Here is a 55,767-nt window from a genome sequence, read left to right as displayed (position 1 = left end):
CGACTGCCCGGGCGCGGGCGACTGACCGCCGTCGCCGCCCGAACCACCCGAGCCGCCCGAACCACCCGAGCCGCCCGAACCTCCGGAGCCGCCGCCATTGCCGCCGAACGGGCCGCCCTGCCCGCCGAATCCGCCCTGCCCGCCCGGACCCTGCTGGGAGCCGGCGTTGCCGTTCGAGCCACCGTTGTCGGTCAGCGCCCACACGCCCACCCCGATACTGGCGAGCACCGCCGCGGCCACGGCGACGGCTATGCCCGTGCGCAGACCGCGCTTCGGGGCGGCCGGCGGGTGCGCGGGGTACACCGGATAGGCGGGATACGCCGCGTACGCCGGATCCGCCCCGGCCGTCGGCGACTGCGCCGCGGGACCCCATACGGCGGCCGAGCCCACGGGTCGGGTCCGGTCCGTCCATGCCTTGCCGTCCCACCAGCGCTCGGCGGCGGGACCCTCACTCGTCTGCCCCGGATCGGGATACCACCCGGGAGGAGTCACCTGCGTCATGCCCCCACCGTATGAGGCGTCGGTGAAAGCGGGATGAGAGGATCCGGCCTTCGCTCCACCGCCTCCCCGTGAGGCACCCCGGCGGCAGCTCACAGCCCTGGTGCGTCGACCCGCAGCGACCGGTGTCACCCGTCACGGGAACTGGTGGCCCGACCGGGCTCCGCTCGCCCATGACGACGGCTAGGCTCGACCTCGGTACGTCGTTCGGGCGACTTGGGGAGGTAGCGGGATGACGGAGGCACGGCCCATGGGGGCCGCCTCGGCCGCCCTGTGGGAGCGCGAAGAGGAGATCGCCGCCGTCGAACGGGCGGTGGACACCCTGTGCGCCGACCGTTCCTCCCCGGGCGGCCTGCTGGTGATCCGGGGCGAGGCGGGCCTGGGCAAGACCCGGCTGCTGGCCGAGACCCGGTGCATCGCCGAACAGCGCGGCTGCGCCGTCTGGTCGGCCCGCGGCGCGGAGACCCTCAGGTCCGTCCCCTTCAACGTGGTGCGCCAGCTGTTACAGCCCGCGCTGATCTCGCTGATGCCCGAGGAGGCCCGCGAGTACCTCGGCGACTGGTACGACGTCGCGGGCCCCGCCCTCGGCATCACCGAACCGGGGGAGCGCCAGGCCGACCCGCAGGGCGTCTACGACGGCCTGGTCACCGCCGTCCGCCGACTGGCCCGGCGCGACTGGCCGTTGGTGCTGCTGATCGACGACGCGCACTGGGCCGACCAGGAGACCCTGCGCTGGCTCGCCGCGTTCGCCGAGCGACTGGAGGACCTGTCGGTGCTGGTCGTCGTCGCGCGCCGGCCCGCCGACGTCAGCGGTGAGAGCGCGCGCCACCTGGAGTACGTGGCCGCCGCGGCCAGCCCGGCCGCCGTACTGAACGCCCTCACCCCGGAGGCCACCGCGGGTCTCACCCGCGCCACTCTCGGCGCGCACGCCGACGCCCCCTTCTGCCGCGAGGTGTGGGCCGTCACCGGCGGCAACCCGTACGAGACCGTCGAACTCCTCGCCAAGGTCCGCGACAGCGAGCTGGAGCCGACCGAGACCGGCGCCGCCGAACTGCGCGCGCTCAACCGCTCGGCCCGCGGCGGCGGCCTCGTCGCCCGCCTGGAGGAACTGGGCATCGACGCCACCCGGTTCGCCTGGGCGGCCGCCATCCTCGGCACCGGCATCACCGTCGACCTGGTCGCCCGGCTCGCCACCATGAACCACGACGACGCCGCGCGCTGCGCCCAACTGCTGCAGGGCGCCCGCATCCTCACCGCGCCCGACCCCGCCGGCACCCAAGGGGACAGCGGGGAGCTGGAGTTCGTCCACCCGCTGATCGCCTCCGCCGTCTACAACTCCATCCCGGACGCCCTGCGCACCGCCATGCACGGCATCGCCGCCCAGGTCGTCAGCGACTCCGGCCTCGGCGCCGCCATGGCCTCCCGGCATCTGCTGCGGGTCCACCCGGACGACGACGAGGAACTCGTCGCGCAACTGCGCGAGGCTGCCCGCGAGCACCTCGCCGTCGGCGCCCCCGGCGCGGCCCGCCACTGCCTGGAACGCGCCCTGCTGGAACCGCCCACCCCGGACGTCCACGCGCACGTCCTCTACGAACTCGGCTGCGCCACCCTCCTCACGGCGCCCCCCGCCACCACCATCGACCACCTCCGCAACGCGCTCGCCATGCCCGGACTCCAGGGCGACGAGCGGGTGGACGCCGTCTTCCGGCTCTCCCAGGCGCTCATGCACAACGACCAGTTGGAGGAGGCCGTGCGCACCGCCGAGGCGGAGGCCGCCCGGCACGAGGAGGGGCCCGCCAAACGGCGGCTGCAGGCCGTGCACTTCATGTGGGAGGCCATCTACGTCGGCGAGGCCATCTCCCCGGACCGCTCCGAGCGGCTGGCGGCACTCGCCAGCACCTGCGCCGGCCGCGACAACTCCGAGCGCGCCCTGCTGATGCTGCGCGGCTTCGACGCCCTGATCCAGGGGCAGAGCGCCGAGGAGGTCGTCGAGTTCTGCGACCGCTCCCTGGTCAACGGCCGGCTCGCGCCGGGGCTCGGCTGGACCGACACCGAGTGGGGCTTCGAACTGCTGCTGATGCTCGGCAACTGCTACGCCTTCACCGACCGTCTCGACCGCGCCGACAGCCTCTACAACGAGGCCCTGCACGCCTACGAGTCGGCCGGCTGGAGCGGCGGCCACCTCGCCCTGGCGCACGCCTGCGTGGGCCTCGGCCACCGACGGCGCGGCCGCCTGCGCGAGGCCGAGGCATCCCTGCGGGAGTCGCTGCGGCTCGCCGAACGAGTGGGCCGCGGGCTGCCGTTGTACTGGAACGCCACCTGCAACCTCGTGGACACCCTGCTCGCCCGCGGACACGTCGAGCAGGCGTGGGAGATCGCCGAGCAGTACGGGTTCGCGCCGCCGTACCCGTCCACGATCGCCATGCCGGACTCACGGTCCGTGCGGGGCCGTCTGCTGCTCGCCGTCGGCCGGACCGAGGACGGCATCGCCGAACTGGAGGCGGCGCAGAAGGCTGCGGCCGCCCGGGGCCGGCACAACCCGGTCATCGTGCCCTGGGCGCTGGACCTTGCGCGGGCCCTCGCCACGGCGGATCGGGACCGGGCCGCCGGGCTTGCCGCGGACGCCCGGCGGCAGGCCGAGCGGTTCGGCACGGACACGGCGATCGGCGAGGCCCTCCGGTGTGCCGCGGCGCTGGAGAGCGGACAGCGTGCGGTCCGGCTGGCAGCCCAGGCCGTGGCCTACCTGGAGGCCTCACCGTGCCAGTACGAGCACGCGGCGGCCCGGATCGAGTACGGCATCGTCGCGCGCCAGGACGCCGACCTCGAACGGGGTCTGGCGCTGGCCCGTTCGTGCGGGGCGGACGGACTGGTGGCGCAGGCGCGTCAGGCGCTGGAGTCGGGGCACGCGGTCCGGTAGGTCACAGCGCCAGCAGCTGGTCCGTGACCGCCGACAGACGCTTGTGCACCTCCCGGTCGTACGTCGACTCGTGCGCCCGCGACGGTGTCGTGCCGTCGAAGTAGCCGCCCGTGCCCCGCTCCTCGGTGGCCAGGGACAGGACGCCGGGGGCGCCGTCGGCGACCGTGTTCCAGGGGGCGATGCCGCCCTCGCGGACCATGGCCGTGTCCATGAAGGTCGCCGGATGCAGCACGTTCACCGCGACCCCGGAGCCCGCCAGCTCCTCGGCCAGGGCGAAGGTGTGCGCGGCCAGGGCGAACTTGGCGCGGCAGTACGCGGCGAAGCCGGCGTAGCCGCGCCGGAACTCGATGTCGTCGAAGTCGACCGGTTCCTGGCCCACCGAGCCGACGTTGACGATCCGCGCGGGCGTGTTCGCGCGCAGTACCGGCAGCAGGGCCCGGGTGAGGACGACGGGCGCCAAGTAGTTGACCGCCAGCCGCAGTTCGTGCCCGTCGACGCTCAGCTCGCGGCCCGTGCCGGGGGCGCCCGCGCCCACGCCCGCGTTGTTGATCAGGACGTCCAGATCGGGGTGCGCGTCGGCCACGTGCGCCCCCAGCCCGCGGACCTGCGCGAGCGAGGCGAGGTCGGCGACGAAGCCCTCGGCGTCTCCCTCCGTGCGCAGCTCCTCCACCAGCCGCTCCGTACGCTCCGGATCGCGGCCGTGCGCGAGGACGACATGGCCCGAGCGGACCAGCTCGAAGGCGACGTACCGGCCGAGACCGGAGGTGGCGCCGGTGATGAGAATCGTGGACATGCCCCCACCGTAGGCACGGGGCGGGGGCATGTGCGAGGTGCTGCTGGAGCTACGACCAGCAGGGTCACCCTCGGTCGTCGTCCTCCTCGGCCAGCACCCGCTGGGCCGTCGCGAAGGCGGAGTTGGCCGCGGGCACCCCGCAGTACACCGCCGTCTGCAGCAGCACCGCGCCGATCTCCTCAGGCGTGAGCCCGTTGCGCCGGGCCGCCCGGACATGCATGGCGAGCTCGTCGTAGTGGCCGTGCGCGACCAGCGCGGTCAGCGTGATCATGCTGCGCTCGCGGCGCGAGAGCGTGGGGTCGGTCCAGATCTCGCCCCAGGCGTAGCGGGAGATGAAGTCCTGGAAGCGGGCGGTGAAGGGCGTCTGGCGGGCCTGCGCCCGGTCCACGTGCGCGTCCCCGAGCACCTGCCGCCGCACCTCCATGCCACGACCGGCGCCCCCGCCGAGGTGGGCCCGCAGCGCCGTCAGCACGGCCCGGGGGCACTGGGCGGGGGCGAGGTGCCCGGCACCCGGCAGTTCGACGAGAGTGGAGCCGGACACGGCGTCCGCGATCTCCCGCAGATGCGGCGGCGGGGTCGCCCGGTCCTCACGTCCGGCTATCAGCAGGGTGGGCACGGAGATGTCGGCGAGCCGTTCGCGCAGGTCGAAGGCGGCCAGCGCGTCACAGCAGGCCGCGTACGCCCCGGGGTCGGCGGCCCCCTGGTCCCGGACGAGTTCGGGAACGGTGAAACCGGATGTGAACCAGCGCGCCGGGGCGCTCTCCACGAGCCACTGCAGTCCTTCCCGCCGTACCCGCTCGGCCCGCTCCTCCCACGGCCCCGCGCCGTTGAAGTGGGCGGAGGAGCAGATCACCGCCAGCGACGACAGCCGCTGCGGATGGTGTACGGCGAGATGCAGACCGACGGCCCCGCCCAGCGACACACCGGCGTAGGCGAACCGTTCGAGGCCGAGCGAGTCGGCGAGCGCGAGCACCAGGTCGGCGAGGTCACCGACGGTGGCGCCGGGACCGATCAGCCCGGGCGCGGAACCGCCGTGCCCGGGCAGGTCCCAGCGCACCACCCGGTGGCTGACGGACAGCTCGGGCGCCACCTTGTCCCACAGGGCGTACGACGTCCCGAGCGAGGGCCCGAGCAGCAGCGCGGGCGCGGAAGCGGCGCCCTCCGTGCGGTGATTGAGGAGTTTCTCGGTCAACGTCGCTCCAGGGCACGGTCGGTGAGGTCTCCGGCGGAGCCGGTGTAGCGGGCGGGATCGACGGACTCGGTGAGGTCGACCCCCTTCAACTCGGGCACCTCGGCGAGGAGTTCGCCCAGGGAACGCCCCTCCGTGTAGGTCCGCCGGGCGGCTTCCGTCAGCACGGATTTGGCACGGGCGCGGCCCAGGACCGGCGCCAGCTCGGCGGACAGCCGCTCCGAGACGATCAACCCGTGGGTGAGGCCCAGGTGTTCACGCATCGCGTCGGCGTTCACCCGCAGCCCCTCGGCCAGTTCGGCAGCGTCCCGGGCGGCCCCGCCGACCAGCCGCAGCAGATCGCGCAGCGGCTCCCACTCGGCGTGCCAGGCACCGGCCGGCCGCTCGTCCTCGGCGGCCATCGAACCGTAGAGCGTGGCCGCGAGCAGGGGCGCCCGTCGCGCGGCGGCCGCGATCAGCGTGGAGCGTACGGGGTTGGCCTTGTGCGGCATGGCCGACGAGCCGCCGCCGCTGCCCTCCGCGACCTCGGCGATCTCGGTGCGGCCGAGGACGAGCACATCCGCCGCGATCTTGCCCAGCGCCCCGGCCGTGAAGGCCAGACAGCCGGCGAGGTCGGCGATCGGGGTGCGCAGGGTGTGCCAGGGCAGAAGGGGTTCCCGCAGGCCGAGTTCGCGGGCGAAGGCGGCCGTCAGCGCCCGGGTGTCCTCGGCGCCGTAGGCGGTGAAGGCGGCCAGGGTTCCGGCCGCGCCGCCGAGTTGGGCGGGCAGGCCGTCCCGTACCGTCCGGACGCGGTCCCGCGCGTCGAGCACCAGTGACCGCCAGCCGGCCGCCTTCAGCCCGAACGTGGTCGGTACGGCGTGCTGGGTGAGCGTGCGTCCCGGCAGCGCGGTGTCGCGGTGCCCGGCCGCGAGCCGGGCCAGGGCTTCCTCGGTGCGGGCGAGGTCGGCGAGGACCACGTCCAGGGTGCGCACGGCGACCAGCATCAACGCCGTGTCCATGATGTCCTGGCTGGTCGCGCCCCGGTGGACGTGGGGGCCGTGCTCCTCGCCCACGGCCTTCGTCAGTTCGGCGACCAGCGGAATGACCGGGTTGCCGCCGGAGCGGGCGCGCCCGGCGAGGGAGCGCAGGTCGAAGCGGCCGGCGTCGGCCGCTTCGGTCACCGCCGCCGACGCCTCGTGCGGGGCGAGATCCAGCGAGGCCTGGGCGCGGGTGAGGGCCGCCTCCGCGTCGAGGAGGGCCTGCAGACAGGCCGTGTCGGAGGTCGCGGAGGCGGCCGGGGAGCCCGCCCACCCGGGGGCGAGCAGGCCCGTGTCGTCGGGATCGACAGAGGTCACGTGAACTCCAGGAAGACCGTCTCGCCTTCGCCCTGAAGGCGGATGTCGAAACGGTAGGTCCCGTTGGCCTCGTCCCGCGCGATCAGCGTGTCGCGTCGCGCACCGTCCAGCCCGGCCAGCAGCGGGTCGGCCGCCAGCGCCGTCTCGTCGCCCGGCAGGTAGATCCGGGTGAACAGGTGCACCAGCAGCCCGCGCGCGAACACGCACACGCTGATGTACGGGGCGCTGCGCCCACGCGCGCCCGGCCGCAGGGTGCGCGCGTACCAGTGGCCGTTCGCGTCGGTCTGGATACGCCCCCACCCGGTGAACTCCACGCCGTTGCGCCCCAGATAGCCGCCGGTCGCCGGGTCGCGGCGGATCGAGCCGTCGGTGGTCGGCACGTTGCCGTCGGGGTCCGCGCCCCACAGCTCGACGAAGGCGTCGGGCAGCGGCTCGCCCTCCCCGTCCAGGACGTACCCGTGGACGGTGACGGTGTCCGGGTGTCCGACGGGCGCGATCTCCTCGCCGCCGGTGAAGGGCAGCGCGTATCCGTAGAAGGGGCCCACGGTGTGCGAGGGGGTGGGCAGCACGCTCTCCGGCCTGCTGGTGTCGATCTTCGTCATGGCAGGTCAGCGCCCTTCCTCGAGCCAGGTGGCGTTCGGCCCGTCCAGCACGATGTCCCAGTGGTAGCCCATCGAGAACTCCGGCACGGACAGGTCGTGGTCGTAGGTGGCGACCAGCCGCTGCCGCGCCGCGTCGTCCGTCACCGACTGGATGATCGGGTCGTACGGGAAGAGCGGGTCGGCCGGGAAGTACATCTGCGTCACCAGCCGCTGGGTGAACGCGGTGCCGAACATGGAGAAGTGGATGTGGGCCGGACGCCAGGCGTTGAGGTGGTTGCGCCAGGGGTAGGGGCCGGGCTGGATGGTGGTGAAGTGGTAGCGGCCCTCGGCGTCCGTGATCGTACGGCCGACACCGGTGAAGTTCGGGTCCAGCGGGGCGTCGTGCTGCTCGCGCTGATGGGCGTAGCGGCCGGCGGAGTTGGCCTGCCAGATCTCGATGAGCTGGCCGCGCACGGGCTTCCCGGCCCGGTCCAGCAGCCGGCCCGAGACCGTGATGCGCTCGCCGACCGGCTCACCCGTGTGCTGCCGGGTGAGGTCGTTGTCGATGGCGCCGAGGTCCCGCTCGCCGAAGGCGGGGGAGTGCAGCTCCACCAGCTCCGGGTCCTTGCTGACGTCGATGGCGACCAGCGGCTGCTGGGGGTGGCGCAGCACCGAGGAGCGGTACGGCGCGTAGTCGCGGCGCGGATGGTGCTCGACGGGGGCGCCGTCGGCGACCCGCTTCTCGTACGCGGCGTGCTCGGCCGCGATCTCCTGGTCGATGTCGTGCTGGGTGAGAGTCATGGCGGATTCCCCGGTAATTAATCAGGGCACTGAGTATTTTGGTGAAGTTTCTTTCACGCTGCCACCCGAGCCGTCCGACGTCAAGACCCCGCAGAACAACAAGGTCAAACAGGGGGACGCAGGCTGAAGACAGAGGAATCGCCGCCAGGTATCGTTCAGTGCACCAACGAATTCGACGGGAGAGCGCACATGGCAGCGGTGGACCTCGCCACCCACCCCGGGCATCTCGCCCGGCGCCTGCAGCAGGCCCACTACCTGCTGTGGAACACGATGGTCTCGGAGGAGATCACCTCGCCCCAGTTCGCGGTCCTCAACGCGCTCGTCGCCGAGCCGGGCCTGGACCAGCGCACGGTGGGGGAGCGGGTGGGACTCGACCGGTCCACGATCGCCGAGGTGATCAGCCGGCTCGGCAGGCGCGGCCTGCTCGACAAGGTGCGCGACCCGCGGGACGGCCGCCGGTTCCTGCTGCGTCTGACGGAGGACGGTGTGCGCACCCACCGCAAGCTGACCGTGCGCACCGCCCGGATGAACCAGGTCTTCCTCGCCCCCCTGTCGGCCGCCGAGCAGACGGTGTTCTTCGAGCTGATCCAACGGGTCGCGGACGCGGCCGAGGGGCTCCGCAACCCCGCGGAGCCCCTGGTGGCGCAGGGCTGAGCGCGTGGCGCCGATCAGGATGCCTTCGCGAAGACGACCCAGACCTGACCCTTGGCGAAGTCGACAGGCTTGCCGTCGTTCGTCGTGAAGTCCGTGCCGTCCGTGGCCGTGGCGCGCTTCCAGTCGACGTCGTAGGCCTTGCCGTCGCGCAGCACCTTCGCCCGGCCCGTGCCGACCGTGTCGGTGAAGGGCGTGTTGTTGCCGAGGAAGTCGTGGAAGCGGGACTTGCGCATCGTCACGTACTGCACGACGACCGTCGCCGGGGCCACCGGCTGCCCGTCGGTCGTCCTGCTGGGCGTGCCGTCCATCGCTACCAGCCAGCCGTGGCGACTCGCGGACCAGGTGAAGGTGAAGCGGGCGGCGGGATAGCGCACGGTGAGTGAGGTGTCCGGTCGTCCGCCATCGGGTGCGGGGCCGTAGCGGAAGCCGTTCGTCAGCGCGCCGGGGCCGGGGGCGGTGTGCAGTAGACGGGCCGGGCGCAGATAGAGGTTGTGCGGTGCGGCCCGGTCGCTGCCGCGGAAGTAGGCGTCGGACGCCTTCTCCGGCGGCTCGGCCGTCAGCGGCGCCTTGGCGATCAGCGGCAGCAGCTTGTGCTGCGCGCCGGAGAAGGCGAGCGTGGGGTGGTCGTACTGGCGCAGCAGTTCCAGATCGGACTCGCGGGCGCTGCGCACCGGGCCGACGGCCTTGGGCAGGGTGCTCGCGTACACCGCCATCAGCCGGCTCAGTCCGCCCTCGACCTGCTCGACGTAGACGACGTCTGCCTGCCGCAGCCCGGTGTGGGGACGGGCGTCGGGGGCGTTGTCGATCTTCACGGCGAGGACATGGCCGTGGCTGGTGGCGCTTCTGGTCGGGCTCGGGGAGGTCGGGGTGGAGCTCGGTGGCTTGGTGCGGCCGCGGCCGTCGTCCGAGGGGTGCGATTGCGCGCAGCCCGCCGCGAGCGCGGCGGCTGCCGTGGCGGCCAGCAGGGCCACTGTCATCGAGGCGTGTCGTCTGCGCGCCCGCCGTTGCGATCTGCCCACTGTGGCCCCACATCCGTGTCAGTGATTGTGCGTTTATAGGTTCAATGGTGGCCATACCCGCTCGGTTCTGGCTGCGCGCGTTTGAATACACCGAATGATTCCGAACGACCCCGATGGGCGTACAGGGCGGCGCTTCGGCGGGGAGGAGCCGGGTACTCGGGCCGTCCATGCCACCGGACACCCCGACGCGACGGAGGGAGCCCCACGCGATGAAGGCTGTGACCTGGCAGGGCAAACGTGACGTACGGGTCGAGGACGTGCCCGATCCGAAGATCCAGGAGCCGACCGACGCGATCATCCGCATCACGTCCTCCGGTCTGTGCGGCTCCGATCTGCATCTGTACGAGGTGCTCACCCCGTTCATGACACCGGGCGACATCCTCGGACACGAACCGATGGGCATCGTCGAGGAGGTCGGACCCGGGGTGCCGGACCTGGCCGCGGGCGACCGGGTGGTGGTGCCGTTCCAGATCGCCTGCGGCAACTGCTGGATGTGCCTGACCGGGCTGCCCACCCAGTGCGAGACCACCCAGGTCACCAGCGAGGGCATGGGTGCCGCGCTGTTCGGCTACACCCGGCTCTACGGCGCCGTCCCGGGCGCCCAGGCCGAGCACCTGCGGGTCCCGCAGGCCCAGTTCGGGCCGATCAAGGTCCCCGAGGGCCCGCCCGACGACCGCTTCGTCTACCTCTCCGACGTGCTGCCCACCGCCTGGCAGGCGGTGGAGTACGCGAGCATCCCGGAGGGCGGCAGTGTCGCCGTGCTCGGCCTCGGACCGATCGGCGACATGGCCTGCCGGGTGGCCCGGGTGCGCGGCGCCGGGCGGGTCTTCGGCGTGGACCTGGTGAGCGAGCGACTGCGCAGGGCACGGGCCAGGGGCGTGGAGACGTACGACCTGAGGCACTTCGACAACGAGAAGGAACTGGTCGAGGCGATCCGCGCCGAGACCGACGGCCGCGGCCCCGACGCCGTGATCGACGCCGTCGGTACCGAGGCCCACGGCGGCGCGGCCGCCCGGCTCGCCCAGCAGGCCTCGGCGATGCTGCCGCGCAAGATCAGCGGACCGTTCGCCGAACGCTTCAGCGTCGACCGGCTCGCCGCCCTGCACACCGCGATCGAGCTGGTCCGCCGCGGCGGCACCCTCTCCCTGACCGGCGTCTACGGCGGGACGGCGGACCCGATGCCCATGCTCACCCTCTTCGACAAGCAGATCCAGATGCGCATGGGGCAGGCCAACGTGCGCCGCTGGAGCGACGAGATCATGCCGTATCTGACGGACGAGGACGAGCTCGGCGTCGACGACTTCGCCACCCACCGGGTGCCGCTCTCGGACGCCCCGCACGCGTACGAGATGTTCCAGAAGAAGCAGGACGGCGCCGTCAAGGTGCTGATGACGCCGTGACTCACCCAGGGGAGCGGACTCAGCCGGGGGAGCCGAGGATCTCGTCCAGGTCATAGCGCACCGGCTCCTCCAGCTGCGCGTAGGTGCAGCTCTCCGGCGTACGGTCCGGCCGCCAGCGGCGGAACCGGGCCGTGTGCCGGAAGCGCGCCCCGTTCTCCATGTGGTCGTACGCCACCTCGGCCACCCGCTCCGGCCGCAGCGGCACCCACGACAGGTCCTTCTTGCCCGACCAGCGGCTCGGCGCCCCCGGCAGCCGGGCCGTCTCGTGCGCCGCCTCGTCCGACCAGGCCGCCCACGGGTGCCCCGCCACGTCGTCCATCCGCAGCGGCTCCAGCTCCTCGACCAGTTCGGCGCGCCGCTTCATGGAGAACGCGGCCGACACGCCCACGTGCTGCAGCCGGCCCCCGTCGTCGTACAGCCCGAGCAGCAGTGAGCCGACGACCGGGCCGCTCTTGTGGAAGCGGTAGCCCGCGACGACGACGTCCGCGGTGCGCTCGTGCTTGATCTTGAACATCACCCGCTCGTCCTGGCGGTAGCGCAGGGTGAGCGGCTTGGCGATGACACCGTCCAGTCCGGCCCCCTCGTACTCCTCGAACCAGCCCCGCGCCACGTCGATGTCGGTCGTCGCGGGCGCGAGATGGACCGGCGCGGTGACCCCTGACAGCGCCCGGGTCAGCAGCGCCCGCCGTTCGGTCAGCTCCAGGCCCGTCAGCGCCTCGTCCGCCAGGGCCAGCAGGTCGAAGGCGACGAAGGAGGACGGGGTCTTCTCGGCGAGCATCCGCACCCGGGAGTCGGCCGGGTGGATGCGCTCGGTCAGCGCGTCGAAGTCGAGCCGCCCCTCCCGGGCGATCACGATCTCCCCGTCCAGCACGCACCGCTGGGGCACCCGCTCCTTCAGCGCCGCCACCAGCTCCGGAAAGTACCTGGTCAGCGGCTTGCCGGTACGGCTGCCGAGCTCGACCTCGGCGCCGTCGCGGAACACGATCGCCCGGAACCCGTCCCACTTGGCCTCGTACTGCATGCCCGGCGGGATCTTCGCCACCGACTTGGCGAGCATCGGCTTCACGGGCGGCATCACGGGCAGATCCATGATTCCGATTCTGCGCGCATACGGCGGCTCTCGCCCGGTGTGCGCGGTGTGCGCGGTGCGCCTACCGTGGCCGCATGGGCGAAGCGGTGGAACTTCAGGCGGGCGGCCGCACGGTCCGGCTGTCCAGCCCGGACAAGATCTTCTTCCCCGAGCGCGGTTTCACCAAGCTGGACCTCGCCCGGTACTACATCGCCGTCGGCCCCGGCATCCTGCGCGCCCTGCGCGACCGCCCCACCACCCTGGAGCGCTACCCGGACGGGGTGACCGGCGAGAACTTCTTCCAGAAGCGGGCGCCGAAGAACATGCCCGACTGGATCCCGACCGCCCACATCACCTTCCCCAGCGGCCGCAGCGCCGACGAGATGTGCCCCACCGAGGAGGCCGCCGTGCTGTGGGCCGCCCAGTTCGGCACGCTCACCTTCCACCCCTGGCCGGTCCGCCGCGACGACGTCGACCGCCCCGACGAGCTCCGCATCGACCTCGACCCGCAGCCCGGCACCGACTACGACGACGCCGCCCGCGCCGCCCACGAACTGCGCGCCGTCCTCGACGAGTTCGGCGGGCTGAAGGGCTTTCCGAAAACCTCCGGCGGACGCGGACTGCACGTCTTCGTGCCGATCGAGCCGCGCTGGACCTTCACCCAGGTACGCCGTGCCGCCATCGCCGTGGGCCGGGAGATGGAACGCCGGATGCCGGATCACGTGACGATCAAGTGGTGGAAGGAGGAGCGGGGCGAGAAGATCTTCATCGACTACAACCAGACCGCCCGCGACCGCACCATCGCCTCCGCCTACTCCGTAAGGCCCCGCCCGCACGCCCCCGTGTCGGCGCCCCTGCGCTGGGACGAGGTCGGGGTCGCGCATCCGCAGGACTTCGACATCGCGACCATGCCCGCGCGCTTCGCCGAACTCGGCGACGTGCACGCCGACATGGACGACCACCGCTACTCCCTGGAGGCGCTGCTGGAACTGGCGCGCCGGGACGAGCACGAGCACGGACTCGGCGATCTGCCGTACCCGCCCGAGTACCCCAAGATGCCGGGCGAGCCCAAGCGGGTACAGCCGAGCCGGGCGAGGAAGGACGGGCCCGCGGGTGGCTGAGGCGCTCTTGCGCGGACCCGTTGACCGATCATGGACGGGTGACGCTTCTCCTGACCCACGGTGACCTGCGGGCCCTCCTGGACGTCGACGACTGTCTCGACGCGCTGCGGGAGGGTTTCCGTACGTCGGACGCCGTGCCGGTGGCCGGTCTGCGGGTGCGGACCGATCTGCCGTTCCCGGGGACGGCCACCGCCCTGCTTCCCGGTCTGCTGCCCGGCGTCGAGGCGTACACGGTGAAGGTCAACGCCAAGTTCCCCGGCGCGCGGCCGGCCCTGCGCGGGGTGATCTGCCTGCACAGCGGCGCGGACGGCGCACTGCTCGCCCTGCTGGACTCCGCGACGGTGACGGCCTGGCGCACCGGGCTGGCGGCGGCCCTGGGGACGCATCTCCTCGCCGGGCGCGGCGAGGTGACAGGGGTGGTCGGGGCGGGCGCGCAGGCGGAGTTGGTGCTGCGTGGACTGGCGGCGCTGCGGGGCATGGGCGCCCTCGTCGTCCATGACACGGACGGCCGGCGGGCGGAGGAGTTCGCCGCGCGGCACGGGGGCCGGGTGCTGGGGTCGGCGGCGGACGTCGCCGCTGCCGCCGATGTGGTGGTGCTGGCGACCTGGTCGCGAGAGCCGTTGCTCGGGCCGGCCGAGACGAGGGCCGGGCAGCACTTCACGAGCCTGGGGGTGGACGAGCCGGGCAAGCGGGAGCTGGCGGCGGATCTCCTGGAGGCGGCGCTGCTCGTCGTCGACGACCGTGAACTGGCCTCGCAGACGGGCGTGTTGGCGTCCTCCGGCCTCCCTGCCACGGCTGTCGCGGCGACCCTGGGCGAGGTGGTCCGCGGGGAACACCCCGGCCGGGGAAGCGCCGAGGAGCGGACCGTGTACGCGCCGGTGGGTCTGCCCTGGCAGGACCTGGCGCTGGCGTGGACGGCATACCGGCGGGCCGAGCGGGAGGGGGTCGGGCGGCGGATCGATCTGCTGGGGTGAGACAGGATCGCCGAGAGCGCTCTCACGGGGCTGTGCCTCGCAGCTATCCTGATCCGCACCCGCCGATGAGGAGCCTCGAAGTGACCGACACAGCGCCACGTCCCACCCTGGAGGCCGTGGCCGCCCGGGCCGGGGTGTCGCGGGCCACCGCCTCCCGGGTGGTCAACGGCGGTGACGGGGTCAGGGAGCCGCTCGTCGCCCGGGTGCGCCGGGCCGTCGAGGAACTCGGCTACGTGCCCAACCAGGCCGCCCGCAGCCTGGTCACCAAGCGGCACGACGCGGTCGCCGTGGTCATCGCCGAACCGGAGACCCGCATCTTCGCGGACCCCTTCTTCGCCCTGCAACTCCGCGGCATCAGCAAGGAGTTGACCGCCCACGACAACCAGCTGGTCCTGCTGCTGACGGAGGGCCGCGACGACCACGCCCGCGTCGGCCGCTATCTCGCCGGCGGCCATGTCGACGGCGCGCTGGTCTTCTCGCTGCACCTCGACGATCCGCTGCCGGGGCTGATCCACCACGCGGGGGTGCCGACCGTGTTCGGCGGGCGACCCGGCTGGAGCGACGGGCGCGGCGGTGCGGTGTACGTCGACAGCGACAACCGGGGCGGTGCCCGTCAGGCCGTACGTCACCTCGCCGACCTCGGCCGCACCCGGATCGCGCACATCACCGGCCCCCTCGACCAGACCTCGGCGGCGGACCGGCTGGACGGCTTCCGGGACGTCATGGGCGACATCGATCCGGGGCTGGTCGTGGAGAGCGACTTCACCCCGGCCGGCGGGGAACGGGCGATGCGCCGGCTGCTGGACCGGCACCCCGACGTGGACGCCGTGTTCGCCGCGAACGACCTCACCGCCGCCGGTGTCCTGCGGGTGCTGCGCGAGCGGGGGCGGCGGGTGCCCGAGGACGTGGCCGTGATCGGGTTCGACGACATGGTGGCGGTCGCCGAGCAGACCGATCCGCCGCTGACGACGGTGCGTCAGGACATCGAGGAGATGGGGCGGTTGATGGCGCGGCTGCTGTTGCGCCGGCTCGGGAACAAGGGTGTCGAGGCGGGCGGCGCGGGCACGCCGTCCAGTGTCGTACTGCCGACGACACTGGTACGGCGAGCCTCGGCCTAGGCGCTCCCGTCGGAGGATCGGCCCCTGTCCCGCGCCCCCTACCCCTGCGGCGGTGCGCTCTTGATGACGGCGAAACGGGCGCCGTACGGGTCGGCGAGCTTGGCGAAGCGGCCCACGCCCTCGATGTCCGTGGCCGGCACGCGGACCGTGCCGCCGAGTCGCTCGGCCTCGGCGACCGTGGCGTCCGTGTCGGCGACCTCGAAGTACGGCAGCCAGTAGGCGCTGTCCTCGGACGGGTCGTCGGCCAGCGGCACGAGCCCGCCGAACATCGAGTCCTCGCCGCCCCCGGCGGGATTGACCGTGGTGTACGTGCCGCCCGGGAAGGGCACCGCCGCCGTCTCCAGGCCGAGCGTCTCGTGGTAGAACCAGGCCGCCGCCGCGATGTCCGGGGTGTACAGCTCGATCCAGGACAGGGCACCGGTCTCGTTCGCCAGGTCGATGCCCTTGGTGCGGCCCGGCTGCCAGATGCCGAACGGCACGCTCGCCTTGTCGGCGAGGATCGCCATGTGACCCTCGCCCATCACGTCCATGGGCGGCATCAGGACGCCGCCGTGCGCCTGCTCGGCGGCCTTGGCCGTGGCCTCGGCGTCCGCGCTCTGGAAGTAGACGGTCCAGGAGGGCGGGCCCTGCTCGGGCGTGGTCTGCATGCCGCCGGCCACGGTCTTCCCGTCCAGCTGGAAGAAGCCGTAACCGCCGGCGTCCGGTCCCGCCGACTGGAACATCCAGCCGAACAGACCGCCGTAGAAGGAAGTGGCGCCGTCGATGTCGGAGGTACCGACGTCGATCCAGTTGGGAGCGCCGTTGACGAAACGGGTGGTGAGCATCATCGCCCTCCTCGGAAGGGTCCCGTTCTCTGCACTGCCGAGTCTCGCACCGCCCACTGACAATGCGCTGCCGGAGCCACGCGGAGGACCGGAGCAAAGTGGGGGATGACCGTGGGTCACCGTTCGAGACCGCACGGTTTCCGTGTCCTTCCGCGCGCCGCCGTGCGCGGTGTGGTGCGCACACGTCACCATCGGGTGGCCGGGGGCCGTGAACGGCGCCATTGATCCCGCGTTGATCGAACGTTTTTCGCCGCCCGGCACGATCCCGTCCATGCACATCGACACGATCATCCCGGCCGACCTCGACTGGCACGCCCAGGCGCTGTGCGCGCAGACCGGGGCGGACTTCTTCTTCCCCGAGCCGGGCAGCTCGGTACGCGAGGCGAAGCGCATCTGCGGCATGTGCGAGATGCGCCCGGCCTGCCTGGAGTACGCCCTGCGCAACGACGAGCGGTTCGGTGTCTGGGGCGGGCTGTCGGAGAAGGAGCGGCTGGAGCTCAGGCGGCACGGAAACCGGTGAGCCGCCGGGGTGGGGGAGCGGTTACGATCCGGGGGCGCACCCGGGCGTAGCGCAGAGGCAGGCGCACTCGCCTTGCCCAGGCGGAAGACATCGGTTCGAATCCGATCCCCGGGCTGCGTACGGGGCCCCGTAGAGCAGAGGCAGACTCGCCACCTTGTCAGGGTGGATACGCCGGTTCGAATCCGGCCGGGGCCGCGACCGCACAGGGGGTGGTAGCGCAGCGGCAGGCGCACCTTCATGGCATGAAGGACACGCCGGTTCGAATCCGGTCCGCCCCACGGCACGGCACGAACGGGGGGCGGGACCCATGGACGACGGCGCGGCGATCGGCGACGAGGAGCTGGCCGCCTTCCACCGCACGGTCGGCAGACTGCGCGAGCTGCCCGTCGACGACCCCGTACGCCTGCGTGCCGAGCAGGTCGCCGCGTCCTTCGCCCGCGACGGACGGCTGCGGCGCCGCAAGGCGCGCGGTGCCGAGACCTCCGCCGCCGTCGCCGAGGCGATGGCGGCGACCGCGACCGGCGCCCTCGACCGGCGCGAGGACGCGCCCCTGGCCGTCCCGGGCGACGCCGGCCGCTTCCGAAAGCCCCGCAGCTGCTACGTCTGCAAATCGCCCTATCGACAGGTCGACGCCTTCTATCACCGCCTCTGCCCCCGCTGCGCCGCCGACAACTCGGCTCGCCGGGGCCTGTCCACCGATCTGAGCGGACGCCGCGCGCTGCTCACCGGCGGCCGGGTGAAGATCGGCTTCCAGCTGGCCCTGATGATGCTGCGCGACGGCGCGGAGCTGCTGGTCACGAGCCGCTTCCCGCACGACACCGTGCGCCGCTTCCGGGCCGAGCCGGGGAGCGCGAAGTGGCTCGACCGGCTGACCGTACTCGCCGTCGACCTGCGAGACCCCCGTCAAGTACTCGGTCTGTGCGAGGAGTTGCGGCAGGAGGGCGAGCCGCTGGACATCCTCGTCAACAACGCCGCCCAGACGGTGCGGCGACCGCCCGAGTCGTACGCGCTGCTGGTCGGGGGCGAGTACGACGCGCTGCCCGAGGGGGCCAGACGGGCGCCTGGCTTCACGTCGATGCGGGCGCTGACCGGCGGCGTGGCGTCGCTGCCGGCCGCCCTGCGCGAGGCCGACGAGGCGGGCCTGCTGCCCGACCCGTCCCCGGACAACTCCTGGTCCGCCCGGCTCGGCGCGCTCGACCCGGCCGAGGTCCTGGAGACCCAGCTGGTCAACGCCCTCGCCCCGGCCCTGCTGTGCGACCGCCTGCTGCCCCTGCTGCTCGCCTCGCCGCACCCGCGCCGCTACGTCGTCAACGTGACGGCCGTCGAGGGCCGTTTCGCGGTCCGCAACAAGATGGCCGGCCATCCGCACACCAACATGGCCAAGGCCGCCCTCAACATGCTCACCCGCACCGGCGCCGCCGAACTCGCCGAGCAGGGCGTGCACATGTGCTCCGTCGACACCGGCTGGATCACCGACGAGAACCCGGCCCCGAAGAAGCGGCGCATGGCCGACGCGGGTTTCCGCACGCCGCTGGACGTCGTGGACGGGGCGGCGCGGGTGTACGACCCCATCGTGCGCGGCGAGGCGGGTGATCCCGTGTCGGGGGTGTTCCTGAAGGACTACCGGGAGGCGGAGTGGTGAGCGAGGAACCCGAGGACCTCGTGGAGGAGGGCGCGGGCGCGGCCTCCGCCGGTTTCGCCGGAGTGCCGTCCCTCGTGCCCCGTCCGGCCGCCGAACTGGCCCCGCTGCTCGACTGGTTGCGCGCGGGCCGACCCGCCGGTGAGCGGCTGGACTTCACCGCGGGTACGGCGCTGCCCGACGGGCGCCTCGACCTGTGCAAACAGGGCCTGGGCGCGCAGGGCGCCGCCCTGGTCGCCGACGCGCTCGCCCAGGGGCCTTCGCCGGTACGGCATCTGCTGCTCGGGACCGACGGGCTGGGCGATGACGGGGCGGCCGTCGTGGCCGGTTCGGGTACCGGCGTGGAGACGCTCTACCTCGGCTGCAACGGGATCACCGAGGGCGGCGCCTGCCGGATCGCCGACCAGCTGCGGGCCTCGCCGCAGGTCGTCACCGGGGTGTGGCTCAAGCGCAATCCACTGGGCGCGGGGGGCGGCCGGGCGGCGGCCGAACTCATCGACGCCGCACGGTCCTTGCGCACCCTCGACCTCGTCCAGACCGGCCTGGACGCGACGGGCGCCGCCGTGCTGGCGGACGCGCTGCTGGCGGCGGCGGGCAACGGCCGTCGGATCGAGCGGCTCTTCGTCGGCGGCAACCCGCTGGGGGAGGCCGGAGCACGGCCGCTCGCCGAACTGATCAGGGCGGGCGCGATCGACGAACTGTACGTGTCCGCCGCCCGGTTGGGCGACGGCGGGGCGGTCTGCCTCGCCGAGGCCCTGGAAACGGCACCGCACGGACGGCTCACCCGTCTGTCCGTCGCGAGCAACGGCATCGGCCCGTCGGCGGTGGCCCGGCTGGTGACGGCGGCGACCGCCGCCGGGGTGCGGCTGCTGGACCTCGGCCGGGTACGGGCGGCCGCGGTGCTCGGCGCGGCGGACAACCATCTCGACCTCGCCGCCGCCCAGTCCGTCGCCGACGCCCTCGCGGACACTCCCGGCCATCGGCTGACCCATCTGGTCCTCAGCCACACCGGCATGCGCAGCCGCGAGGCCCACCGCCTCCTGGACACCGCCCCGCGCGCCACCACGGCCACCCGGTTCGTCCTGGGCCGGGGCATCGCCGCCAGCGTCAAGCGCCGGCTGGACGCCCTCAGCGCCCATGTCCCGCCGCCGTCGGTCCCGGCGGACGTGGCGGCCGTACGCAGCGTGCACCGCACCCCGCCGCCGGCCCGCGGCTGACGGCGTCACCGCCGCATCGCCATGAACACCTCCGTCCAGAAGCGCTGTTGGGGCACGGACGCCCCCACCAGATAGGTGGCCCGCAGCTTCGCCGGCAGCAGGGCCACCAGACGGGTCACCACGCCCCGGTGCTTCTTGAGCTGGGACAGCTCGGCGTTGGCGAGGATCTGGTGGACCATGTCGCTGTCGTCGCCGCCCTCCGTGGAGTGGTCGGCGGCACGGCGCAGACGTGCCTCCCACAGCTCCGCTTCGCGGGCGAGCTCACGCAGCCCCGTCACCGGGCGGCCCTTGAAACGGTCGATCAGCGCGGTGAGCGGCACGGGCGCGTACTCGCCGTCGCCGAGGTAGACCGTGCCCATCTCCAGCGGCAGACCGCGCCGGTGCAGCTTGATCAGCCGCTCCAGGGTGCGCTTGGTGATCCAGGCCCGTCCGTCGTCGTCGATGTCGTGCTTCCACCACTCCAGGACCGTCTCGGCGTCCGTGCCGTAACGGGCGAGCAGCCACTCGTTGGCCGGGATGTCCTCCGGCTCCACCTGCAGCGAGGCCGTGAAACGGGTCGCCTGGGCGATGTTGTTGCGCGCCACCAGCATCTTGCGGCCCAGATGGTACGGCGGATTCTGCACCGCGATCTGAGCGCGCAGGTTCTCGATCCGCCGGCCCGCCAGCGACCACTCCTGGGTGATCTCCATGAGTTTGGCGAAGGCGGCCTTGTCCTTGGGCCGGTTGTACTCGTCCCACACGATCGCCTTGGGCTCCGGCCCGGTGAACTTGGCGGCCAGCAGATTGTCGAGCGTGCCGTCGGCGGAGGGGATCGGCGCGCACAGGTCCTCGACATTCGTCACCGGCAGCGAGAAGTACAGCGCGTCACGGCCCAGCCCCGCCCGCACCGTCTCCCGCACCAGCTCCGTCTTCCCGCAGCCCGGCGGCCCCTGCAGCAGGACCGTCCAGCGGTTGCGCAGCGCCGCCCGCACGACCTGGCGCACCGGGTCGGGGACCGTCGCCGGGTTGGGCACGCCCAGCGCCTCGGCGACACGGTCCAGGATCTCGGCCGTACGGTTCTGGCCGGGGCTGCCGTCCGGGCCCGGCTCGGCCAGCCGCAGCCGCTCCCCGTCGACCAGGGGCAGACCCCAGCGCAGCGGGAAGCCCTCCCCGGCGTTCGCCAGGACGTGGTCCAGGGTGCGCGGGGACAGCAGTTCGCGCAGGGCGGGAGACAGGGACGCCCACAGCGAGAACACCGGACGCAGGTCCCACCGGCGGTACTTGGCCGACAGGTGCCGCCGCCACGCGGTGTCGTTGGCCGTGATCCGCAGCGTCACCATGCGGTCCAGGAGCGCGAGGTCGCTGCGCCGGGCGGAGGTCTCGGCCAGCGACTCGTTGTCGGTGAGGAAGACGCCGACGCAGCCCAGGGCGCGCAGATCGTGCTCGCCGAGCGTCCAGTTGCAGGCGATCTGCATCAGCTGCGACTGGATCGTCTCGCCCGCCTGCAGGGAGTCGTCGATGAGCAGCACGAAGGGCCGGCCGGGCTTGAGCTGGCTCATCACCAGCTGCCGCAGCACCAGTTCGCCGGTGTGCGGGTCACGCACCGGTGCGTTGACGAGCAGGTCGTCCGGGGTCAGGTTCGCCGCCGGGACGTACACCAGGGTCGCGTCCGGATACGCGCGGGCGATGTGCGAGAAGAACGTCGCCGTCTTGCCGATGCCGTGCTCGCCGAAGACCTGCCCCGTCTGCTCCATGTCGATCATCGCGTCGATGAAGGCCTCGAGGCGGGAGACCTCCCCGGCCCCGCGCCCGTCCGCGGCCGTCCCTGACGGCCGTGCCTCGGTGGTCATCCGTCCCTCACCCCGATCCAGTCGTGACGCGATGGCAGTCCATCGCCGGGTCGTGCGCCTCGGGCCACTCGCTGCCGCCCTCCGTGATCAGCCAGATCCATTTGTCCGGTTCGGCGGGCGTGATCGGCGGGGCGTATCCGTCGGTGAGCATCACGACGGCGTCCGGGGTGACGTCGAACCGTCGCCCGTTCACCGCCGTGCGCCCCTCCACGTAGTCGGCGACGGCCTGGAAGCTCGTTCCGCCCCCGCCGAGGACCCGCTCGCCGGGCTTGAACGGCATCACCTGCCCGTCGAAGGACAGCCAGTGCGCCTCGACCCCGTCGATCCGCCCGACCAGCCGGGTCAGCCACTCGACCACGTGCTCCGGCATCGAGCCCGACGTGTCATACGCGATGACGAGCACCTTCTCCCGCACCGGGCCGCGCCGGGAGAGCATCGGGTCCTGGCCCAGCGCGGCGAGCAGCGCGCCCCGCTTTTTCGGGTACACCAGTCGCTCGCCGTCGCGGAGCTTGGAGCCCAGCACGTCGACCAGCCAGCGCTGCCACCAGTGGACCGTGCCCGTGCGGGTGGTCTCGCCGCGCAGCGCGCCCGCGCCGAGGCTGCCCCAGATCCGCGCCGCCCGGGTGTTGCCGTCCTCGGTGCGGCCCATCAGGTCCAGCAGCTCACGCTCCGCGCCCGCGTGCCCCCGCCGGGCCGCCAGCAGGGCGTTCAGCAGCGCGGAGGACGCCACCGCGTCGACGGTCTCCTGGTCGGCGGGGACGGCCCCGTCCAGCAGGTGCACGCACAGCCGGCGCTCGGGCACCGGCGGGCGGTGCATCCGCTTCAGCTCGCCGTACACCCTCATGTCGGTCTCGGTGAACGTGTCGTACGGCACCGGCTGCAGAGCGTGCGCCGTCAGGTCCGCGACGTACGCCTCGTACACCGCGCGCGGGTCGACGCCCGTGGGCCGGCCCGCCAGCAGCGGCAGGTCCCGCCGCCCGAGCCGGACCAACGCCACATGGTTGATGGACACCTCGCAGGCCAGGTCGAAGACCGGGTCGGCGCGCAGTTCGGGGTCGGCGAACAGATGCCGGTGCACCAGATGACGTGCCTCGTGGAACAGCACGAACTTGACGCCGTCCAGGCCGAGTCCGACGAAGAAGTCCGGGTTGTAGAGCAGCAGGCAGGAGCCGTCGCCGGAGGCCACCACGGCCGCCGTGTCGACGGCGGTGGTCGGGATCTGGTGATGGCACTTGGCGTACAGCCACGACGCCACCGCCGACTCCGTGAGCCCGAAGTCCAGCAGCGCGGCCTCCTTAAGCCGCCGCGCCTCCTCGATCACGGCCGCCTCCGCCGGGCGGTACCGCTCCAGCGCCCTGCGGTCGCCCAGGCCGACCACGGGGACACGCCGCCCCCGCTCTCCGTACACCATGACGAGCCCCCCGTACCGGATCTCCCCCGTGCCTCATTGGTAGCAGCGCCCACTGACAACGGGCCAACGCATTACGCTCGGGCGGCAAGGGCGGGGCCGTAGCGCAGAGGCAGGCGCACCGGTCTCCAGAACCGGGACACGCTGGTTCGAATCCAGCCGCCCCGCCCCCTCCTGGCGCCGGGTCAGGCGATCGCTCCCGCCGTCATGATCAGTTCCGGAGCGGTGCCGTGGAACGTCCCGAGGAGCTGGGCCAGCACCGCCCAGGCCTCCTCGCGGCCGGCCAGGTGGTCGCGCACGAGCGGGCGCAGTGCGTCCTCCGCCTCGTGCACGCGCGCGGGGAACATCACGGGGCCGAGGGAGAGCACCTTCAGCACCTGCGCGGCGGGGCCGTGCGCGGTCGCGTACTCACCGGGGCCGGAGAGGATCCCGGCCTGGCGGACGCGGTGGGTGAACTTGGCGTGGCTGCCGAACTGCGCGCGCAGGGCCTGCGGGCAGTCCGGGCGCACCGACAGCGCCCAACGGGCGTACCCGGGCAGCGGCTGCTCGCGGTCGGCCTCGGTGACCGTCCGCCAGTCGCGGTGTCCGAGGACCATGGAGGCTGCCTGTCGGGCGGGTTTCATGGCGGTGACGGCCCGCAGGGTCGCGACGAGTCCCCGCCCGGCGAAACCCTCCGGCTCCGGCGGTTCGTCCGCGTGCCGGAGCAGTACGTCGTCCACCGGCAGGCTGTCCGTGCGGCCCGGCCCGAACGGGAGGCCGCGCAGCACCGCCCGCCGCATCGCCGGGTCGGCCGAGACGTGCCCGTACACGACGGCGTTGAGCTCCGGGTCGTCCTGCTCCAGGATCCACAGCAGCACCGAGGCCGGGACCCAGGACTGCTTCAGGACGGCGTAGGTGATCCGGCGTTCCTCCGCTGCGACCGCGGGCACGCCGATCCGCCGCCGTACCCGGTCGGCGTCCTCGGTGTCGAGCATCCGCAGCAGGAAGCCGACCGCCCGCTGTGTCGTGCCGTCATCATGCATGGCCGCATGATGACCCAGGTGGTCGGCGATCCGCACCGGAGATTCGGCTGTCGTCAGGCCCCTGCCCGAGCCGCCATGCGCGCCTTGCGCGCCGCCAGCTTCTCGTCGAACTTCGAGGCCTCCGCGTCGAGCCCGCCCATGAACATCCCGAGTTCCTCCTGCGCCTGGCGGCCCTCGCCGCCGAGGCCGTCGATGTCCAGGACCTTCAGGAAGCGCAGCACCGGCTGCAGGACGTCGTCGTGGTGGATGCGCAGGTTGTAGACCTCGCCGATCGCCATCTGCGCCGCCGCCCGCTCGAAGCCGGGGATGCCGTGGCCGGGCATGCGGAAGTTGACGACGACGTCCCGGACCGCCTGCATGGTCAGGTCGGGGGCGAGCTCGAACGCGGCCTTGAGGAGGTTGCGGTAGAAGACCATGTGCAGGTTCTCGTCGGTCGCGATACGGGCCAGCATCCGGTCGCAGACCGGGTCGCCGGACTGGTGGCCGGTGTTGCGGTGCGAGATGCGGGTCGCGAGCTCCTGGAAGGCGACGTAGGCCACCGAGTGCAGCATCGAGTGGCGGTTGTCCGACTCGAAGCCCTCGCTCATGTGGGCCATGCGGAACTGCTCGAGCTTGTCCGGGTCGACCGCGCGGGAGGCGAGCAGGTAGTCCCGCATCACGATGCCGTGCCGGCCCTCCTCGGCGGTCCAGCGGTGCACCCAGGTGCCCCAGGCGCCGTCGCGGCCGAAGAGCGAGGCGATCTCGTGGTGGTAGCTGGGCAGGTTGTCCTCGGTGAGGAGGTTCACCACGAGCGCGATACGGCCGATCTCGGTGACGCTGGACTGCTCCTTGTCCCAGGCCTCGCCGTCCTCGAAGAGGCCGGGGAAGTTACGGGCGTCCGACCACGGCACGTACTCGTGCGGCATCCAGTCCTTGGCGACCTGCAGATGCCGGTTGAGTTCCTGCTCGACCACTTCCTCCAGGGCGTACAGCAGCCGGGCGTCGGTCCAGACGGCAGGGCTGCCGAGGTGCGGGGAAGTGATCGTCACGGGGACTCCAGGGGACGGGCGACACAGGGGAATCACCGGCGAGCGGCGCCGGAACCTACGGAATCGTAGGCTACGAATCCGTAGGTTACGATTCCGTAGGTTAAGCGCGCTGTAAAGATTGCTGATCAGGCCCCTGTCAACGGCGTCCGGGAGTGTCCCGGACAGTCCCAGGACCCGCAGGTCCGGGGCCGAAGGGGCGAGGCGTTCACCCGTCAGGCGTACAGCTCCCTGAGCCGCACCGAGAGGCATGTCACACAGCCTTCGAGCTTCTCGAACTCGCTGATGTCGACCACAACGGGCTCGAAGCCGAGGTCGGCCAGCAGCTCGGCCGTCTTCGGCGCGCTCGCGGCCATCAGCAGTTTGCCGCCGTCGAGCAGCACCACATGGGAGCCGGCCTCCTCGGGCACCGACAGGAAGCGCGGGAACAGCGAGGGCCGGTCGACCTTCGGGATGTGCCCGATGACCGTCCCGTCCGGCAGCGCGGTGACCGCCGACTTCAGGTGCAGCACCTTGCTCACCGGTACGGCGACGACCTGGGCGCCGAGCGGTTCGAAGGCGGCCCGCAGCTGCTGCACCCCGGCCGCGTTGGTGCGTCCGCCGCGGCCGACGTAGATCGTGTCGCCGATCTTCAGCACGTCACCGCCGTCCAGGGTGCCCGGGTCCCAGATCCAGTTCACCGAGCAGCCGAGGCGGGCCACGGCCTCCTCGACCCCCGTCGTCTCCTCGCGCCGCGACTCGGCGCCGGGCCGGGTGATCAGCGCCACGTTCTTGTACATGACGACCGTGTCCTCGACGAACACGGAGTCGGGGCAGTCGTCGGCCGGGTCCACCTCGACCGTCTCCCAGCCGTGCTCCCGCAGTGCCTCGACGTAGCCCTCCCACTGCTCCAGCGCGAGGTCCGTGTCGACCTTCTCCCGCTCGATGTGCGTCACCAGACCTTCGGCGAGGCGCGGGCTGGGGCGGCGGACGAGGGCCTTCTTGCTGGGCACGACGGGACTCCGTATCGGCGGGACGGTGGACCGGGCCCCGTACGGGACCCGGTCCGCCATCATGCAGGGCGGATCCGCGCAGACAAAACCCCCACGGTCAGGCTGTGCCCCTGTTGAGACCGGGCCGGCCCATCTCCTCCGGCGCCGTCTCCCGCAGCTCGCCGTCGAGCAGCAGCCACCGGGTGATCCCGATCGACTCCAGGAACGGCAGGTCGTGACTGGCCACGATCAGCGCCCCCTCGTACGACTCCAGGGCCGTGGTCAGCTGCCGGACGCTCGCCATGTCGAGGTTGTTCGTCGGCTCGTCGAGCATCAGCAGCTGCGGGGCCGGCTCGGCGAGCATCAGCGCCGCCAGGGCCGCCCGGAACCGCTCGCCGCCGGACAGCGTCGCCGCCTTCTGGTCGGCCCGGGCGCCCCGGAACAGGAAGCGGGCAAGGCGCGCCCGCACCCGGTTGTTGGTGGCCCCCGGCGCGAACCGGGCCACGTTCTCGGCGACCGTGAGCTCGTCGTCGAGCACGTCGAGCCGCTGCGGCAGGAAGCGGAGCGGCACCTGTGCGTGCGCCTCGCCCGACACCGGCGCGAGCTCCCCGGCGATCGTGCGCAGCAGCGTCGTCTTGCCCGCGCCGTTGCGCCCGATCAGCGCGACCCGCTCCGGCCCGCGCAGATCGAGCCCGCCCGCCACGCGCGCGCCGTACGCGAGCTCCAGGTCCAGCAGGGTGAGCACGGTACGGCCCGGGGGGACGGCCGTGTACGGCAGGTCGACGCGGATCTCGTCGTCGTCCCGTACCGCCTCCACCGCCTCGTCGAGCCGTTCCCTCGCCTCGCCGAGCCGCTCCTCGTGCATGATGCGGTGCTTGCCCGCGGACTCCTGCGCCGCCCGCTTGCGCGCCCCCATGACGATCTTCGGCTCGCGCTTCTGGTCCCACATCTTCTGCCCGTACCTCTTGCGGCGGGCCAGTTTGACCTGGGCGTCGGCCAGTTCGCGTTTCTGCCTGCGGAAGTCGGCCTCGGCGACGCGCACCATCCGCTCGGCCGCCTCCTGTTCGACCGCCAGCGCCTCCTCGTAGGCGGAGAAGTTGCCGCCGTACCAGGTGACCTCCCCGGAGCGCAGATCGGCGATCTGGTCGACGAGGTCGAGGAGTTCACGGTCGTGGCTGACTACCACCATGACCCCCGGCCAGGCGGACACGGCCGCGTACAGCCGCCGCCGCGCGTACAGGTCGAGGTTGTTGGTCGGCTCGTCAAGCAGCAGGACGTCCGGGCGGCGCAGCAGCAGGGCCGCAAGCCGCAGCAGCACCGACTCGCCGCCGGACACCTCGCCGATGGTGCGGTCCAACTGGATGTGCCCGAGCCCGAGTTCGCCCAGGGTGGCGAGCGCGCGCTCCTCCACGTCCCAGTCGTCGCCGACCGTCTCGAAGTGTTCCTCGGCCACGTCACCCGCCTCGATGGCGTGCAGCGCGACCCGCTGCGCGGCGATGCCGAGCGCCTCGTCGACCCGCAGCCGGGTGTCGAGCGTGACGTTCTGCGGGAGGTACCCGACCTCGCCTGCGACGCGCACCAGGCCGTCGGCCGGGGTGAGCTGACCGGCGATCAGCTTCAACAGGGTGGATTTTCCCGACCCGTTGACCCCGACGAGCCCGGTCCGGCCGGGGCCGAAGGAGACGTCCAGGTCCTCGAAGACGGGGCTGCCGTCGGGCCAGGCGAAGAAGAGGGACGTGACAGTGATGGAAGCAGACATACAGGACCTCGCGGTTGCTCGATGCGGTCAGGGGCAAACGCGTATCGAGACACCGGCGACCACGGACGGCCGAAAGAGCCCTGCGAGGAAGGGGGCATGAAAAAAGCCCTGCTCCGCCGGGGACGGCTCACCTGCCGAGGTCGCACACGGCACACACCAGTGGTGGGTGACACGGTGTCTCAGGACCTCAGAGGAGCAACGTCCTTCTCCGATCGACGGCAACAGAACCGTCATACACCGTACGAGCGCCGCTGAGCGCCGTCAACGAATTAACGTGACCCCCGGATCGCCCCGCCGATCGCACCGCACCAAGGAGACCTCGTGCCGCACGGTTCGCTCTCGCTCCCCGCCCGGCTGTGCCTGCTGGCCTGGGACTCCATGCCCGAGGCCATGGGCACCGCCCATCTGGTGCGGGCCGGGGCCCTCACCGAACTGGCCCGGCGTGGCCTGCTCACCGACGAGGACGGCATCGTCACCCCGGCCGACATGGACAGCCTCACCGCGGACCCGGTCCTCGACGGTCTCCTGGAACTCGTCCGCGAGTCCCTGCCGCACCGGTGGCGGACCTGGGTGACGCTGCACGCGCGCGTGACGTCCGACGCGGTACGCGAGCAGCTGACCGCCGACGGCTGTCTGCGGGCGGAGCGTAAACGGGTCCTCGGAGTCTTCCCGAGTGTGGATCACGTACTGGAACGCACCGACGTCGTGGAGTCGCTGCGGCAGGAGGCGCGAGGCCTTCTGGAGCGGACGCCGCCGGTCGCGGAGGTCTCGGAGGAGGAGGCGGCCGCCGTGGCCCTGGCGGTCGCGGCAGGGCTGCCCGCGCTGCTGCCGGACGGGGACCGAGAGCGTCACAAGGATCGGGTCGAGGAACTGATCGGACGAACAGGGGTGAGCGGGGTCCTGAGTGAGCTGTGCTCGGCCCTCGCGACCGTGCCGCATTGATGTCGGATTCCTGCCAGCCCCCGCCCTGCGACGGCTGGTTGGCTGAGGCGCATGACGACGACTCGGCGCGACCGCGCCCTCGCCTTCCGTGCCCTGCACGTCCCCGGTGATCCGCTGGTCCTGCCGAACGCCTGGGGCACCCCGAGCGCCCTCATCGTCGCGGACGCCGGTGCCGCGGCCGTAGCGACCACCAGCGCGGGCCTGGCCTGGGCCCTGGGCTTCGCCGACGGCGACCTGCTGGACCGTGACACCGCCCTCGCCGCCGTCGCCCGCATCACGGCCGCGGTGGACGTGCCGGTCAGCGCGGACATCGAGAGCGGCTATGCCAAGGACCCGGCGGGCGTCGCCGACACCATCCGCGCGGTCATCGAGGCGGGCGCGGTCGGCGTGAACATCGAGGACGCGCTCCACGAGCCGGGAGCACCGGCGTTGCGTCCCGTCGCCGAGCAGGCGGAGCGGATCGCCGCAGCCCGCACGGCCGCCGACGAGGCGGGCCTGCCCCTGTTCATCAACGCCCGGATCGACACCTACCTCCGGGGTCCCGCGGAAGTGGCCCCCACCCTCGAACGCGCCGAGGCCTTCCTGGCCGCGGGAGCCGACGGGGTCTTCGTCCCTGGAGCGGTCGACCCGGGGACGGTGGAGCTCCTCGTCGACGGCGTCGACGGACCGCTGAACGTGATGGCCGGCCCGGGCGCGCCGTCCGTCCCGGAGCTGGCCGCCCTGGGCGTCGCCCGTGTGAGCACCGGCTCCGCCATCGCCCAGGCCGTCCATGCCCTGGTGCGTGCTGCCGCGCGGGAACTGCTGACGGCGGGGACCTACGGGTCACTGGCCGGCGGGCTGGACTACGGCGAGCTCAACACCCTGCTGGGCGGGGCGTGTTGACGCTCAGGCGTCCCGCATCAGCTCCGCCAGGCCGTTGTCCAGGTCCAGCTGCAGGTGCTCCAGGCCGACGGGTACCAGCTCGTTCGCCGCGCCGAGGAAGCGCCGTACCTCCTCCGAGCGCACATGTACCACGGCCGTGCCCTCGGGGGCGTGGAACTCCAGGACGGTGCGGTCGTACCCGTACGGCCGTACCCGGACGTCGCCGTGCCCCTCCGGCTCCTCGAGGCCTGCCGAAAGAAGTTCGCGCGAGAAGGTCCAGCAGACCTCCACGCCCTCCAGCGTGGCAGGCGCCGGGAAGGTCATTCTGACCGCGAACGGGTCGCGGCGGTCGTAGTGCAGGGTGGCCGGGATGCTCGGCATACGCGGCGCGGCGGCCACGAGGCGGGCCTCGACGGGCTGATCGATGACAGTGGACAACGCCTTGCTCCCTTGCTGCGGCTGGACGGGCCTGGCGGAGTGATCGGACCGGGCACTGCTAGAGACGCCGGAACCGGCCGATCCGTGCACAGGAATGTCGAGTGACCTCCGTCACCGCGTTCATTCACAGAAGTGACGAGTCCCACCTCCCGTGCCCCGGTGGGCACTTGTGACCCGCGCGGCCCTCTGGACGCCGTCCGGCCGGTCGGCTAGCTTCGCCCGCCATGAGGCGCTCGGGGAAGACACGAGGGACGAGACGGACGGTTCGGGCGATGGCGGTGGTGGCCGTGTGCTCGGCGGCACTGGCGGCCCTGACCGCCGTACCGGCGCAGGCGCACGAGCCGGGACACCGGGCACCGCACTGGGAACTCAAGGACACCGGCAAGCCGGACGTTCGCTTCCGCGGGCTGTCGGCCGTGGGCCGGGACACCGCGTGGGTGGCGGGAACCGGGGGCACCGTGCTGCGCACCACCGACGGCGGGGCGAGCTGGCGCGACGTCTCCCCGCCCGGCGCCTCGGACCTGCAGTTCCGCGACATCGAGGCCTTCGACGCACGCCGGGCCGTGGTGCTGGCCATCGGCGAGGGCGAGGCGTCCCGCGTCTACCGCACCGACGACGGCGGCGCGACCTGGACCGAGTCCTTCCGCAACTCCGACGCGGCGGCCTTCTACGACTGCCTCACCTTCTTCGACTCCCGTCACGGCCTCGCGATGAGCGACCCGGTGGACGGCCGGTTCCGCATCCTGTCGACGAGCGACGGCGGCCGCTCCTGGAAGGTGCTCCCCGGCAAGGGCATGCCGGCCGCCCTCGACGGCGAGGCGGGCTTCGCGGCGAGCGGACAGTGCCTGGTCGCCTCCGGACCGTCGGACGTGTGGCTGGCCACCGGAGGCGGGGCACGCGCGCGTGTGCTGCACTCCCGTGACCGCGGACTGACCTGGACGGCCGCCGACACGCCGATCCCGGCCGGCGACCCCGCCAAGGGCGTCTTCGCGCTGGCCTTCCGTGACCGCGTCCACGGCCTCGTGGTCGGCGGCGACTACCGCCCCGACCAGGCCTCTCCGCAGGCCGCGGCCCGCACCGGCGACGCCGGCCGCACCTGGCAGCCGGCCGACCGGCCGCCGCCCGCCTACCGCTCCGGCGTGGCCTGGCTCCCGCACAGCCGCACCGCCGCCCTCGCCGTCGGCCCCACCGGAACCGACCTCACCACCGACGGCGGCCGCACCTGGCGGACGGTCGACACGGGCTCTTACGACACCGTGGACTGCGCCGGTCATGGCTGCTGGGCGGCGGGGGAGCAGGGGCGGGTGGCACGTCTGCAGCGGTGACGTGCCGGAATCCGGGTACCCGGTCGCCGACTGCGAAAGGAGTGAGCGACGATGCCCGCAGGTTCCAGCCCCAAGCGTGAACGTCAGTACGAGCACATCAAGGAGAGCGCCGAGGACCGTGGCGAGAGCACCGGACGCGCCAAGGAGATCGCGGCCCGCACGGTCAACAAGGAACGCGCCCGGTCCGGTGAGTCGGAGACCGCCAGCCGCAGCTCGACGAAGGACATGTCCTCCAGCAGGCGCGGCGGTCAGCGGTCGGGCAACCGGACCGGCTCCCAGGGGCCGACCCGGGACCAGCTCTACAACGAGGCCAAGCAGCGCGGTATCGAAGGCCGTTCGAACATGAACAAGGACCAGCTGCAGCGCGCGCTGAACTCGAAGAAGGGCTGAGCCGCGCGATTCAGCCCTCGGTCTCGCGGAACCGCTCCAGGGCCGGGGCCGTCCTCGTCGCGTCGAACTCGGTGACGCGGTACGCGCACACGCCGCCGGTGGCGAACGGGTCGCCGGCGGCGATCTCCTCGGCCTGGGCCCGGTCCTCGGCGAGGGCGAGGATGATCCCACCGTCGCGGGGGTTCCTGCGCCCGGCCAAGAGGAAGACGCCCTTGCCGAACTGCTCGTCCAGCCAGGCGACATGGGCCGGAAGCAGGGCGTCCACGGCGTCGAGCGGGGCGGTGTAGGTGAGTTCCAGTACGAACATGATCGCGAGCCTACGCAGCTTTGGCACGGGCCCGTAGGCTCGGTCCCATCATGACGACCGTACGCGCTCCCGCGGGCTGGCCCGCGACCGAGGACCAGGCCCGTGCCGTGCAGGACGAGTTGCGGGCGCGGGTGGTGCTGGACGAGACCGGGCCGCCGCCCGGTACGGGGCGGGTGACCGGCGTCGACGTGGCCTACGACGACGAGCTGGATCTCGTGGCGGCCGCCGCGGTGGTCCTGGACGCTGCGACCCTCGACGTGGTCGCCGAGTCCACCGCGGTCGGCCGCGTCTCCTTCCCGTACGTCCCCGGCCTGCTCGCCTTCCGCGAGCTCCCCACGGTCCTCTCCGCCCTGGAAAGCCTGCCGTGCGAGCCCGGCCTGGTCGTCTGCGACGGCTACGGCCTGGCCCACCCCCGCCGCTTCGGCCTCGCCAGCCACCTCGGGGTCCTGACCGGCCTGCCCGCCATCGGCGTCGCGAAGAACCCGTTCACCTTCGCCTACGACGACCCGCCCGCCCCGCGCGGCAGCGCCTCCCCGCTCCTCGCGGGCACGGAGGAGGTCGGCCGCGCCCTGCGCACCCGGGAGTCCGTCAAGCCGGTCTTCGTCTCCGTGGGCCACCGCGCCACCCTCGACAACGCCTGCGCCCACGTCCTCGCCCTGACCCCCACCTACCGCCTCCCGGAAACGACCCGCAGAGCGGACACCCTGTGCCGCCGGGCCCTGCGGGAGGCGATCTCGCCGGCCCAGCCGGTCGCGGACGCGGCGGCGGCCGATCCCACCCGGTCCTGGGGGCGCGCCTTGTTCGAAAGCCGGCGCGACCCGGTGACCTGGGCGGGCCGGGTGCTCGCGGCGGCGGCCGGCCCTGACCCGGAACCGGGCATACGGGCCGCCCTGGAACTGGCCGGCGAGCGCGACCGGTGGCACCGGGGGCGCGAGGTGTTCGAACTGGTGCGAGGGAGCAGGCCGCTCGACAGCGAGCAGCCCGCCGAGAGGGAGCGGATCCTGTTCCGGCTCGCGGAAGTGGTGGGCAAGCTCGCCCACAACGTGGCCGGGCCGCCGCCGTACTTCGACCACCACGCGGGATGGCAGATCGGCCCGCTGGCCTGGCGCTTCGCCACCATCACCGAGGACGCCGAGGCGAGGGAGCGGATCGTCGACGCCCTGGGGGAGCGGCCGCCGACTGAGTACCCGGACTGAGTATCCGTACGGATGTGGGCGCACATGCCCGCTCGGCAGGCTTGGCCGCATGACGACGCACCGTGCCCGGGCCGCCAAGCCCCGGCCCCTCGCCGACCCGAACCGTCCCGTCGAGCGGGCCGTGAACCTCGCGCTGGTCCTCGCCGTGCTGGCGGGGCTGGGGTGGATCTGCGGGATGATCTACACCGTGGCCGGTTGGTCGCTGTAGGGCCCGTCAGCGGCTCGCGGCGACCCGGAAGGTGAGGCCGGCCCGGAGCAGCCGCTCGGTCAGGGCGTCGCCCATCGCGACCGCCGTGGTGACCTGGCCGGCCGTCTCCGGAAGGTCGTCGAGGGCCAGGGCCAGCGCCGACTCGGCGAACATCTTCGCCGTCTCGTCGTACCCGGGATCGCCGCCCGCGACCTCCGTGAACACCCGCCGGCCGCCGCCCTCGCCCACGAAACGCACCGAGAACCAGCTCTTGGCGCGCTTCTCCGCGCTCGGTCCGTCCCCCGGCTTGACCCGGTCGGACAACCAGCGCCGGGCGGGGGGCAGTTGGGCCGCCGTGACCAGCGCGCCCATCGCCGCCACCCCGCCCAGCGCCACCGGCAGACGCCGTACGGCCGCGTAGTGGCGGTAGCGGAAGTCAGGACCGTAGCGGTCGAGCGCCTTCGCCGACCGGTGCACGATCTGCGGGTCGATCGTCGGCAGCGGCAGCGCCCACGCGCCGATCTCCTTCGCGAACCGCGGCGCCCCCGTCGGCGCCGCCGCCCGCCGGCCCACCAGGCGCGGTTCGTGCCGCCGCCGGTCCCGTTCGGCGGCCAGCATCGGCCGCAGCCGGGAGAACTGGTTCAGCGCGGACGCGAACGTGCCGCCCGAGAAGGTGGCGTCGGCGGTGACGAACCCGTCGACCGTCAGTGGGACCCCCTCCGGCAGCTGCCGGACGGTGAAGTAGGCGCCCAGGTCGTGCGGGATCGAGTCGAATCCGCAGGCGTGCACCAGCCGGGCGCCGGTCTCCCGCGCGCGTGCGTCGTGCCGGACGTAGGTCAGGTCCACGAACTCCGGCTCACCGGTCAGGTCCAGGTAGTCGGCGCCGGTGTCCGCGCAGGCGGCGACGAGGTCCTCGCCGTAGCTCGTGTACGGCCCCACGGTCGTGGCCACCACGCGCGCGTGCTCGGCGAGTTCGCGCACCGAGTCCGGCTCGGCCACGTCCGCGCGCAGCAGCCCGACCTTCTCTGCGGCGGGCAGCCGTTCGCGCAGCTGCTCCAGCTTCCGCTCGCTGCGTCCCGCGATCGCCCAGCGCAGTCCCTCGGGGGCGTGCGCGGCGAGATACTCCGCGGTCAGCGTCCCCACGAAGCCCGTGGCTCCGAAGAGCACGATGTCGTACGGACGGTCCGTCCCGTTCAGCCTGCTCATGACACTCCTCGGTCCGCACCACGCGCCGTTGTCGGTGGCCGAGGCTAGCGTGAGGAGACGGCGGAGCCGACGCGGACCCCGACAATTGGCTAAGCGCTTGCTCGCCCAGGTCTTGTGTTCAGTGGAACGTGTTCTTAGCATCACTGGTGTTACATCAGTTGTGTCACAGCGCTGGGGGCTGGATGGCAACGGCAGGGACGCCGCCCGGGCAGGGCCCGCTCGCCGGCGTGCGCGTGGTCGAGCTGGCCGGCATCGGGCCGGGCCCGTTCGCCGCCATGCTCCTCGCCGACCTGGGCGCCGACGTCGTGCGCGTCGACCGCCCCGGCGGCGTGGGCCTCGCGATCAAACCCGAATTCGACGTCACCAACCGCAACAAACGCTCGGTGATCGTCGACCTGAAGGCCCCGGACGGCCCAGCGCGCGTCCTCGACCTGGTCGAACGTGCCGACATCCTCGTCGAGGGCTACCGCCCGGGCGTGGCGGAGCGCCTCGGCGTGGGTCCCGAGGCCTGCCACGCCCGCAACCCGGGGCTCGTCTACGGCCGCATGACCGGCTGGGGCCAGGACGGCCCGCTCGCCCCGCGCGCCGGCCACGACATCGCCTACATCGCCCTCACCGGCACCCTCGGCCTGATCGGCGAACCGGACCGGCCCCCGGCCGTCCCCGCCAACCTCCTCGGCGACTACGCGGGCGGCTCCCTCTACCTGGTCGTCGGCGTCCTCGCCGCCCTCCACCACGCGCGCGCGGGCGGTACCGGCCAGGTCGTCGACGCCGCCATCGTCGACGGCACCTCCCACCTCTCCGCGATGCTCCACGGCATGCTCGCCGCCGGCGGCTGGCAGGACCGGCGCGGCGCCAACCTCCTGGACGGCGGCTGCCCGTACTACGGCACCTACGAGACGGCCGACGGCGGGTACATGGCGGTCGGCGCCCTGGAACCCCAGTTCTACCAGGAGTTCGTGACCCTGCTCGGCCTTCCCGAGCACGCCGGCGACCGCAAGGACTGGACCCGCTGGGGCGAGCTGCGCGAGGCGGTCGCGGCCCGCTTCAAGTCCCGTACGCGCGACGAGTGGACGGCCCTGTTCCAGGGCACCGACGCGTGCGTGGCGCCCGTACTGTCGCTGCGCGAGGCCCCCGGCCACCCCCATCTGGCCGCCCGCGGCACCTTCACCGACCACGGCGGCATCACCCAGCCGGCGCCCGCGCCCCGCTTCTCCGCGACCCCGACGGCCGTGCGCACCGACCCCGCCCGGCCCGGCGCGGACACCGCCGACGTGGCGCGCGACTGGGACGTACCGGACCTCCTGAAGGGCCCCGCATGAAGCGGCTGATCTTCGCCCCCGAGCACGACGCGTTCCGCGAGACCGTGCGCGCCTTCCTGGCGAGAGAGGTGCTGCCCCACTACGCGCAGTGGGAGAAGGACGGCATCGTCTCCCGTGAGGCCTGGCGGGCGGCCGGCAAGCAGGGGCTGCTCGGGCTCGCCGTGCCCGAGGAGTACGGTGGCGGAGGCACCGCCGACTTCCGCTACAGCGCCGTCCTGGCGGAGGAGTTCACCCGCGCGGGCACACCCGGGCTCGCCCTCGGCCTGCACAACGACATCATCGGCCCCTACCTGACCTCGCTCGCCACCGAGGAGCAGAAGGCACGCTGGCTGCCCGGTTTCTGCGACGGCACGCTGATCACCGCGATCGCCATGACCGAGCCCGGCGCCGGCTCCGACCTCCAGGGCATCCGCACGCACGCGGAGGACCGCGGCGACCACTGGGTGCTCAACGGCTCCAAGACGTTCATCTCCAACGGGATCCTCGCCGACCTGGTGATCGTCGTCGCGAGGACGACCCCCGAGGGCGGTGCGCACGGGCTGTCGCTGCTGGTCGTCGAGCGGGACACGGAGGGCTTCGAGCGGGGCCGCAACCTCGACAAGATCGGCCAGAAGGCGCAGGACACGGCCGAGTTGTTCTTCCACGACGTGCGCGTTCCCAAGGAGAACCTGCTCGGCGAGCCGAACGGCGCCTTCGGCCACCTGATGACGAACCTCGCGCAGGAGCGCCTCAGCATCGCGGTCTCCGCCATCGCCGCCGCCGAGCACCTGCTGGAGATCACCACCGCGTACGTCAAGGAGCGCGAGGCCTTCGGCCGGCCGCTCGCCACCAAGCAGCACGTCCGGTTCGAGATAGCGGAGATGGCCACCGAGTGCGCTGTCACCCGGACCTTCCTCGACCGCTGCATCGAGGACCACTCGAACGGTGAACTCGACGCCGTGCACGCCTCCATGGCCAAGTGGTGGGCGACCGAACTGCAGAAGCGGGTCACCGACCGCTGCCTCCAGTTGCACGGCGGCTACGGCTACATGAGCGAGTACCCCGTCGCCCGGGCCTTCACCGACGGCCGTATCCAGACCATCTACGGCGGGACCACCGAGATCATGAAGGAGATCATCGGCCGTTCCCTGCTGGGCTGACCCTCACCCTCGAAAGGCGTTCCACGTGAGCACCGAAGCGTATGTGTACGACGCGATCCGCACCCCGCGCGGTCGCGGCAAGGCCAACGGCGCCCTGCACGGCACCAAGCCCATCGACCTGGTCGTCGGCCTGATCCACGAGATCCGCGGCCGCTTCCCGGACCTCGACCCGGCCGCGATCGACGACATCGTGCTCGGCGTCGTCGGCCCGGTCGGCGACCAGGGCTCCGACATCGCCCGCATCGCCGCGATCGCCGCCGGGCTGCCGGACACGGTGGCGGGCGTGCAGGAGAACCGCTTCTGTGCGTCGGGCCTGGAGGCGGTGAACATGGCCGCCGCCAAGGTCCGCTCCGGCTTCGAGGATCTCGTCCTGGCGGGTGGCGTGGAGTCCATGTCGAGGGTGCCGATGGCCTCCGACGGGGGCGCCTGGTTCAACGACCCGATGACCAACCTGGCCGTCAACTTTGTGCCGCAGGGCATCGGCGCCGACCTGATCGCCACCATCGAGGGCTTCTCCCGCCGGGACGTCGACGAGTACGCGGCCCTGTCCCAGGAGCGGGCGGCCACGGCCGTCAAGGAGGGCCGCTTCGACCGCAGCGTCGTCCCGGTGAAGGACCGCAGCGGCCTGACCGTCCTCGACCACGACGAGCACCTGCGCCCGGGCACCACCGCCGACTCCCTCGCCAAACTGAAGCCGTCCTTCGCGGACATCGGCGACCTCGGCGGCTTCGACGCCGTCGCGCTGCAGAAGTACCACTGGGTGGAGAGGATCGACCACGTCCACCACGCCGGCAACTCCTCCGGCATCGTCGACGGCGCCTCCCTGGTCGCCATCGGCACCGAGGAGATCGGCGAGCGCTACGGGCTCACCCCCCGCGCGCGGATCGTCTCCGCGGCCGTTTCCGGCTCCGAGCCGACCATCATGCTCACCGGCCCCGCGCCCGCCACCCGCAAGGCGCTCGCCAAGGCCGGGCTGACCATCGACGACATCGACCTCGTCGAGATCAACGAGGCCTTCGCCGCCGTCGTCCTGCGCTTCGTCAGGGACATGGGCCTCTCGCTGGACAAGGTCAACGTCAATGGCGGCGCGATCGCGCTGGGCCACCCGCTCGGCGCCACCGGCGCGATGATCCTCGGCACGCTCGTCGACGAACTGGAGCGCCAGGACAAGCGCTACGGCCTCGCCACGCTCTGCGTGGGCGGCGGTATGGGCATCGCCACCGTCGTCGAGCGCATCTGACCCCCTCCCACGGATCACACGGAGCACACCCCTCATGAGCACTGAGCCCACCACCATCCGCTGGGAACAGGACCGCACCGGCGTCGTCACCCTCGTCCTCGACGACCCCGACCAGTCCGCGAACACCATGAACCAGGCGTTCCGCGACTCCCTCGCCGTGATCACCGACCGTCTGGAGGCCGAGAAGGACTCCATCCGCGGCATCATCCTCACCTCCGCCAAGAAGACCTTCTTCGCGGGCGGCGACCTGCGCGACCTCATCCGCGTCACGCCCGAGACCGCGCAGGACCTCTTCGACGGCGGCATGGCGGTCAAGCGGAACCTGCGCCGCATCGAGACCCTGGGCAAGCCGGTCGTCGCGGCGATCAACGGCGCGGCCCTCGGCGGCGGTTACGAGATCGCCCTCGCCTGCCACCACCGCATCGCCCTCGACGCGCCCGGCTCCAAGATCGGCTGCCCCGAGGTCACCCTGGGGCTGCTGCCCGGCGGCGGCGGAGTCGTCCGCACGGTCCGCCTCCTCGGCATCGCCGACGCGCTCCTGAAGGTGCTGCTCCAGGGCACCCAGTACGACCCACGGCGCGCGCTCTCCCAGGGTCTCGTCGACGAAGTCGTCGACACCCCCGAGGAGTTGCTGACCCGGGCCCGCGCCTTCATCGACGCCCACCCCGAGTCGCAACAGCCCTGGGACAAGCCCGGCTACCGCATCCCCGGCGGCACCCCCGCCAACCCCAAGTTCGCGGCCAACCTGCCCGCCTTCCCGGCCAGCCTGCGCAAGCAGACGGGCGGCGCCCCCTACCCGGCCCCGCGCAACATCCTCGCGGCGGCCGTCGAGGGCTCCCAGGTCGACTTCGAGACCGCCCAGGTCATCGAAGCCCGCTACTTCGTCGAACTGGCCGCGGGCCAGACCTCGAAGAACATGATCCAGGCGTTCTTCTTCGACCTCCAGGCCGTCAACTCCGGCGCCAACCGCCCCCAGGGCGTCGAGCCGCGCCAGGTCCGCAAGGTCGCCGTCCTCGGCGCCGGGATGATGGGCGCCGGCATCGCCTACTCCTGCGCCCGCGCCGGCATCGAGGTCGTCCTGAAGGATGTCTCCCTCGAGGCCGCGGTCAAGGGCAAGGGCTACTCCGAGAAGCTGTGCGCCAAGGCCGTCTCCCGGGGCCGTACCACCCAGGAGAAGGCCGACGCCCTGCTGGCCCGCATCACCCCCACCGCCGATCCCGCCGACACGGCGGGCTGCGACGCGGTGATCGAGGCCGTGTTCGAGAACCCCGAACTCAAGCACAAGGTCTTCCAGGAGATCCAGCACATCGTCGAGCCGGACGCCCTGCTGTGCTCCAACACCTCCACCCTGCCCATCACCGCGCTGGCCGAAGGCGTCGAGCGCCAGACGGACTTCATCGGACTGCACTTCTTCTCGCCGGTCGACAAGATGCCGCTCGTCGAGATCATCAAGGGCGAGCGCACGGGCGACGAGGCCATCGCCCGCGCCTTCGACCTGGTCCGCCAGATCAAAAAGACCCCGATCGTCGTCAACGACTCCCGGGGCTTCTTCACCTCGCGTGTGATCGGACACTTCATCAACGAGGGTGTCGCGATGGTCGGCGAGGGCATCGAGCCCGCGTCGGTGGAACAGGCGGCGGCCCAGGCGGGCTATCCGGCCAAGGTGCTGTCCCTGATGGACGAGCTCACGCTCACCCTCCCGCGCAAGATCCGCAACGAGTCGAAGCGGGCCGTGGAGGAAGCGGGCGGTACCTGGGCCACGCACCCGGCCGAGGCGGTCATCGACCGCATGGTCGACGAGTTCGGCCGCACCGGCCGCAGCGGGGGAGCGGGCTTCTACGACTACGGCGACGACGGCAAGCGCGCGGGTCTGTGGCCGGGCCTGCGCGAGCACTTCACCAAGCCGGGCCACCAGATCCCGTTCGAGGACATGCAGGAACGCATGCTCTTCTCCGAGGCCCTCGACACGGTCAGGCTCCTGGAGGAGGGCGTCCTGACGTCCGTCGCCGACGCCAACATCGGGTCGATCTTCGGCATCGGGTTCCCCGGCTGGACGGGCGGTGTCCTGCAGTACATCAACGGATACGACGGCGGCGCCGGGGCAGGTGTCGGACTGCCCGGTTTCGTCGCCCGCGCGCGGGAGCTGGCGGACCACTACGGGGAGCGTTTCACCCCGCCGGCCCTGCTGGTGGAGAAGGCGGAGAAGGGGGAGCGCTTCACGGACGCCTGACGGGGCGGACCGGCGACGGGGTGGGGGCCGTCGTGGGGTGAGGGCCGTCGTGGGGTGAGGGCCGTCGTGGGCAAGCCGTACAGCTTGGCCGTACGGCGCCTTGCCTCCGGCGCCCGACCCCCGCACCCTGATCCGTGAACCGGTCCCGAGGTCCCCCCCCGGAGGAGCCCCCCATGGGATACCGTCCCGCCCTCGCCGTCCTGGACATCCTGCGCGACGAGGGCGTGGACCGCGTCTTCGGCAACCCCGGCACCACCGAACTGCCGTTCCTGGCAGCCCTGTCGGACACCTCCGACGCACCCGATTACGTGCTCGGCGTCCACGAGGGCTCCGTGGTCGCCATGGCCGACGGCTACGCCCGCGGCACCGGGCGCCCCGCCTTCGTCAGCCTGCACATCGCGGCGGGCCTCGCCAACGGCCTCATCGGCCTGCTCAACGCCCGCCGCTCCCGCACCCCCCTCGTCGTGACGGCCGGCCAGCAGGACCGCCGTCACCTCCAGCAGGACCCCATGCTCTCCGGCGACGTCATCGCCATCGCCACCCCCGCCGTGAAGGCGGCGTACGACATCCAGCACGCCCACGACCTCCCGCTCGCCCTCCGCCGGGCCTTCGCCCTCGCCGTACGGCCCCCCGCCGGACCGGTGTTCCTGTCCGTCCCCACGGACCTGTACGCCGAGGACATGGAGGTCGACGTCCCGGCCCGCACCCCCACGCCACCGCTCGCCCCGGCCGCCGGCCTGGACCGCGCCGCCCTTCTCCTCGGCGCCGCCACCCGCCCCGCGATCGTCGCCGGGGACGGCGTCGGCCGCGAGGGTGCCCTCGACGCACTGGTCCGCACGGCGGAGGCGTGCGGAGCCGTCGTCCACCACCAACCCATGAGCGACTGCCTGAACTTCCCCACCACGCACCCCCTGTACGCCGGCATGCTGCCGCCCCGGCACGACGCCATCCGCGCCGCCCTCGCCCCGTACGACACCGTGCTGATCGCCGGAGCGCACGCCTTCACCCCGCACGCCTACACCCCCGGTCCGGCACTTCCGCCCGGTCTCACCGTCGTCCAGCTCGACTCGGACCCGGACGAGATCGGCCGCAACTTCCCGGCCGCCGCGGGGCTGGTGGGCGCCCTCGCCCCCTCCCTGGACCATCTCGCCGAACTCCTGCGCGAGCGCGTCCCCGCCCACACCGCCAAGTCCCGCACGCTCCGCGTCGGCGAACAGCACACCGCCGAACGCGACAGCACCGAGTCGGCCGCCCGCGCCGCCTACTCCCCGGCCCCCCTCGCCCCCTGGGCCGCCGCCCACGCCGTGGCCCGCGGACTCCCGCCCGACGCCGTGGTCGTCGAAGAGGCCATCACCGTCGGCCTGTTGGTCCGCCGTCTCGTCCGCCTCGAACGCCCCGGCAGCTACACCCACACCGTGGGCGGCGGGCTCGGCTGGGGCATCGGCGCCGCGGTCGGCCGCGCCCTCGCCGAACCCGGCCGCCCGGTCGTCGCCGTCCTGGGCGACGGCTCCAGCCTGTTCGGCCTGCAGGGCCTGTGGAGCGCGGCCCGCCAGAACGCCCCCGTCCTGTTCGTCGTCATGAGCAACGGCGCCTACCGCACCGTGCAGGAGACCTACGAGGCGATGGGCCACCAGGGCCCCTGCCCGGGCACCGACCTGGGGCACCTCGACTTCACCCAGGCGGCCCGATTCTTCGGCGTCGACGCGGTACGGGCGGACAGCGCCGATCATCTGCGCGAACTCGTCGCGGGCGCGGGCGGCTTGACGGGCCCGCTGCTGGTCGACGTACCCCTACGGACGTGATCGGGCCCGCGCGGGTCAGGCAGGCCGGCCGTCCTGCGCGTCCGTGAGCCAGCCCAGCACCTCTTCCTTCAGCGAGCGCTGGAACGTCGTCAGCAGCGCCTGCACCACCAGCGGCTGCATGTGCGCGGACAGCGACTTCACGTCCTCCTCGGCCCGCTCCGACACCTCGCCCCGGAACAGCTGTGACAGCTCGTGCGCCGCCGCCCGCGAGTGCTCGATCAGCACCGTGCGCGCGGCCAGGATCGCCTCCTCGGACAGCGGTACGTCCAGCAGCTGCACGGCGAGCCGCAGCAGGCCCGAGTCGACGCGGTAGGCGTCCCCGTCGGCCCGTACCACGCCCATCGCGGCGAGCCGCTCGACCTCGTCCCCGCTCAGCGCCCGCCCCGCCCGGCGCCGCAGCTCCTCGGGCGTCACCGTCTCCACGGTGTCCGGAGCCCAGGAGGCCACCACCGCCCGGTGGATCGCCAGGTCGTGATGGCTCAGGTCGGCCGGCAGCTGCTCCATGTAGCGCTCGATCGCCGCCAGCGTCATGCCCTGATGCTGCAGCTCCTCGATCAGCGCCAGCCGCGCCACGTGCTGCGGCCCGTAGTGACCGACCCGCCGCGGACCGATCACCGGGGGCGGGAGCAGGCCCTTGGTGCTGTAGAACCGGACCGTGCGGACCGTGATGCCGGCCCGCGCGGCCAGTTCGTCGATGGTGAGCGTCGGCTCCCCGGTGTCGGTCGTCATGTGCAGCAGTATCGCTGTCACACCAGTGCTGCGAAACCTTGTGCCGTCCTCGCCCTGATGTGGAACGACCCCGAGGTGGGCCGCAAAACCCTGCTCCTGATCCCGGTGATCGCCGCGATGCTGGTAGCGGGTTGGTTCGGCGTCCGCCGCCGCGTCGAAGCCGGCGCGGACAGGGAACAGCCGACGCGATGACCAGGGGCCCGCTGTCAGTGCCGGGCCGTACGCTGGCGTCATGTCGGAGATCGCTTACGTCCGGGGTGACGCCACCGTTCCGTCGGTCAAGGGCGTCAAGGTGATCGCCCACGTCTGCAACGACATCGGGGGATGGGGCAGGGGATTCGTGCTCGCCGTGTCCCGCCGCTGGCCGGAGCCCGAGGCCGCCTACCGCGCCTGGCACCGGGGCCGCGCGGGAAACGACTTCGGGCTGGGCGCGGTCCAGTTCGTCCAGGTCGAGCCGTACGTGTGGGTCGCCAACATGATCGGACAGCGCGGAATCAGAACGGGCAGTAAGGGTGTCCCCGTACGCTACGAGGCCATCGACACGGCCCTCGCCGGCCTCGCCGACAAGGCCCTGGAACTAGGCGCCTCCGTCCACATGCCCCGCATAGGCTGCGGTCTGGCAGGCGGCAAGTGGTCGCGGATCGAGCCCCTGATCACCGAGCGCCTGACAAAACGTGGCATCGAAGTCACCGTGTACGACCACAGCGCCCCATAGGGGCGCGGGGCTGCGTCTGATATGCGGCTACGGCCGCGCGAGCGCGACCAACCACAACGGCCCCGCAGCCCCCACCCAACCGAACCCGGCACCCCCTCAGTGCACGCTGTTGGTAGCCGCGATCTTCTTCCAGGACTTCGGCCGCACAGCGACCGCGGAACCAGTGATCGCCGCCCCCCGCGCCGCACGCGCCGCCGGCTTGGACGGCTGGAACAGCCACGTGTCGAACAACGCCCCCAGCGACTTCCCCGACACCCGCTCCGCATACGCCTCGAAGTCGGCCACGGAAGCGTTGCCGTACGCGTGCTCCTGGGGCCACCCCTTCAGAATGGCGAAGAACGCATCGTCACCGACCGCGTTCCGCAACGCCTGGATCGCCAGCGCCCCTCGGTCGTAGACAGCGATGTCGAACTGGTCGTCCGGCCCCGGATCCCCCGGCTTGACGGTCCAGAACGCGTCGTCGGCCGGATGCGAGTCGTACACGTAGTCGGCCAGTTCCTGCGTCGTCCCCTCACCCTCGTGCTCGGACCACAGCCACTGCGCGTACCGCGCGAACCCCTCGTTGATCCAGATGTCCTTCCAGCCCTTGAGCGACACGCTGTCCCCGTACCACTGGTGCGCCAACTCATGGACGACCACGGACGTGTTGGCGCCGTTCGCGAACTGCTTCGGGCTGTAGTACACGCGCGTCTGCGTCTCCAGCGCGTACCCGGTGGTCGTGTTGGGCACGTACCCGCCCGCCGAACTGAACGGATACGGCCCGAAATAGCCGCTCAGCCAGTCGACGAGCTCCCCGGTGCGTTCCACGCTCGCCCGCGCGGCCCCGTCGTTGTCGCCGAGGTCCTTGCTGTAGGCGTTGACGACCGGTACCCCGTCCTCGGAGGTGCCCGTCGTGATGTCGAACTTCCCGATCGCCAGCGTGGTGAGGTACGTCGCCTGCGGCTTGTTCTCCCGCCAGTTGTACTGCGTCCAGCCGAGCTTCGAACTCGTCGACTGCAGCAGCCCGTTGGAGATGACCTGCGTCCCGTCCGGCACCGCCACCGACACGTCGTACGTCGCCTTGTCGAGCGGGTGGTCGTTGCTCGGGTACCACCACCAGGCCGCCTCGGGCTCGTCCGCGGCGATCGCCCCGTCCGGCGTCCGGTGCCAGGTGTTGAAGCCGTACGCGCTCTTCGTCGACGGCACCCCGCTGTAGCGCACGACCACGGTGATCGACGTGCCCTTGTCCAGCGGCGTCTTCGGCGTGATCACCAGCTCGTGCTGGCCCGATGTGGTGAAGGAGGCCTTCGCGCCGTTGACCCGCACCTCGCTGACGTCCAGCAGGAAGTCCAGGTCGAAGCTCGACAGGTCCTGCGTGGTCTTCGCGAGGATCGTCGCGGTGCCCTCCAACTCGTCGGTGGCGGGCTGGTACTGCAGGCGCAGGTCGTAGTGGGAGACGTCGTATCCGCCGTTGCCGTAGGCCGGGTAGTAGGGATCGCCGATGCCCGGAGCGCCGGGGGTGTGGCTCGCGGCCGACGCCGGGATCGCCAGCATCAGGGTGGCTGCGGCGAGGGCGCCCGGCGCGATGATTCTGCGGTGCACGAAAGCTCCAAGTGGTAGGGGCACATGGGTCTGTTCGGATGTGCGGAGCCTATTGAGTCCCTGTGGGACGGAGCATGTCCATGGCCGCATGTGTCACACGATCGCCATTCGGCCGTCACGCGCGATACCGCGCCAGGGGCGTCATTCGGCCACACCCGCCCCACATGGCCGTCTACTGCCCTCTTCTGCACGGGAGTTGACCGATGTAGCGTCCCGCGCATGCCGACACGCACGCGCTTCACGACCTGGAGACCGCTCGCGACGGCGGCCATCGCCGTCCTGATGGCAGCCTTCCTCACCCCGGTGGCGGCCCACGCGGCCCCACGGAAGAGCCAACCCGTCTACTCCTATGCGAACGCCATCCGCGAGGCCGTATGGGTGGACACCGGCCTCGACGCGGACGGCGACGGGAAGACCGATCGTGTGGCCGTGGACATCGTCCGCCCTCGCGAACCCGCCCAGCACCACCGCCGGGTCCCGGTCATCATGGACGCCAGCCCCTACTACTCCTGCTGCGGCCGAGGCAACGAGAGCCAGAAGAAGACGTACGACGCGAACGGCGACGTCGTCCAGATGCCGCTCTTCTACGACAACTACTTCGTCCCGCGCGGCTACGCCTTCGTCGGTGTGGACCTCGCCGGCACCAACCGCTCCGACGGCTGCGTGGACGTCGGCGGCCGCAGCGACATCCAGTCCGCGAAGGCCGTCGTCGACTGGCTGAACGGCCGTGCCAGGGCGTACACGACGCGCGCCGGAACCGTCCGCGCCACGGCGAACTGGACCAACGGCAGGACCGGCATGATCGGCAAGAGCTGGGACGGCACCATCGCCAACGGCGTCGCCGCCACCGGCGTCAGGGGCCTGCGGACCATCGTCCCGATCAGCGCCATCTCCTCCTGGTACGACTACTACTTCGCCAAGGGCGCCCCCCTCTACGACTCCGGCCCCGACTGGCTCTCCGACTACGTCGAGAGCCCCGACGCCCGGGCCCGGTGCGCGGCCGTCCAGCAGAGGATCGTGGCCGGGGCTCCGCGCACCGGCGACTGGACGCCGTTGTGGACCGAGCGGGACTACGTCAAGGACGCCGGCAAGGTGCGGGCGAGCGTCTTCCTGGTGCACGGCATGCAGGACCTCAACGTCCGCACCAAGCACTTCGGGCAGTGGTGGGACGCGCTGGCCAAGCACGGCGTCGAGCGCAAGATCTGGCTCTCCCAGACCGGCCACGTCGACCCCTTCGACTACCGGCGCGGCGCCTGGGTCGACACCCTGCACCGCTGGTTCGACCACGAACTCCTCGGCTACGACAACGGCGTCGACCGTGAGCCGATGGCCGACATCGAGCGCCACCCGGACCAGTGGGTCACCTCCACGGTCTGGCCGCCGCGGGGCACGGCCACCACGACTCTGCGTCCGGCCGCCGGAACCCAGCCGGGCGTCGGCGCCCTCGGTCCGACCCGCGGCTCCGGCACGGCGACCTTCACCGACAACCCCCGGCTGAGCGAGACCGACTGGGCGGCCCAGATCGACAGAACGACCCCTGACAAGGCCGGTTTCATCACCAAGCCCCTCACGCGCGACCTGCGTCTGTCCGGCTCCTCGAAGGTGACGGTCACCGCGACCCCGACCACCCCGACGGCCCACCTCTCCGCCGTCCTGGTCGACCTCGGCCCCGACACCGTCCGGGACTACGCGGACGCCGCCGAGGGCATCACCACCCTCACCGACCGCTCCTGCTGGGGCGCGAGCACCTCGGGCGACAGCGCCTGCTTCCGCAACACCGCGGCCAAGAAGGCGAGCGTCGACTACACCGTGTTCAGCCGCGGCTGGGCGGACCTCGGCAACTACGCCTCCGACCGCAAGGGCGTCCCGCTCACCCCGGGCAAGGCGTACACCATCACCCTGGACCTCGCGGCCAGCGACCATGTCGTCCCGGCCGGCCACCGTCTCGCGCTGATCGTCGCGGGCACCGACAAGGACCTCATCGACCCGCCGGCCGACAAGCCGACCCTCACCCTGGACCTGTCCCGCACCTCGGCCCGCGTCCCGCTCGTCGGCGGCGCGGCGGCCTTCGCCCGGGCCACCTCGGGCAAGGCGTCGGCGACCGCGTCACCCCGGCGCCTGGACGGCGTACGCGAGCCGAGCGGCACGCATCGCGTTCCCGGCCCCGCGGGCCAGGACGGCTGAGCGCGCGTAGGGCGGCCGGGGCCACCGCTCCGGCCGCCCGCGGCACGCGCTCCCCACCGGCGGCAGCGGAATGCCCCATGCCGTGCACGGAGTGTTTCCGGGGCGGGAATACTCACAGCATGTCTGCCGAGTACGCGACCTTCGGCCTGGCACCGGCGATGCGTGCCGGTGACGTCCTCGCCAACGGTGACTACCAGGTGCACCGGGACTTCGTGGACTTCCTCGTCGACGGACGTCCGCTGCTGTTCCGGCTCTCCGATCTCGACGCCGTCTCCCCACTCGCCTCCGACATCCCGCCCGCCCTCTTCACCGAGCAGGTCCGCGGTCTGCTGCTGGAGGCCCAGGCGCCGCTTCCGGGTGGCCGTCACATCGTCTACGGCTGCCCCGAGTGCGCGGACCTCGCCTGCGGTGCCGTCACCGCGGTCATCGACCGGGACGGCGAGGACTACGTCTGGCGGGACTTCGCCTGGCAGACCGACGAGCACGCCGACCTGGAGCTCAACGGCTACCACGGCATAGGGCCGTTCCGGTTCCGGGGCGCCGAGTACCGGCAGGCCCTGCTCGCCGCCGAGGCACGGGGCGGGCGGCGCCGCGTCCTGCTGATCGGCGCCCGCGTCGCCGTACTGGCCAAGCTCGCGGCGGCCCTGCGCACCATCGGCATCGGCGCCGACATCGCCCATGACGCGACCGACGTCCACGCCGACGAACTGCGCGCCTACGGAGCCGTCGCCTTCGGCCGCGCGGTCACCCAGGAGGAACGGGCCGCCGTGCGCCGCGCCTTCGAGCAGGCCGGCGTCCAGGTCGCCTACGTCGACGGCCTCGCCCCGATCATCCCGCTCCTGGTCGCCCAGATCGAGAACGCCCTGGACCGCAGCCCGGTGGAACAGCGCCGGCTGACCCGGCTGGTCGCCGCCGACGGTGAGGCGGGCATCGAGGTCACCTCCCCCTGCCGGGTGCGCCTCACCGCGTACCGCCTGGACCGCCTCTACCGCTCCCACGTCCTGGAGGTCTTCGACGGCGTCCTCGAACCGGGCCGGCACCGCATCGCCCTGGACGCCAAGGCGGTGCGAGGGGAGTCCTTCGTGGTGGCACGGACGACGGGCAGCGTGCTGGTGGAGGCCATGACACCCCGCTAGGTGCCTGTTGCGAAGGTCCCGTCGTCCGCCCGGAGGGCGGGCCCTGCGGCGTCAGCGGGGAGCGTGCCGGGCGTCGCGGGGCAGGCGGGACGTTCGCAACGGGCCCTGGGACCGCCCAGGGCTGTGGGACACCGGCGTCCCCGCCCACGGGAACCCCGACGCCTCCGATCCTCCCCGCCCGTTAGGATCGCCCCCTGTGACCGCCACTCTCGTCGCCAAGAACCTCGCCGCCGGGCACGGTGACCGCTCCCTGTTCTCCGGGCTCGACCTCGTCGTGGCCCCCGGCGACGTGATCGGGCTGGTCGGTGCCAACGGAGCGGGCAAGTCCACGCTGCTCAGGATGCTCGCGGGGCTGCTCGCGCCCGAGCAGGGCGAGCTGCGGCTGTCCCCGCCGACGGCGACCGTGGGGCATCTCCCGCAGGAGCCGGAGCGGCGGTCCGGCGAGACCGTCCGCGCCTTCCTCGCCCGCCGTACCGGCGTCGCCGAGGCCCAGCGCGTCATGGACGAGGCCACCCAGGCGCTGGTGGAGGGGGCGCCCGGCGCCGACGACGCCTACGCGACGAGCCTGGACCGCTGGCTGAACCTCGGCGGCGCCGACCTGGAGGAGCGGGCCGAGGAGGTCGCCGACTCACTGGGCCTCGCCGTCGACCTGGACCAGCCGATGTCCTCCCTGTCCGGCGGCCAGGCGGCCCGGGCGGGCCTCGCCTCCCTCCTGCTGTCCCGCTACGACGTCTTCCTCCTGGACGAGCCCACCAACGACCTCGACCTGGACGGCCTGGAACGTCTCGAACGCTTCGTCTCGGGTCTGCGCGCCGGCACCGTCGTCGTCAGCCACGACCGCGAGTTCCTCACCCGCACGGTCACCAAGGTCCTCGAACTCGACCTCGCGCAGCGCCAGATCAACCTCTACGGCGGCGGCTACGAGGCCTATCTGGAGGAGCGGGACGTCGCCCGCCGGCACGCCCGCGAGGACTACGAGGAGTACGCCGACAAGCACGCCGCCCTCCAGGACCGGGCCCAGACGCAGCGCTCCTGGATGGACAAGGGCGTGAAGAACGCGCGCCGCAAGGCGGGCAACGACAATGACAAGATCGGCCGCAAGTTCCGCAGCGAGGCCAGCGAGAAGCAGGCCGCGAAGGCCCGCCAGACCCAGCGCATGATCGAACGCCTCGAGGTCGTCGAGGAGCCCCGCAAGGAGTGGGAGCTGCGCATGGAGATCGCGTCGGCCCCGCGCTCGGGGTCCGTCGTGGCCACCCTGCGGGACGCCGAGGTACGGCGCGGCGACTTCACCTTCGGTCCGGTCTCCCTGCAGATCGACTGGGCCGACCGGGTCGCCGTGACCGGCGCGAACGGCGCCGGCAAGTCCACCCTGCTCGGCGCCCTGCTGGGCCGCGTCGCCCTGGACGCCGGCGCGGCCGCCCTCGGCTCCGGCGTCCTGGTCGGCGAGGTCGACCAGGCCCGCCGGCTGTTCCACGGCACGGAGTCCCTGCTGGACGCGTTCTCCGCCGCGGTTCCCGACACCGAACCGGTCGAGGTACGCACCCTCCTCGCCAAGTTCGGCCTGAAGGCGGAGCATGTGCTGCGCCCGGCGGCGACCCTGTCACCGGGGGAACGCACCCGCGCCGCCCTGGCGTTGCTGCAGGGCCGGGGCGTCAACCTGCTCGTCCTGGACGAGCCGACCAACCACCTCGACCTGCCGGCCATCGAGCAACTGGAGTCCGCCCTCGACTCCTACGAGGGCACCCTGCTCCTGGTCACCCACGACCGTCGCATGCTGGACGCGGTGCGTGTCACCCGCCGCCTGGAGGTGTCGGCGGGGAAGGTCACCGAACGCTAGCGGCTCGAGTCAGGGAGAGGCCATGGGACCTTCGGCGAAACGGCCGGCGGTGCGGATCAAGCACGAACAGGTCGTCGTCGCGCGGATGCGCGGCACCCAGGACCGCATCGCGGACGTGATCACCGCGTTCGCCGGAACCATGACCTTCGTCTATCTGCACGCCGCGTGGTTCGCGGTGTGGATCGTCTGCAACGAGGGGGCGTTCGGCAAGGGGGCCGTCTGGGACCCGTACCCCTTCGGCCTGCTCACCATGATCGTCAGTCTGGAGGCGATCTTCCTGTCCACCTTCGTCATGGTGAGCCAGAACCGCCAGGCCGCCCGCGAGAACGTCCGCGCCGACCTCGACTTCGAGACCAACGTCCGCTCGGAGGTCTGGGCCGTGCACATGGGCCGTGCGCTGGGCGTGGACCCGGTGGAGGTCGAACGCCGGGTCCAGGAACTGCTCGCGGAGAACCGCGCCCGGATGAACGGAACCGCTCCGCCCCCCGCGGGGAGCTGAGCGGCAACGGGCGGGGCCTCGCCCGCTCAGGCGCCCGCGCGCAGTCGCCGGGCCAGCCCCGGATAGTCGACGACACAGCCGTCCGCGTCGAACTCCAGGTCGCTGCGGAAGTCACCGGAGGCGAAGCGGACCTGCCCACCGCCATTGGTCCGGCCGAGGTGGGTGTACGTCTGCAGCGACGGCCGTACGACCAGTCCCGGCACCGACACCCACGCCATCAGCAACTCCCGCTCCCCGGGCTCCAGATGGAGGTCGTGCCGCAGCACCGGCATGGTGTTGGTGAGCGGGCACAGCCCCAGGTCGCAGTCGAGCGCGCCGTCGACACCGGGCAGCGGTTCGCCGTCCGCCGTCCACCGGCCGTGCCCGTCGTGCACCAGATCCAGGCTCCGCGCCCCCGCCTCCGTCTCCGCCGTCACCCGAAGCCGGCGCGTCACGAACCGCGCGCCGGTCTCGAGCTCGTACGTCACCCAGTACGGCTCCGGGACGGTCCCCACGGCCCGCCCACGGGCCCGCAGTTCACCGTCCCCGATGTCGAGCCAGGCGGTCTCGTAGCCCCGGCTGCCGACCACTTCCCAGGTGATGGCACGTGAAGCGGACATCACGGTCACGAACCCTTCGGCTACCGCTTCTTGGGATCGAGCAGACCCGCCTTGCGCAGGGCGTCGGCCATCGCGCTGTTGGCCGGCGGCGGTGCCTGACGAGAACCGCCACCGCCCGCGCCGCGTCCCTGCTGGCGCTGCTGGGGCGGACGCCCGCCCCGCTGGCGACGTTCACCCCCGTCGCCCTGCCGGCCGCCCTGCGCGGGCGGCTCGTCGTCCAGCCGCAGCGTGAGCGAGATCCGCTTGCGCGGGATGTCGACGTCCAGCACCTTCACCTTGACGATGTCCCCGGGCTTCACCACCTCGCGCGGGTCCTTCACGAAGTTCTTCGACATCGCGGAGACGTGCACCAGCCCGTCCTGGTGCACACCCACGTCGACGAACGCACCGAAGGCCGCCACATTGGTGACCACGCCCTCCAGCACCATCCCGGACGACAGGTCGGAGATCTTCTCGACGCCCTCCTTGAAGGTGGCCGTCTTGAAGGCGGGCCGAGGGTCACGCCCCGGCTTCTCCAGCTCCTTGAGGATGTCGGTGACCGTCGGCAGCCCGAACGTCTCGTCCACGAAGTCCACCGGCCGCAGCGAGCGCAGCACGCCCGTGTTCCCGATGAGCGAGGCCACCTCCTGCCCGGACGTCTTCACCATGCGCCGCACGACCGGATACGCCTCCGGGTGCACGCTGGACGCGTCCAGCGGGTCGTCGCCGCCCCGGATCCGCAGGAAGCCCGCGCACTGCTCGTACGCCTTGGGACCGAGCCGCGCGACGCCCTTCAGCTGGGTGCGGGACTTGAACGGCCCGTTGGCGTCCCGGTGGGCCACGATGTTCTCGGCGAGCCCGGAGGTGATGCCGGAGACCCGGGCGAGCAGCGGGGCCGACGCCGTGTTGACGTCCACGCCGACGCCGTTCACACAGTCCTCCACCACCGCGTCCAGCGAGCGCGACAGCTTCACCTCGGACAGGTCGTGCTGGTACTGGCCGACACCGATCGACTTCGGGTCGATCTTGACCAGTTCGGCCAGCGGGTCCTGCAGCCGGCGCGCGATGGACACCGCGCCGCGCAGCGACACGTCCATCTCGGGCAGTTCCTGCGAGGCGAACGCGGACGCCGAGTACACCGAGGCGCCGGCCTCGGAGACCATCACCTTGGTGAGATTCAACTCCGGATGTCTGGTGATGAGTTCACCGGCGAGCTTGTCGGTCTCGCGGGAGGCGGTGCCGTTGCCGATCGCGATCAGCTCGACCGCGTGCTCCTTGGCGAGGCGGGCGAGCTTGGCGATCGCCTCGTCCCACTTGTTGGCCGGGACGTGCGGGTAGATGACGTCGGTGGCGACGACCTTGCCGGTCGCGTCGACCACGGCGACCTTCACGCCCGTACGGAAGCCGGGGTCCAGGCCCAGCGTCGCGCGCGTGCCGGCCGGGGCGGCGAGCAGGAGGTCGCGGAGGTTGGCGGCGAACACCTGGACGGCCTCGTCCTCGGCGGCCGTCCGCAGCCGCAGCCTCAGGTCGATGCCGAGGTGCACCAGGATGCGGGTCCGCCAGGCCCAGCGGACCGTGTCGGTCAGCCACTTGTCGGCCGGCCGGCCCCGCTCGCCGATCCCGAACCGCGAGGCCACGATCGCCTCGTAGGACGAGGGCCCGTCCGTCGGCTCCTCCGGCTCCAGGACGAGGTCGAGGACCTCCTCCTTCTCGCCGCGCAGCATCGCCAGGACGCGGTGCGAGGGCAGCTCGGTGAACGGCTCGGCGAAGTCGAAGTAGTCGGCGAACTTGGCGCCCGCCTCCTCCTTCCCCTCCCGCACCTTCGCCGCCAGCCGCCCGCGCACCCACATCCGCTCGCGCAGCTCACCGATCAGGTCGGCGTCCTCCGCGAACCGCTCTGTGAGGATCGCCCGCGCGCCGTCGAGGGCGGCCTGCGGATCGGCGACGCCCTTGTCGGCGTCGACGAATGCGGCCGCGGCGGCGAGGGGTTCCACCGTCGGGTCTGCCAGCAGCCCCTCGGCGAGCGGCTCCAGGCCCGCCTCGCGCGCGATCTGTGCCTTGGTGCGCCGCTTGGGCTTGTACGGCAGGTAGATGTCCTCCAGGCGCGCCTTGGTCTCGGCGGCCCGGATCTGCGCCTCCAGCTCGGGGGTGAGCTTGCCCTGCTCACGCACCGAGTCCAGGATCGCCGTCCGCCGTTCCTCCAGCTCCCGCAGATAGCGCAGCCGCTCCTCGATCGTGCGCAGCTGCGCGTCGTCGAGCATCTCGGTCGCTTCCTTGCGGTAGCGGGCGATGAAGGGCACTGTCGAACCGCCGTCGAGCAGTTCGACGGCGGCCCTGACCTGCCGCTCCCGTACGCCGAGCTCCTCGGCGATCCTGCCTTCGATGGACCCTGCTGCCGCAGACCCGGGTGTCGTCACGATCCCGTACCGCCTTCTCACTGAGGTTGCGCCGCAATTGTGGCAGGTGGCACCGACAGTCGGGGATCAGGGCGGCACCCGGCGGGCCGCGACGGGCGGGATCAGGCCCGGTGCCCCCGCGCGGAGCCCGAGGCCCCGCCGAAGAGCCGGGCCAGGGCCCGGAAGGGCAGCGTCACGACGGTGGCGATCGCGCCACCGATCTGGCGCAGTACGTCGGCTGTCGCACGGAACACGGAACTTCCCCTTTCCTCTCCCGGCCGCCACGGCCGGAGGCATGCGGGTACCCAGCTTCCGCGGCCCGCCCCTCGGATGGCAGGAAAGGTGGGGTGCTCGTCGTTGCGGCCATCGCAGGGGCGCCCAAGGATGGACGGTATGCGAACCGTCCTGGTCGTTCTCTTCGACGACGTGCAGAGCCTCGACGTCAGCGGCCCGGTGGAGGTCTTCAACGGCGCCGAACTGCACCGCCCGGGCACGTACCGGATCCGCACCGTCAGCGCCGACGGCCGGGCCGTACGGACCTCCAGCGGGCTCACCCTCGTACCGGACCACTCCTTCGCCGACGCCCCCGCCGCGCACACCCTGCTGGTCCCGGGCGGCGCGGGCACCCGCGACCCCGATCCACGGGTGGTGGACTGGCTGCGCGAGCACGGCCCGCGGGCCGAGCGGCTGGTGTCCGTGTGCACGGGCGCGCTGCTGCTGGCCGGGGCCGGCCTGCTGGACGGCCGCAGGGTGACCACCCACTGGTCGGTGTGCGGGAGGCTCGCCCGTGACCACCCGGCCGTCGAGGTCGACCCCGACCCCATCTACATCCGCGACGGACACCTCGCCACCTCCGCCGGCGTCACCTCCGGCATCGACCTGGCCCTCGCGCTGGTCGAGGAGGACACCGGCCGCGAGACCGCCCTGTCCATCGCCCGGCACCTGGTCGTCTTCCTGCGCCGGCCGGGCAACCAGGCCCAGTTCAGCGCCCAGCTCGCCGCGCAGACGGCCCGTCGTGAACCACTGCGGGAGGTCCAGCAGTTCATCACCGAGCACCCCGACGGCGACCTCGGCGTCGAAGCCCTCGCGGCCCGCGCGAGCCTGTCGCCGCGCCACTTCGCCCGCGCCTTCCAGGCCGAGACCGGCATGACACCCGGACGCTATGTCGACCGGGTCCGGCTGGAACACGCCCGGCGCCTGCTGGAGGACACCTCCGACGGGGTCGAGGAGATCTCCCGCGCCTGCGGCTACGGCACCTCCGAGGCCATGCGCCGCGCCTTCGTCAGGACCCTCGGCACGGCGCCCGCGGAGTACCGCCGCCGCTTCCGTCCCGTACCCACCGGCTGAAAGGCTCACGATGCAGATCGCCATCGTCCTCTACGACCGCTTCACCGCCCTCGACGCCGTCGGCCCCTACGAGACCCTCGGCCGGCTCCCCGACGCCGAACTGCTCTTCGTCGCCGAGCGGTGCGGCCCCGTACGCACCGACAACGGCACGCTCGCGCTGACCGCCGACCGGACGTTCGCCGACGTGCCGGCCCCCGACGTCGTGGTCGTCCCGGGCGGGCCCGGGCAGAGCCCGCAGATGGAGAACGCGGCCCTGCTCCAGTGGATCCGCGCCGCCGACGCCACCAGCACCTGGACCACGTCCGTGTGCACCGGCTCCCTGCTGCTCGCCGGGGCGGGCCTGCTGCGGGGGCGCCGCGCGACCTCGCACTGGCTCGCCCTGGACGAGCTGAAGCGGGGCGGGGGCGGCCCGCCGGGGGGGGGGGGGGTGGAGGGCCGGAACTAACTCACCCCCGCCGGGGTCTCCCCCCGCCACCCCCAGGGGCGCGCCCAGCGGGG

General features: G+C 72.4%; 49 protein-coding genes, 4 tRNA genes and 2 pseudogenes (1 of these 55 only partly in view). 32 read left to right on the top strand and 23 right to left on the bottom strand.

The features are described 5' to 3' along the window. On the bottom strand, positions 1–501 hold the start of the coding sequence (locus ABZ453_RS41355; protein ID WP_359023645.1) for a DUF2510 domain-containing protein. It extends 543 nt beyond the left edge of the window; only the first 501 of its 1,044 coding nucleotides appear in the window; its start codon is at positions 499–501; the stop codon falls past the left edge of the window. Positions 502–730: 229 nt separating this feature from the next. Between ABZ453_RS41355 and ABZ453_RS41350 the strand changes: the two genes are divergently transcribed. After that, positions 731–3,415: an AAA family ATPase gene (locus ABZ453_RS41350; protein WP_359023643.1), complete on the top strand. Its 2,685-nt coding sequence runs from the start codon at positions 731–733 to the stop codon at positions 3,413–3,415. A gap of 1 nt (position 3,416) precedes the next feature. Here the strand turns inward: ABZ453_RS41350 and ABZ453_RS41345 are convergent, their stop codons facing one another. The 5 genes from ABZ453_RS41345 to pcaH form a co-directional block, all read right to left on the bottom strand. Beyond that, entirely contained in the window at positions 3,417–4,208 is a 792-nt protein-coding gene (locus ABZ453_RS41345) for an SDR family NAD(P)-dependent oxidoreductase (protein WP_359023641.1), read from the bottom strand. Positions 4,209–4,272: 64 nt separating this feature from the next. Continuing rightward, the gene (pcaD, locus tag ABZ453_RS41340; protein WP_359023639.1) at positions 4,273–5,400 is read right to left on the bottom strand and encodes a 3-oxoadipate enol-lactonase; all 1,128 of its coding nucleotides are present in this window, start codon (positions 5,398–5,400) and stop codon (positions 4,273–4,275) included. After that, the gene (pcaB, locus tag ABZ453_RS41335; protein WP_359023637.1) at positions 5,397–6,731 is read right to left on the bottom strand and encodes a 3-carboxy-cis,cis-muconate cycloisomerase; all 1,335 of its coding nucleotides are present in this window, start codon (positions 6,729–6,731) and stop codon (positions 5,397–5,399) included. The genes pcaD and pcaB overlap by 4 nt, the downstream gene beginning before the upstream one ends. Then, on the bottom strand, positions 6,728–7,333 hold the full coding sequence (gene pcaG / locus ABZ453_RS41330; protein ID WP_359023635.1) for a protocatechuate 3,4-dioxygenase subunit alpha: 606 nt from the start codon (positions 7,331–7,333) through the stop codon (positions 6,728–6,730). The genes pcaB and pcaG overlap by 4 nt, the downstream gene beginning before the upstream one ends. Before the next feature lie 6 nt (positions 7,334–7,339). Further along, positions 7,340–8,113: a protocatechuate 3,4-dioxygenase subunit beta gene (gene pcaH, locus ABZ453_RS41325; protein ID WP_359023633.1), complete on the bottom strand. Its 774-nt coding sequence runs from the start codon at positions 8,111–8,113 to the stop codon at positions 7,340–7,342. A gap of 189 nt (positions 8,114–8,302) precedes the next feature. Here pcaH and ABZ453_RS41320 point away from each other — a divergent pair, with 189 nt between their 5' ends. Beyond that, positions 8,303–8,767: a MarR family transcriptional regulator gene (locus tag ABZ453_RS41320; protein ID WP_358596878.1), complete on the top strand. Its 465-nt coding sequence runs from the start codon at positions 8,303–8,305 to the stop codon at positions 8,765–8,767. A gap of 14 nt (positions 8,768–8,781) precedes the next feature. On the opposite strand, the gene ABZ453_RS41315 is transcribed toward ABZ453_RS41320, so the two are convergent. Beyond that, a complete protein-coding gene (locus ABZ453_RS41315) occupies positions 8,782–9,744 on the bottom strand; it encodes a DUF3048 domain-containing protein (RefSeq protein ID WP_359023630.1) in 963 nt (320 codons plus the stop codon). 251 nt (positions 9,745–9,995) lie between these two features. Here ABZ453_RS41315 and ABZ453_RS41310 point away from each other — a divergent pair, with 251 nt between their 5' ends. Then, on the top strand, positions 9,996–11,186 hold the full coding sequence (locus tag ABZ453_RS41310; protein ID WP_359023628.1) for a zinc-dependent alcohol dehydrogenase: 1,191 nt from the start codon (positions 9,996–9,998) through the stop codon (positions 11,184–11,186). 19 nt (positions 11,187–11,205) lie between these two features. Here the strand turns inward: ABZ453_RS41310 and ABZ453_RS41305 are convergent, their stop codons facing one another. Further along, on the bottom strand, positions 11,206–12,276 hold the full coding sequence (locus tag ABZ453_RS41305) for an ATP-dependent DNA ligase (RefSeq protein ID WP_359023626.1): 1,071 nt from the start codon (positions 12,274–12,276) through the stop codon (positions 11,206–11,208). Positions 12,277–12,350: 74 nt separating this feature from the next. Here ABZ453_RS41305 and ligD point away from each other — a divergent pair, with 74 nt between their 5' ends. The 3 genes from ligD to ABZ453_RS41290 all read left to right on the top strand — a co-directional run bounded on the left by ligD (position 12,351) and on the right by ABZ453_RS41290 (position 15,468). After that, positions 12,351–13,376: a non-homologous end-joining DNA ligase gene (gene ligD / locus ABZ453_RS41300; RefSeq protein ID WP_359023624.1), complete on the top strand. Its 1,026-nt coding sequence runs from the start codon at positions 12,351–12,353 to the stop codon at positions 13,374–13,376. 38 nt (positions 13,377–13,414) lie between these two features. Further along, complete coding sequence (locus ABZ453_RS41295; protein WP_359023622.1) at positions 13,415–14,350, top strand: ornithine cyclodeaminase family protein; 936 nt, start codon at positions 13,415–13,417, stop codon at positions 14,348–14,350. Between the two features lie 80 nt (positions 14,351–14,430). After that, positions 14,431–15,468 (top strand): LacI family DNA-binding transcriptional regulator, encoded by a 1,038-nt coding sequence (locus ABZ453_RS41290; RefSeq protein ID WP_359023620.1) that lies wholly within the window; start codon positions 14,431–14,433, stop codon positions 15,466–15,468. Between the two features lie 38 nt (positions 15,469–15,506). Here ABZ453_RS41290 and ABZ453_RS41285 read toward each other — a convergent pair whose 3' ends face one another. Further along, positions 15,507–16,292: a VOC family protein gene (locus ABZ453_RS41285; protein WP_359023659.1), complete on the bottom strand. Its 786-nt coding sequence runs from the start codon at positions 16,290–16,292 to the stop codon at positions 15,507–15,509. Between the two features lie 271 nt (positions 16,293–16,563). On the opposite strand from ABZ453_RS41285, the gene ABZ453_RS41280 reads away from it, so the two are divergent. The 6 genes from ABZ453_RS41280 to ABZ453_RS41255 all read left to right on the top strand — a co-directional run bounded on the left by ABZ453_RS41280 (position 16,564) and on the right by ABZ453_RS41255 (position 19,668). After that, positions 16,564–16,812, top strand: coding sequence for a WhiB family transcriptional regulator (locus ABZ453_RS41280; RefSeq protein ID WP_207929668.1), 249 nt, complete (start codon positions 16,564–16,566; stop codon positions 16,810–16,812). Between the two features lie 39 nt (positions 16,813–16,851). Continuing rightward, positions 16,852–16,926 (top strand) — tRNA-Gly (locus ABZ453_RS41275). Between the two features lie 9 nt (positions 16,927–16,935). Continuing rightward, positions 16,936–17,007 (top strand) — tRNA-Asp (locus ABZ453_RS41270). Positions 17,008–17,018: 11 nt separating this feature from the next. Beyond that, positions 17,019–17,090 (top strand) — tRNA-Ala (locus ABZ453_RS41265). A 29-nt stretch (positions 17,091–17,119) separates the two neighbouring features. Next, complete coding sequence (locus ABZ453_RS41260) at positions 17,120–18,454, top strand: SDR family oxidoreductase (protein WP_359023617.1); 1,335 nt, start codon at positions 17,120–17,122, stop codon at positions 18,452–18,454. Continuing rightward, on the top strand, positions 18,451–19,668 hold the full coding sequence (locus tag ABZ453_RS41255; RefSeq protein ID WP_359023615.1) for a ribonuclease inhibitor: 1,218 nt from the start codon (positions 18,451–18,453) through the stop codon (positions 19,666–19,668). The genes ABZ453_RS41260 and ABZ453_RS41255 overlap by 4 nt, the downstream gene beginning before the upstream one ends. 5 nt (positions 19,669–19,673) lie before the next feature. On the opposite strand, the gene ABZ453_RS41250 is transcribed toward ABZ453_RS41255, so the two are convergent. Beyond that, a complete protein-coding gene (locus ABZ453_RS41250) occupies positions 19,674–21,497 on the bottom strand; it encodes an AAA family ATPase (RefSeq protein WP_359023613.1) in 1,824 nt (607 codons plus the stop codon). Between the two features lie 7 nt (positions 21,498–21,504). Continuing rightward, positions 21,505–22,908 (bottom strand): hypothetical protein, encoded by a 1,404-nt coding sequence (locus ABZ453_RS41245; protein ID WP_359023611.1) that lies wholly within the window; start codon positions 22,906–22,908, stop codon positions 21,505–21,507. Positions 22,909–22,998: 90 nt separating this feature from the next. Here ABZ453_RS41245 and ABZ453_RS41240 point away from each other — a divergent pair. Beyond that, positions 22,999–23,074, top strand: a tRNA-Trp gene (locus ABZ453_RS41240). Positions 23,075–23,090: 16 nt separating this feature from the next. Here the strand turns inward: ABZ453_RS41240 and ABZ453_RS41235 are convergent. From ABZ453_RS41235 to ABZ453_RS41220, 4 genes are all read right to left on the bottom strand, one after another. Further along, positions 23,091–23,927, bottom strand: a complete 837-nt coding sequence (locus ABZ453_RS41235; RefSeq protein ID WP_359023609.1) for a hypothetical protein — start codon at positions 23,925–23,927, stop codon at positions 23,091–23,093. Positions 23,928–23,980: 53 nt separating this feature from the next. Next, positions 23,981–24,955 carry an acyl-ACP desaturase gene (locus ABZ453_RS41230; RefSeq protein ID WP_359023607.1) on the bottom strand — a complete coding sequence of 325 codons (975 nt, stop codon included), beginning with the start codon at positions 24,953–24,955 and terminating at the stop codon, positions 23,981–23,983. Positions 24,956–25,167: 212 nt separating this feature from the next. After that, positions 25,168–25,944, bottom strand: coding sequence for a dimethylargininase (ddaH, locus tag ABZ453_RS41225; RefSeq protein ID WP_359023605.1), 777 nt, complete (start codon positions 25,942–25,944; stop codon positions 25,168–25,170). Positions 25,945–26,041: 97 nt separating this feature from the next. Beyond that, positions 26,042–27,682 carry an ABC-F family ATP-binding cassette domain-containing protein gene (locus tag ABZ453_RS41220; RefSeq protein WP_359023603.1) on the bottom strand — a complete coding sequence of 547 codons (1,641 nt, stop codon included), beginning with the start codon at positions 27,680–27,682 and terminating at the stop codon, positions 26,042–26,044. Positions 27,683–28,003: 321 nt separating this feature from the next. Here ABZ453_RS41220 and ABZ453_RS41215 point away from each other — a divergent pair, with 321 nt between their 5' ends. Further along, entirely contained in the window at positions 28,004–28,624 is a 621-nt protein-coding gene (locus ABZ453_RS41215) for a GPP34 family phosphoprotein (protein ID WP_359023601.1), read from the top strand. Positions 28,625–28,675: 51 nt separating this feature from the next. Continuing rightward, entirely contained in the window at positions 28,676–29,506 is an 831-nt protein-coding gene (locus ABZ453_RS41210; protein WP_359023599.1) for an isocitrate lyase/phosphoenolpyruvate mutase family protein, read from the top strand. Between the two features lie 3 nt (positions 29,507–29,509). Here the strand turns inward: ABZ453_RS41210 and ABZ453_RS41205 are convergent, their stop codons facing one another. Beyond that, entirely contained in the window at positions 29,510–29,923 is a 414-nt protein-coding gene (locus ABZ453_RS41205; RefSeq protein ID WP_356772742.1) for an SsgA family sporulation/cell division regulator, read from the bottom strand. 272 nt (positions 29,924–30,195) lie between these two features. Between ABZ453_RS41205 and ABZ453_RS41200 the strand changes: the two genes are divergently transcribed. Beyond that, positions 30,196–31,248 carry an oxidoreductase gene (locus ABZ453_RS41200; protein WP_359023597.1) on the top strand — a complete coding sequence of 351 codons (1,053 nt, stop codon included), beginning with the start codon at positions 30,196–30,198 and terminating at the stop codon, positions 31,246–31,248. Between the two features lie 51 nt (positions 31,249–31,299). After that, positions 31,300–31,638, top strand: a complete 339-nt coding sequence (locus tag ABZ453_RS41195; RefSeq protein ID WP_359023595.1) for a plasmid stabilization protein — start codon at positions 31,300–31,302, stop codon at positions 31,636–31,638. A 10-nt stretch (positions 31,639–31,648) separates the two neighbouring features. Here the strand turns inward: ABZ453_RS41195 and ABZ453_RS41190 are convergent, their stop codons facing one another. Next, positions 31,649–31,945, bottom strand: a complete 297-nt coding sequence (locus tag ABZ453_RS41190) for a YciI family protein (protein WP_359023593.1) — start codon at positions 31,943–31,945, stop codon at positions 31,649–31,651. A gap of 50 nt (positions 31,946–31,995) precedes the next feature. Between ABZ453_RS41190 and ABZ453_RS41185 the strand changes: the two are divergent. Together ABZ453_RS41185 and ABZ453_RS41180 are read left to right on the top strand one after the other, a co-directional pair. Further along, positions 31,996–32,676, top strand: a pseudogene (locus tag ABZ453_RS41185) (endonuclease V); the annotation flags it as partial. A 514-nt stretch (positions 32,677–33,190) separates the two neighbouring features. Continuing rightward, positions 33,191–33,349 carry a hypothetical protein gene (locus ABZ453_RS41180; RefSeq protein WP_356772750.1) on the top strand — a complete coding sequence of 53 codons (159 nt, stop codon included), beginning with the start codon at positions 33,191–33,193 and terminating at the stop codon, positions 33,347–33,349. Positions 33,350–33,355: 6 nt separating this feature from the next. Here the strand turns inward: ABZ453_RS41180 and ABZ453_RS41175 are convergent, their stop codons facing one another. Then, positions 33,356–34,534, bottom strand: coding sequence for a saccharopine dehydrogenase NADP-binding domain-containing protein (locus ABZ453_RS41175; RefSeq protein ID WP_359023590.1), 1,179 nt, complete (start codon positions 34,532–34,534; stop codon positions 33,356–33,358). 182 nt (positions 34,535–34,716) lie between these two features. Here ABZ453_RS41175 and ABZ453_RS41170 point away from each other — a divergent pair, with 182 nt between their 5' ends. From ABZ453_RS41170 to ABZ453_RS41150, 5 genes are all read left to right on the top strand, one after another. After that, positions 34,717–35,856 carry a CaiB/BaiF CoA-transferase family protein gene (locus tag ABZ453_RS41170; RefSeq protein ID WP_359023588.1) on the top strand — a complete coding sequence of 380 codons (1,140 nt, stop codon included), beginning with the start codon at positions 34,717–34,719 and terminating at the stop codon, positions 35,854–35,856. Next, positions 35,853–36,995, top strand: coding sequence for an acyl-CoA dehydrogenase family protein (locus ABZ453_RS41165; RefSeq protein WP_359023586.1), 1,143 nt, complete (start codon positions 35,853–35,855; stop codon positions 36,993–36,995). The genes ABZ453_RS41170 and ABZ453_RS41165 overlap by 4 nt, the downstream gene beginning before the upstream one ends. 25 nt (positions 36,996–37,020) lie before the next feature. Continuing rightward, positions 37,021–38,235, top strand: a complete 1,215-nt coding sequence (locus ABZ453_RS41160) for an acetyl-CoA C-acetyltransferase (RefSeq protein WP_359023584.1) — start codon at positions 37,021–37,023, stop codon at positions 38,233–38,235. 34 nt (positions 38,236–38,269) lie between these two features. Further along, on the top strand, positions 38,270–40,465 hold the full coding sequence (locus tag ABZ453_RS41155) for a 3-hydroxyacyl-CoA dehydrogenase NAD-binding domain-containing protein (RefSeq protein WP_359023582.1): 2,196 nt from the start codon (positions 38,270–38,272) through the stop codon (positions 40,463–40,465). 173 nt (positions 40,466–40,638) lie between these two features. Beyond that, positions 40,639–42,267 carry a thiamine pyrophosphate-binding protein gene (locus ABZ453_RS41150; protein WP_359023581.1) on the top strand — a complete coding sequence of 543 codons (1,629 nt, stop codon included), beginning with the start codon at positions 40,639–40,641 and terminating at the stop codon, positions 42,265–42,267. 15 nt (positions 42,268–42,282) lie between these two features. Here ABZ453_RS41150 and ABZ453_RS41145 read toward each other — a convergent pair whose 3' ends face one another. After that, positions 42,283–42,996, bottom strand: coding sequence for a MerR family transcriptional regulator (locus ABZ453_RS41145; protein ID WP_165954744.1), 714 nt, complete (start codon positions 42,994–42,996; stop codon positions 42,283–42,285). A 57-nt stretch (positions 42,997–43,053) separates the two neighbouring features. Between ABZ453_RS41145 and ABZ453_RS41140 the strand changes: the two genes are divergently transcribed. Together ABZ453_RS41140 and ABZ453_RS41135 are read left to right on the top strand one after the other, a co-directional pair. Beyond that, positions 43,054–43,188, top strand: coding sequence for a hypothetical protein (locus ABZ453_RS41140; RefSeq protein ID WP_359023663.1), 135 nt, complete (start codon positions 43,054–43,056; stop codon positions 43,186–43,188). A gap of 40 nt (positions 43,189–43,228) precedes the next feature. Further along, the gene (locus ABZ453_RS41135) at positions 43,229–43,711 is read left to right on the top strand and encodes a macro domain-containing protein (protein ID WP_359023579.1); all 483 of its coding nucleotides are present in this window, start codon (positions 43,229–43,231) and stop codon (positions 43,709–43,711) included. A 96-nt stretch (positions 43,712–43,807) separates the two neighbouring features. Here ABZ453_RS41135 and ABZ453_RS41130 read toward each other — a convergent pair whose 3' ends face one another. Next, positions 43,808–45,292, bottom strand: a complete 1,485-nt coding sequence (locus ABZ453_RS41130; RefSeq protein ID WP_359023577.1) for a M1 family metallopeptidase — start codon at positions 45,290–45,292, stop codon at positions 43,808–43,810. A 219-nt stretch (positions 45,293–45,511) separates the two neighbouring features. On the opposite strand from ABZ453_RS41130, the gene ABZ453_RS41125 reads away from it, so the two are divergent. The 4 genes from ABZ453_RS41125 to ABZ453_RS41110 all read left to right on the top strand — a co-directional run bounded on the left by ABZ453_RS41125 (position 45,512) and on the right by ABZ453_RS41110 (position 50,948). Then, entirely contained in the window at positions 45,512–47,476 is a 1,965-nt protein-coding gene (locus ABZ453_RS41125) for a Xaa-Pro dipeptidyl-peptidase (protein WP_359023575.1), read from the top strand. 119 nt (positions 47,477–47,595) lie between these two features. Further along, positions 47,596–48,612: an oxidoreductase gene (locus ABZ453_RS41120; protein WP_359023573.1), complete on the top strand. Its 1,017-nt coding sequence runs from the start codon at positions 47,596–47,598 to the stop codon at positions 48,610–48,612. 196 nt (positions 48,613–48,808) lie between these two features. Beyond that, the gene (locus ABZ453_RS41115) at positions 48,809–50,449 is read left to right on the top strand and encodes an ABC-F family ATP-binding cassette domain-containing protein (protein ID WP_359023571.1); all 1,641 of its coding nucleotides are present in this window, start codon (positions 48,809–48,811) and stop codon (positions 50,447–50,449) included. Positions 50,450–50,471: 22 nt separating this feature from the next. After that, positions 50,472–50,948, top strand: a complete 477-nt coding sequence (locus ABZ453_RS41110) for a DUF1003 domain-containing protein (RefSeq protein ID WP_359023569.1) — start codon at positions 50,472–50,474, stop codon at positions 50,946–50,948. A gap of 26 nt (positions 50,949–50,974) precedes the next feature. Here the strand turns inward: ABZ453_RS41110 and ABZ453_RS41105 are convergent, their stop codons facing one another. The 3 genes from ABZ453_RS41105 to ABZ453_RS41095 all read right to left on the bottom strand — a co-directional run bounded on the left by ABZ453_RS41105 (position 50,975) and on the right by ABZ453_RS41095 (position 54,176). Beyond that, the gene (locus ABZ453_RS41105) at positions 50,975–51,547 is read right to left on the bottom strand and encodes a putative glycolipid-binding domain-containing protein (protein WP_359023568.1); all 573 of its coding nucleotides are present in this window, start codon (positions 51,545–51,547) and stop codon (positions 50,975–50,977) included. A 20-nt stretch (positions 51,548–51,567) separates the two neighbouring features. Further along, on the bottom strand, positions 51,568–53,943 hold the full coding sequence (locus tag ABZ453_RS41100) for a Tex family protein (RefSeq protein WP_359023566.1): 2,376 nt from the start codon (positions 53,941–53,943) through the stop codon (positions 51,568–51,570). A gap of 101 nt (positions 53,944–54,044) precedes the next feature. After that, entirely contained in the window at positions 54,045–54,176 is a 132-nt protein-coding gene (locus ABZ453_RS41095) for an LPFR motif small protein (protein WP_308314567.1), read from the bottom strand. Between the two features lie 139 nt (positions 54,177–54,315). On the opposite strand from ABZ453_RS41095, the gene ABZ453_RS41090 reads away from it, so the two are divergent. Together ABZ453_RS41090 and ABZ453_RS41085 are read left to right on the top strand one after the other, a co-directional pair. After that, on the top strand, positions 54,316–55,269 hold the full coding sequence (locus tag ABZ453_RS41090) for a GlxA family transcriptional regulator (protein WP_359023563.1): 954 nt from the start codon (positions 54,316–54,318) through the stop codon (positions 55,267–55,269). Positions 55,270–55,279: 10 nt separating this feature from the next. Then, positions 55,280–55,666: pseudogene (locus ABZ453_RS41085) on the top strand (DJ-1/PfpI family protein); the annotation flags it as partial. Between the last annotated feature and the right edge of the window lie 101 nt (positions 55,667–55,767).

The organism is Streptomyces sp. NPDC005799 (genome assembly GCF_040630525.1).
GTDB lineage: Bacteria > Actinomycetota > Actinomycetes > Streptomycetales > Streptomycetaceae > Streptomyces > Streptomyces griseorubiginosus_B.
This window is presented reverse-complemented; position numbering and strand designations above follow the sequence as displayed.

Bases quoted from the DNA above. Each gene is read 5' to 3' on its own strand.
- ABZ453_RS41350 (WP_359023643.1), top strand. From the start codon at position 731: ATGACGGAGGCACGGCCCATGGGGGCCGCCTCGGCCGCCCTGTGGGAG.
- ABZ453_RS41345 (WP_359023641.1), bottom strand. From the start codon at position 4,208: ATGTCCACGATTCTCATCACCGGCGCCACCTCCGGTCTCGGCCGGTAC.
- pcaG (WP_359023635.1), bottom strand. From the start codon at position 7,333: ATGACGAAGATCGACACCAGCAGGCCGGAGAGCGTGCTGCCCACCCCC.
- pcaH (WP_359023633.1), bottom strand. From the start codon at position 8,113: ATGACTCTCACCCAGCACGACATCGACCAGGAGATCGCGGCCGAGCAC.
- ABZ453_RS41320 (WP_358596878.1), top strand. From the start codon at position 8,303: ATGGCAGCGGTGGACCTCGCCACCCACCCCGGGCATCTCGCCCGGCGC.
- ABZ453_RS41315 (WP_359023630.1), bottom strand. From the start codon at position 9,744: ATGACAGTGGCCCTGCTGGCCGCCACGGCAGCCGCCGCGCTCGCGGCG.
- ABZ453_RS41310 (WP_359023628.1), top strand. From the start codon at position 9,996: ATGAAGGCTGTGACCTGGCAGGGCAAACGTGACGTACGGGTCGAGGAC.
- ABZ453_RS41305 (WP_359023626.1), bottom strand. From the start codon at position 12,276: ATGGATCTGCCCGTGATGCCGCCCGTGAAGCCGATGCTCGCCAAGTCG.
- ligD (WP_359023624.1), top strand. From the start codon at position 12,351: ATGGGCGAAGCGGTGGAACTTCAGGCGGGCGGCCGCACGGTCCGGCTG.
- ABZ453_RS41285 (WP_359023659.1), bottom strand. From the start codon at position 16,292: ATGCTCACCACCCGTTTCGTCAACGGCGCTCCCAACTGGATCGACGTC.
- ABZ453_RS41280 (WP_207929668.1), top strand. From the start codon at position 16,564: ATGCACATCGACACGATCATCCCGGCCGACCTCGACTGGCACGCCCAG.
- ABZ453_RS41260 (WP_359023617.1), top strand. From the start codon at position 17,120: ATGGACGACGGCGCGGCGATCGGCGACGAGGAGCTGGCCGCCTTCCAC.
- ABZ453_RS41250 (WP_359023613.1), bottom strand. From the start codon at position 21,497: ATGACCACCGAGGCACGGCCGTCAGGGACGGCCGCGGACGGGCGCGGG.
- ABZ453_RS41245 (WP_359023611.1), bottom strand. From the start codon at position 22,908: ATGGTGTACGGAGAGCGGGGGCGGCGTGTCCCCGTGGTCGGCCTGGGC.
- ABZ453_RS41235 (WP_359023609.1), bottom strand. From the start codon at position 23,927: ATGCATGATGACGGCACGACACAGCGGGCGGTCGGCTTCCTGCTGCGG.
- ABZ453_RS41220 (WP_359023603.1), bottom strand. From the start codon at position 27,682: ATGTCTGCTTCCATCACTGTCACGTCCCTCTTCTTCGCCTGGCCCGAC.
- ABZ453_RS41210 (WP_359023599.1), top strand. From the start codon at position 28,676: ATGACGACGACTCGGCGCGACCGCGCCCTCGCCTTCCGTGCCCTGCAC.
- ABZ453_RS41200 (WP_359023597.1), top strand. From the start codon at position 30,196: ATGGCGGTGGTGGCCGTGTGCTCGGCGGCACTGGCGGCCCTGACCGCC.
- ABZ453_RS41195 (WP_359023595.1), top strand. From the start codon at position 31,300: ATGCCCGCAGGTTCCAGCCCCAAGCGTGAACGTCAGTACGAGCACATC.
- ABZ453_RS41190 (WP_359023593.1), bottom strand. From the start codon at position 31,945: ATGTTCGTACTGGAACTCACCTACACCGCCCCGCTCGACGCCGTGGAC.
- ABZ453_RS41180 (WP_356772750.1), top strand. From the start codon at position 33,191: ATGACGACGCACCGTGCCCGGGCCGCCAAGCCCCGGCCCCTCGCCGAC.
- ABZ453_RS41175 (WP_359023590.1), bottom strand. From the start codon at position 34,534: ATGAGCAGGCTGAACGGGACGGACCGTCCGTACGACATCGTGCTCTTC.
- ABZ453_RS41170 (WP_359023588.1), top strand. From the start codon at position 34,717: ATGGCAACGGCAGGGACGCCGCCCGGGCAGGGCCCGCTCGCCGGCGTG.
- ABZ453_RS41165 (WP_359023586.1), top strand. From the start codon at position 35,853: ATGAAGCGGCTGATCTTCGCCCCCGAGCACGACGCGTTCCGCGAGACC.
- ABZ453_RS41155 (WP_359023582.1), top strand. From the start codon at position 38,270: ATGAGCACTGAGCCCACCACCATCCGCTGGGAACAGGACCGCACCGGC.
- ABZ453_RS41150 (WP_359023581.1), top strand. From the start codon at position 40,639: ATGGGATACCGTCCCGCCCTCGCCGTCCTGGACATCCTGCGCGACGAG.
- ABZ453_RS41145 (WP_165954744.1), bottom strand. From the start codon at position 42,996: ATGACGACCGACACCGGGGAGCCGACGCTCACCATCGACGAACTGGCC.
- ABZ453_RS41140 (WP_359023663.1), top strand. From the start codon at position 43,054: ATGTGGAACGACCCCGAGGTGGGCCGCAAAACCCTGCTCCTGATCCCG.
- ABZ453_RS41135 (WP_359023579.1), top strand. From the start codon at position 43,229: ATGTCGGAGATCGCTTACGTCCGGGGTGACGCCACCGTTCCGTCGGTC.
- ABZ453_RS41125 (WP_359023575.1), top strand. From the start codon at position 45,512: ATGCCGACACGCACGCGCTTCACGACCTGGAGACCGCTCGCGACGGCG.
- ABZ453_RS41120 (WP_359023573.1), top strand. From the start codon at position 47,596: ATGTCTGCCGAGTACGCGACCTTCGGCCTGGCACCGGCGATGCGTGCC.
- ABZ453_RS41110 (WP_359023569.1), top strand. From the start codon at position 50,472: ATGGGACCTTCGGCGAAACGGCCGGCGGTGCGGATCAAGCACGAACAG.
- ABZ453_RS41105 (WP_359023568.1), bottom strand. From the start codon at position 51,547: ATGTCCGCTTCACGTGCCATCACCTGGGAAGTGGTCGGCAGCCGGGGC.
- ABZ453_RS41090 (WP_359023563.1), top strand. From the start codon at position 54,316: ATGCGAACCGTCCTGGTCGTTCTCTTCGACGACGTGCAGAGCCTCGAC.